Here is a 57,192-nt window from a genome sequence, read left to right on the forward strand (position 1 = left end):
CGGGAGATTTTCGACATGGATCATCGGCAATCTTCCGCTTCAATTCCTTTGAACTAACGGACGAATCCGACGCCGTCTAGTGATTCACCAGAGCCGTCTGTTGTTGAATGACCTCAACGCGGATACTTCCGTCATCCTCAAGGTGCCAGCGAAGCTGGTCGCCATCGTCAATCCCAAGCTTGCGTCGAATACGGGCAGGGATATTCGCCTGATTCCCCGATACCTTACTTTCGGCGTCGATTCGGTCACTACTCATGTCGATCGATACGAGACAGTGCTTGAAAAGTCTAGTGTGCCAGCACACTACTCCGTGAGAGAGGCAACCTGCTAGAGAAAACAGAAATAGAACCAGCTCGTGAAATGGCGATATGCTGCACTCAATTACTTCTTCGAAGCTTATCCGAGTAATTGGTACGAACGGACAGCAGTGAAAGGTATAGGAGTCGATCGATCGCACTGTTCTGCAGTCGAAGTATATTCGAACGTTTCACGCTGACGTTCGTTTTAACCGACTCTGGGAACACGATGAACTCTTTCAGCTGTGGCATCATGAGTGTGGCCAGCACGTAACCGCCGGTTTCCACCGCATATTCGCCGATAACGGTGGAATACTCTCTGGCTATCCCAGCTGTCTGAGCGCGACGGCGATCAAGAACGAGAAAGCAACTGGCCACTGAACTGACAGGGGCTATTGCTATTTATGCGATCGAACGTTCGAGAGGTGATTCAATTGAATGATGGTAGCACTCCCGCCAGTAGCTCCTCTGAGACAAGAAACAAACGATCCGATCGTTTTAGCTTGCTCTGGGTCATGGAGACTTCTAAACAGCTGTCGTCTGCATAACTATGACCGTTTGACGGCACAAGCTCCTCATGCTGATGGCGCAGTTCAGAGAGTCGTGTTTCTGCATCTGAGCCACGTGATCGCTACGTTCACCGTAGCTACTCAGAATGACTCGGGGTCTCGATCATGCTCTTCTCCGGGTGCTGGCGGTGTTCGGTCACTATAGCCTTCGCGGCCGATCGCCTTCTTATTCACTAACCCGATAACGGCCTGTCGAACGTCCTCGGATGAATCAAACCGTTCGCCCTCAAGTGGCTCGAGCACGTTTCGAAACGACTGAGAACCATTTGGAAGCTGCAGGCTCTCATCGCCATACGTGTCGATCAGCTCCGTACAGTCCGCTGGGTACTCAACTGTGGTAAGTTCCTCTGCAAGGGCTCCAAACTCGATTCCTTGTTCTCGTGTTCGATCCGTCGGTTCTGGTTGGGTCACTGTATTCTACATTATTGTTCATGTAAGCACGGAAAACGTTTGGCATTCTATACCTAAATGAGAGGAAGGTCCTACAAGGGGTAATTCCATTACATCCTACCCAAACTATAATAATAGAGTATGCTGTATCCCAATCTGGATTAGCGACCGATTATCGTAGCTCATATCGGATTCGCTGATTCGGGCCATGTACGACTGGTCATTACCCCCGCGCTCAGCGGGGGATTCACGTGTCTTCACCGCTGTTAAGTACTCAAAGATACTACCACAAATACCGTGTATAATAGGAAATATTGTACCTGGAGTGGACGACCATCTCGATTATAATCTCCGAATGAACAGTAATCTGTCATGTGATAACCGGAACTTCAACACCGGCGAAGTCATACTTTGTCGCCAAGGTACAGGGTGGGTTTAGTGTCTGACTCTTAACCCTTTGCCGGATAGTCAGGGACCTCAATAGATCCCGCCAGAATCAAACCAGTGCCGTTCTATATCAGTGATGTGCCCTCACTCTCCTCTTATCCACAGCTCGCTGGCGACCTCTTTGAGACCGTCCAACAATCGGGGACGTTCAGTGACTCGAAAACGTTCGTCGACGCCGTTCCTGACCATGAGCTGGCCGAGGTCAGAGAGCGATTTGAGCGAGAGCACACAGAGCCTGACTTCGATACGAGAGAGTTTGTCTCCGAGTCGTTCACGCTCCCAGAAGATCCCGTCACCGCAGCCGATCCCTCAACGGTTTCGATGGAATGGTACATCGACGAGCTCTGGAAGCATCTCATCAGGAATCCCAGTGAGGAACACGAATGGAGTACGCGGCTATCTGTCCCACGCCAGTACGTGATCGCCGGTGGACGATTCCGAGAATCCTACTACTGGGATACGTACTTCGCCGCCATCGGATTAGCTGTCACAGGGCGGATCAACCTCATTGCCGACCTCGCTGAGAATTGTGCGGCACTTATTGATCAGTATGGCTGTGTCCCGAACGGAAACCGTCTCTATTATGTAAGCCGATCACACCCGCCGATGTTCTGCCACCTCCTCGACATCCTCGAGAGTGAACGCGGAATTGAAGCAGTCCGATCGTATCTCCCGGAACTACGACGCGAGTACGAGTTCTGGATGGACGGCTCGGAAGACGTGACCGTCACCGATCCGGCGTCCCGTCGCGTCGTTCATACCGAGCAAGGCGTACTTAACCGACACTGGGATGACCGTGCCGCCCCACGTGAAGAATCTTACCGGGAGGATGTCAACCTCGCGGAGACATCCGGAAGAGAGAAGCGACAGCTTTACCGAGACATCCGAGCAGCCTGCGAGTCAGGTTGGGACTTCAGCAGCCGGTGGCTTGCGAACCAAGACGATTTAGCAACAATCCAGACGACAAAACTACTTCCGGTCGATCTGAACGCGTTGTGTTACGCGATGGAGAACAAGCTCTCGCGGTGGGAGCGGACATTCGGAAACCAAGAGCGTGCCGAACGGTACGCTCGAACCGCAGAAAGGCGGCGGCGAGCGGTCAATGAACACTGCTGGGATGATGAAGCGGGCTTTTATTTCGATTACTGCTGGTCCAAGGGATGCCTGACCGAGACATGGTCACTTGCAGCGGTCGTCCCCCTTTTCTGTAGAATGGCCACGGAAGAGCAGGCGGCTGAGGTCGCAGCTCACCTTGAAGAACGCTTTCTCCATTCCGGTGGACTAGTGACGACGCTAACGGAATCAGGTGAGCAGTGGGACGCGCCGAACGGCTGGGCACCGCTTCACTGGATGGCAGCTGTCGGCCTCCATCAGTATGGTCACAGGAGACTTGCGGAGATAATCGCCGGCCGATGGCTTGATCTCAACCGAGAGGTGTTCGACCGCAACGGTCTCATGCTTGAGAAATACGACGTGACGGGTGGCTCTGGTACAGGCAGTGGAGGCGAGTACCCGGTGCAGTATGGATTTGGGTGGACTAATGGCGTTGCGCTCGCGTTACCGGCACTGTTCTACTAGGATCCCGTACTACTGTGGTGATAATCACTGTGGAGTAGGGGGAGAACACTTGTCAAGAGCGCTCTAGAGGTAAGATTTCAGTTGTAGTTCCAAGTGGTGGGGGTACGCGCAACTCTCGCCATCTCGATTCGCTCTAGGGTTTCGATGGCCATATCGTAATTCTCGTTCGGCATCAGGTAGCCGTCGGCCCCGTTGAAGCTGAACGGTGGTTGACCAGTATGCTCCCACTCCGTTTTGCGGCCTCGATCCCCGAATAAACCCGCTCGCAGATCGTATCGACTTCTAGCCGGGCGACTGTATTCATGATATTCAGAAGTGTACCTGGTAGGATTGCCCTCGTCGATCTCCAGAGCGAGATTTATATCGGCGCATGCAGAGCGGTGGCGCTCTCGTTTCGTGTGGGAAAGGTGAGTCCACAATGCCCATGACAAGCGCAGCAGGTGGACTCACCCAACACTGAGGATTCCAGACACCTCATGTGTGCTATCGTCGAGGGATGATAGACGATAACACACACAGTATTATCCCCATCTCTATTCAATAGAGATGCTGTCCCACGCAGGCCTTTATTACAGGAGCACGTTTTCGATCGTACTCTCATGGCTAACCAGCAACGCGGGAAACCACATAGCTGACAATAACTCCCTCCTACAACCTCTCTCTCCTACTTATAACTTCAAGTAGCCCTCCCTTTGTTTACTAGTAGTAGAGGGAAGTGAAACAGATCCGTCAACTGTGGCTTCGAACGCATATTACACCACGGTATAATCAATCGGACACTGCTTTGTGCAACACCGAGTCCTTCTTGATAAGCTGTGTTGCACAAATTCCGGTCTCTGACACACTCTCGGCAGACGATCTATTCGCCTACTAGTCAGTCCCTCAATTGTAGGTCGGTCTCAGAGTAAACGAAGAAAAGAAGGTGAACAAGCAAATTCTCGTTTGCCACGCATAGATTCAGTATTTTAACTAGTATTTATTGTCCCAAAATGTAGTGGAACCTTGTGATTACTAATGGAAATAGTATCCAATCACCGATATCCTAAGTAGATTCAGACCTGTCTCTAGACTCTAGCATTATACACAATATTTACTATTGATTCATAATCAATAACATATGGAGCATATAGGATTTCATCCATTAGCAGTCTATATCGAGGATACAACCGCTCATACCAGCGATTTAATATTCCTAAGTTTCGACCCTATGCTCTCGACAGTATTGAAGGAGCAAGTGATGAAAGGGAGTAGGTTGATTGTATAGACGCGATGGCACTCTCAGAAATCGACCACCTCAACGACGAAATGGAACAGTGTATCGACAGTTGCTTCGAGGCCGCACAAGCATGCGAATGGTGTGCCGACGAATGTGCGGGCCATGGTGAAGACATGGCTGAGTGTCTCCGCCTCTGTCGAGACGTCGCCGACCTCGCGACCCAGTGTGCACGGATGTGTGCACGTGGCTCGACGTTCCACACGCAGACTGCCGAACTGTGTGCCGAGGCCTGCGAAGCGTGTGCTGAGGAGTGCGAACAGCACGACCACGACCACTGCCAGCTCTGTGCAGAGGTCCTGCCCGAGTGCGCTGACGCGTGCCGTGAGATGATCGAAGCGATGGACTAACTCCGCTTCACAGTATTCCATTCCATGTTTTTCCAACTGATAGCCGTAGCACTCCTACAAGAATCGATACTCCCACAGTGGCTCATCGAGCTCGGAGCTCGGCTCGAACAAGCGTTTGCACCGATTAGAACCATTCTCGAACCGATCCTCTCGAATCCAGTAGTCGCAGGGGTCTGGGTACTACTTGTGATCGCGTCATCGGCTGTTCTTTGGTGGGATCTCCGGGAACATAACCAACCGTTGCCCTCGATGATGAAGTTCGTTTGGACGCTTACCGTTCTGTATTCCGGGCCGATCGGACTCGCTATCTACTGGTACACCGGACGGACGCAGATCAGTCGTGATTCGTTCTGGCGACGGGGTTCCCGCTCGACAAGTCACTGCTACTCAGGCTGTGGTGCGGGTGAGATCGTCGGTATTACTCTTGCACAGGGCATTCTCGCGCTCAACACCGTTTGGGTCGTCCTGATTACGTTCGGCTTTGCATACTTGTTCGGCTATGGACTCAATATCGGGCCGCTGATGCAGGAAGGCGAGAGTTTCCGGGAGGCCACGAAGGATGCCGTCTTCAGCGAAACGCCAAGCATCACGGTCATGGAGATCGCGGCTATCGGTACTGATCTGCTGTTGGCGGGTACTGCTGGGATAGGAAGTATCCTGTTCTGGATGGCGATGGCGTTCTCGCTATCGATCGGGTTCATCGCAGCGTACCCGGTTAACGTCGGTCTGATCTTGTTCGGTGTGAAAGAAGGGATGATGAATCCTCAGGAGATGCGGTAATCAGTTTGGAGGCCGACAAGATACTTGCACAATCGCTCGATCAGGGATAGAAAAACCCGAACCCTGCCGCCGAATCAAAAGATGAACGCTAGGCAACTCAGCGAAAATAGCATGACAGAGAGATACGTAAACTGCCCCAGAGGGCACACAGGATGAAGTGGCTCTTTCTTGCCATTGGAATTGTCCTTCTTGTGAGCGCCGCGTCCGACTTGCTGTGGACGACACTGTGGGTCGAAGGCGGTGCTGGTCCGCTCACGTCCCGATTGATGGCCTGGACGTGGCGAGTGTTTCGGCGGGTCTGTCGGCAGAACTCGCGAGTCCTCGCACTCGCTGGACCGGTGATTTTCGTACTCACTCTTGTCGTCTGGATTACCCTCCTCTGGGGCGGTTGGACGCTCGTTTTCGCCGGGGGTGAGAGCACCCTCATAGATACGATGAACAGAGGCCCGATCTCGTGGTCCGACCTGCTCTATTTTGCAGGCTATACCATGTTCACACTGGGGACAGGGGATTTCGTGCCACGGGAGGGTATCTGGCAGATCATCTCTGTCCTCACGACTGGCAGCGGAATGCTTGTCGTCACTTTGAGCGTCTCGTATACGTTGTCGGTCCTCGATGCGGTCACGCAGAAGCGCTCGTTTGCCAGCGGTGTGACCGGCCTCGGGACACACAGCAATGCTCTCGTTCGCACGGCGTGGGACGGTACGGGATTCTCCGGATTCGATCTCGCACTTAATACGTATGTCTCCCAACTAAACACCCTGACCTCGAACCACAATGCCTACCCGGTTCTTCATTACTTCTACAGTCCGCAAGCCGAACAGTCACCAGTGGTCGCGATTGCAATCCTCGACGAAGCGTTGACGATATTTCGCTTCGGTATTTCCGAAGAGTACCGACCGAACAATGTGATTGTCACGAATGCGCGTTCGAGCGTCCAGAGCTACCTTGAGACCCTTCACGGCGCGTTCATACAGCCTGCAGATGAGGCTCCACCGCCACCGGATCTCGGGCCTCTTCGTGAAAGCGGCCTTCCGACGACTACCAACGAGGCATTCCTTACAGAGCTCGAGACGCTGACCAATCGTCGGCGTACATTGCTTGGGCTTGTCAATTCGGATGCCCGGCAATGGCCCTCCGGCGAAATCCCTCTGGAAGAAGCCGAAAACGGGTAACTATGACAGAACTGATTGCTTCGAATCGATCGCCTCCGAATCGCCTCTCGGCGCAATAGTAATTACTACCAAGGCTGTTATGTATAGTATAGGATATACTATACAAGAGAGGGTCGACGGCGAGTTCGATACAGTCGTCGAGAAAACCATAAATGCTCTGTCAGAGGAGGGGTTCGGTGTCCTCTGTAATATCGATGTCCAAGCGACGTTTGCGAAGAAACTCAACAGGCAGTTTCGTCAGTATCGCATTCTCGGCGCGTGCAATCCTGAACTCGCCTACGAAGGACTCGAAGCGAAATTGAGCTGGGAGCACTCCTTCCGTGTAATGTCATCGTCTACAAGACGGCGGGGGGAATAGTGACTGTAAGTACAGTCGATCCGGATCAACCCGTTGGGATAGCCAATAACCCCGACCTTGATCCAATCGCTGAGGATGTCTCCGAACGATTCGAGCGGGTCCTCTACTCACTGTGAGTGACTGGTGGTCGACTCCTCGTCGACGGTTCCTCCAAGCCCTGACCGGAGCGGGCGTGAGCGCTCTTGCAGGCTGTTCGACACTCGATGGGATGACGCCCGAAAGCGATCCCAAACTCGCGTCGCCGCGCTCACCACCCTCTGAGTCAGCTGATACGACCGCCACGTTGCGATCGACAGCTGGTACCGTTCAACCGAGCGCGGACGCAGCCAGTCGAGCCGGTTACCGTCGGTTCGTTCGTCTTTGGATCCGGAGAACGGTACGACGCGATCGTTAATGCCGAAAATCCCGGATTATGGGAACTACGCGCTACTGCTCTCGACGGCAATGAATCGCCAGCAACCGCCGTTCTCTCATATGAAGGGAGCAGTGAGTCACAGTCACCGACCATTCCATCATCGAACGGACGACAACTATCGTACGACGATCTTCAGGCGATCTCACCGCTAGAGGGTATCGATGGAGAGCCGGACAGAACATTCGATCTAACGCTGTCGGCGAGTAGCGAGTCTGATGCGTGGTTGATTGATGGCCAAGCGTATCCTGATGCCGACTTATTCTCCATTCGAGAAGGTGAACACGTCCGGGTTCGAATGGTAAATCATAGTCCTGTTCTCCACCCAATGCACCTCCACGGACACTTCTTCCAAGTTGGAGACGCAATCAAGGACACTGTTATCGTCCCGGGACATATGGGCGAGGTGACGTTCGATTTCGTCGCTGACAATCCCGGGAGCTGGCTATTTCACTGTCACAATCTCTATCATCTTGAAGCCGGGATGGCCCGTGTGATGCGATATGTTGAGTAAGTGTCTATATTCGCAAACACCAAAAAATCCCTTCACTCCGAATAATTGTCTTGAAACGTCTAAGAAAATTGGCGTTGGAGGAGTGATGCGCTGTGTGGTTTAGGCCATCGAGCGGCAGGACTCCGCGCACTGACGGAGCGGCTCGACGCAAGCCTGACAGTGGTCGTGATCGTGCTGTTCACACTCGTCAGCGCAGGCTTCACACACGTCGGCGCATGTTTCAGCGATGTCACTGTTGAACTGCGAGCCCGACGCACAGAGCTGAGCGCACGTAGAGGCGACAGTGACCACGTCGCGACAGAGACGGAGACACTCCTCCATCTCCTCGCCTTTGCCGGTGCACTCATCGGCGCAGTGCGCGCAGACCTTCACGGCTTCGTGGCAGTTATCGATACACTCGCGAGTCGAATCGTCGAGCAGATCGTTGATCTGAGCCATCGCGTTCAGTACTACGAGAGACTCCTTTTCCTGAGTTGTGGTTAACAATCTAATCGATAAGCGAGCAATTCGTCCTGTCTATCTAGTGCCCCGAGAAGACCGGTATCGGTCATTTGAGGGTAAACAAATCAACAACCAGCCCATATCGTGGCGAATCATCCCTTCCAATTGTTTTACAACCTGAAATAGTAGATCGGTCAGTCCGTAGTTTGTAATAGTGGGACGAAGATCCATTTCAGGCCAAAGCGTCTATTCATCGGCTGCCTGTCTGAAGGACTCGTACTGGGCGCTGATCTCCTTCGCGCATGACGAGCAACAGACGTGATACAGATCCCCTGACTCAACTTTAACTGTCTCTCCATCTCCCGAAATCGAATTTCCACAGATCGAACATTCGATGTTGAGACCAGTAGTCCCGAACTGTGGTTTCCACGACGATTCGAGGACAGACACAACGTGATAGTCGCTCACCTGCTCGCTAGACAACACATCAGCAAATAGCGCTTGGACGTCGGACGGTGGAAGCACTGCTTTAGCGACAACTGTCGAATCGACCGTATAGAAGGCGTGTTCGATGCCGTCAATTTCCTGTAGCTGAGAGAAGACGTCGTTTGCGTGATCGGGGTGCGTATCGATCGTAACGAGACACTCGTCCTCGTTTGCGAACTTCGTTCGATCCAGCTCGACAGTGAACCGCTGGATGATGCCGAGATCACGCAATCGGTCGACACGATTTGAAACGGTTGGTGGAGAGAGCTCTACTTCCTCCGCAATGTCGCGAAACGATCGACGGGCGTCCTCTAGTAACAATTCCAAGATAACCGTATCGATTGAATCTAGTTCAACCATAAGTCCAAGAACGGGCTAGAGCGTTTTCTGGCTACTGCTATTGAATACGACAACGATGAAACCCGGACCTCACCTCATACATCATGCGGAACGATGCATATCAGTCGAATAGATGACGTTCAGCGGAGGCGGCCGAGCAGCTTATAGTCGTGATCAGGGGTGTACCGCCGGAACAGCAGGCTGTTCGACAGTACCGACACGCTCGAGAACGCCATCGCACCGGCCGCCAGCACCGGTTGGAGTAGGCCCAGCGACGCCAATGGGATCATCGCCGTGTTGTAGCCGAGTGCCCACACGAGGTTCTGCTTGATTTTCGCGAGTGTCGCGTCCGAGATGCGGATCGCCTTCACGACGTCAACTGGATCATCGCGCATCAACGTGACGTCGGCAGCCTCGATTGCGACGTCCGTGCCCGATCCGATGGCAGTCCCGACGTAGGCGACGGCGAGCGCTGGCGCGTCGTTGACGCCGTCGCCCACCATCATTGCCTTGCGCCCTTCGTCCTGAATAGCCTCAACGGCGTCGGACTTGTCCTCGGGGAGGACCTCTGCATTAACGTTCTCAGGGTTGATACCGACCTGCTTGGCGACCGCGCGGGCGGTCCGCTCGTTGTCACCGGTGATCATCATCACGTCGACGCCACGTTCCTGCAGTTGGCTTACAGCGTCCTTCGCGCTCTCCTTGACCGTGTCGGCGTCGGCAACTACGCCTACGAGTTCACCCTCGTAGGCAACCAGCATCGCCGTCTTCCCTTCGTTCTCGAGGCGCTCCATTGTCTCTTGGGCGGGCGAAGGGTCAATCCCGTTGTCGTTGAGGAGTTTCCGATTGCCGACCAACACTTCTGCACTATCGACAGTCGCTTTAATACCATGTCCCGGGACGTTCTCGAAGTCGTCGGGGTCGGTCACGTCGAGACCGCGATCGGTGGCACCATCTACGATAGCACGGGCGAGGGGGTGTTCGCTCCCGCTCTCAGCGGTAGCCGCAAGTCGAAGCACATCGTCCTCGCTAAGGCGCTCACGTGTAGTTAGTTGACCCCCATCAGCAGCGGGATCCCCGCCGTCCGCGACGGGCTGGCCGTCGTCACTAAACACAACGACATCGGTCAGCTCCATCTCGCCTTTTGTAAGCGTCCCTGTCTTGTCGAAGACGACGGTGTCGACGTCTTTCGCGCGCTCAAGGACGTCGCCGCCCTTGAACAGGACACCGTTTTGTGCACCGAGGGTCGTCCCGACCATCGTTGCTGCAGGTGTTGCCAACCCAAGCGCACAGGGGCAGGCAATCAGTACGGCCGACGCGAATACGATGATGGCAAACTCGAAGACCGATACGCCACCAGCGGCAATCGGGCCACCTGCGACGAGACCCCATAGCGGGAGCACATCGACGAAGCTGGCGAGAGTTTCGGGGAACAAGTACCAGACAACGCCCCACAGCAGAGCATTCAGGATGACCGCAGGCACGAAGTACGCCGAAATGTGGTCGGCGAGATTCTGGATGTCAGGCTGGCGTGACTGTGCTTCCTTCACCGTTTGCACGATCTGCTGGAGCGCCGTGTCCTTCCCGACTTTTGTCGCCTCAACGATGAGAACACCGTTCTCGTTGATCGTAGAACCGACAACTTCGTCGCCCTCGTTTTTCTCAACGGGGACGGACTCGCCAGTAACCATCGACTCATCGACTGCGCTCTGACCATCGACGACGACACCGTCCGTTGGTATCTGTTCACCAGGGCGGACCTTCATCCGGTCGCTAACCTCAACCTCTTCGAGCGGGATTTCTTCCTCGTTCCCCTCTTCATTGATGACAGTAGCCGTCTCGGCCTCCATCTCCAGCAGCGTCCGGAGCGCCTCGCCGGCCTGCCCCTTCGAGCGGGCCTCGAGGTAGTTGCCGAGTGTGATGAACACGAGGATGAACGCCGCCGTATCGAAGTACAGCCCACCAGCGATCATCCCGAGCAAGACCGCCACGGAGTAGACGTACGCAGTGGTCGAGCCCAGCGCGATCAGCACGTCCATATTGGCACGGCCGTTCTTCACGAGCGCCTTGTAGGAGTTCTTGTAGAATGGCCGCCCGAGCACCAGCTGGACGGGTGTCGCCAGCGCGAACGCGACCCATCCGGACGGAAGGCCGAAGAGTTCGTCTCCAATGAGCCCGAGCTCCAGCAGGTGGTCGGCCATGAACACCAGCAGGGGCAGGGACAGTACGGCGCCGAACAATGTCAGCTGAAGCTGCCGATGGGTCTCTTCTTGTCGAGCGGCCTCTCGGGCATCGCCTCCGGAGCCATCATCGGTTTCAACGTTCTCGCGGACGGGCGAGTAGCCTGCCTCCTCAATGGCATTGTAGAAGTCCGTGAGGGTCGCCTCAGATGGGTTGTACGTGACCTGTGCCTCATCAGTTGCGAAGTTGACGTTGGCCGCGACGACACTCGGCGTACGTTCGAGTGCGTCCTGCACCGTCTCCGAGCAGTTCGCACACGACATGTCCGTAATGCCGATCGTCACCGAATCCGTGACCGGCGTGTATCCAGCCTCCTCAATGGCGTCGAAGATTCGAGCGAGTGAGATCTCGTCCGGATCGTACTCGACGCTCCCCTCGTCGGTCGCGTAATTGATGTTCGCGTCTGAGACGCCATCTAAGGATGTGACAGCGTCGGCGATGGTCTGCGAACAGTTCGCGCAGCTCATCCCCCGGATGTCGATTTGGCTTCGGCGCTGACTCATTAGATACTCATACGGGCCCCTCGTTCAATCGGTTTCCCCTTTCAGGTGTTCGGTAACAGAGGGTCTGAAGTTTTGAATTCAAAGCGGTCTAGGTAACATTCTCTCGAATCAATCGGCTCCCTGCTGAAGCTGCTCGTATTTTTCCCCGAATCGAGATTCACACGATGGACAACAGAACTGATACAACTTCCCATCGATGCGGGTCGCTGTCCCTTCGCTGTCGACTGTATTCCCGCATTGGGCACAGGTAAGCGCGAACTCTGTCCCGCCCAAGTCGGGCGACCAATCAGCGCCTGCCAAGAGCGTCACTCCGAAATCTGTGATTGCTCCGTCTTCAAGTGTGTCGCCGAGCCAGCTTGCGACGTCGTTGTCCGGAACTCGTGCATAGACAACCAGATCGGCCTCGGCCGTGGTGAACACGTGTTCGACCGCTCCTTCATCAAGAAGGACATCTTTGATTGACGCGACACCCGGACCGTTCGAGGCGGCTTCTAGCGTTAACAACACGGGAATCCCCTTCCGGAGTTGCGAGTGATCGACATCCAGCGTGAACCGATTGATGATGCCTATCTCCTGCAGTCTCGCGACCCGGTCCGACACGGCCGGTGCCGAGAGACCGACGACGTCCGCAATGTTACTGTACGGCTGACGAGCGTTCGACATCAGGAGCTGGAGGATTTTGAGGTCGGTTTCGTCAAGGTCGCGCATAGTGAACCTACGGCGGCAACTGACTAAAGGATCTCGACAAGGTATGCTTCGTTTCCAAATTTTAGGCCGCCTGTGGCCCACTGTTCGAAGGGAGAATCCGCATAAGAGTGGGGTGCGTACGTACTCGTGTATGTCGACGACCATCACCGTTGAGGGAATGACCTGCGGCCACTGTGAACAGACAGTTGAAGAGGCACTTCACGGCGTGTCTGGCGTAACTGATGCCACCGCCGACCGTGAGGCCGAACAGGCGAAGGTCAATGGCGAAGCTGACGTTACAGCACTCCTCCAAGCCGTTGAAGATACTGGGTACACCGCCCACACCTGAGAGCATCGGGAGCGTTCGCGAATGACCGCCCCCGTTCTCCTCCGACTCCGCTTCTCCCTGATCGTACCACGCAGTATCAGGCCCTATATAAAATAATGCGGAGCGGCTCCAATACTCAACCCATAAGTAATCACCCAGACCACGAACACTTCCGGGTCTCTTTGCCGGGAATTCATTCCGAGGGACTTCTCTACTGCTACCGTATTTGCCAGTTAGAAGCAGATAAAGGGATACGAGCGACAGTTCTCTCATCCGCCACGAAGCTATCTCACTCATCTGAGCACGCGAACCACGACCGAATGGGCGAGACCACCACGGAACCCAGAAATACCGACGAACACACACACATCACGATTACGAAGCCGAGTCCGGACATAGTCAGACCGAGACCAACCACGCCATACTAGAGGAGTTGAACACGTTCATGACGCACACGACCACGCTGCACACGGTCACGAAAGAGGCCCGCACGATGATCATCTAGCCGGCGTAGCCACCGTTACCTCTCCTGACTAGCGATTGAGAATCAACCGAAACGGAGCGTTTCGCTACTGTTACAAGGCGATCTGTGACCGCGAACAACGAGAGGGTAACTGGCTGGTTCCGGACCCGGGGATAGTTTCGTGGACTACGATTCCTATTGGTTCCAGTGGCTAACGGCCGTGGTGGCTTACTATACGAATTAGAAGAATAGTGCCGGGATCGTATTCCGGAAGATGTTGAGCGAGATAATGAACAGAAGCGCGATGACGAACCACGTGAATTTTTGCTCGTCGATCTCGAGACGCCGCAAGTAAGTGCCAAGCAACAAGCCGACGATCGTGATGACGGCGATAGTCGACCCGAGCCAAAGCCGATACGGCGTCATCAGGTCGGTAAAGAACGTCATTACCACGAGACGAGTGGCGAAAATCGTCCCTAGCGTCATCGACAGTCCGCCAATGTACCGTTCCGCATCGCGTTCGAACGTATGGAAATACGCCGGGAGAACCGGACCGAGATTCGCGGCGGCGAGTAAGAACCCCTCGATGAGTCCAATACCACCGAGTGCGACAGGATGGTGGGCTTCCTCAATAACGACGAAGTTCTGAATCACTTGAAATAGCACGTAGCCGAGGACAATGAGCCCGATAAGAAATGGGACAATTGGGCCGGTGCTAAACCACGAGAGAAAGGCTACACCAATGATAGTGCCAACAATAGCGAGGCTCAGTAATGGCCACTCTTCGCGGGCGAACTCGACACCGGTCCCCGTTTCACCCATTTGGAACACGTTTACCATCAGTGGCGGGACCGCGAGAACGACAACTGTGAGCGTCGGGTCAATGACGCTCGCGAAGACGGGTGTTACGATCAACGAAAACCCGAACCCAAGCATACCCATGACCGTCCCGGCGAGGATCGCAACGCCGACAAACAGGACGAGGAGTCCGACTGAGACGTCCGATTGAATTCCCTGTGTAATGTTCTCTATACCGGGAAAGAATACGAGTGATGCTGTGATAACGGCGAGCGTCGCACCCGTCATCAATACCTCTCGGTAGCGGAAATCCAGCAGATTCGCAATGAACTGATCGATGTCTATGTGAGGTTTGCTCGTTCCCATCGTTTCTGAATCGAAGAGCGGATCAGTAACGACAACCAACCGCTGCCTCAACAGACGTTACAACGACCGTTGCACATATGTCTCCCCGGTAGCCGGTGAGAATTGTGCCATAGACGGTCCGATCTCAAATCTGGTAAAGGCTAGCAGAAGCTTGGTATAGAGCGGTATACTCCGGAACAACCGCTTGGCTGCTGTACTGGAAGTCGGCGAATAGTACCGCTATTAACCGAGTCTCTGCTACGATACTTCGAGAGTTGGAGACTGGCGACACGCTCTTATGATCGTTGGCCAGCACAGCATACTCCTTCCGGAGGATATCCAGTAGTGTACTCACCGAATCCATCTACTAGCATACACCAGTCGAGCGTACCTTGTGCAACAGTCTCCATTGATCAACGGATCGTTGCACAAGGGACAACTCGATCAGCAATTCCACTGAACACGTCGATTCCACGCTCTATCTAACCCATGCTTGAGAGAGGATCTCATCGAATTCAATCGGCACCGGATCGTCCAAATGGGCCGCTACCAACGTTTCGCGAGGGACCTATGTCGACCCCAGTTTCCCTCAAACGGTAAATCCACAGAGTTCGTTTGGTGATCCATGGTATCAGAACCGACCGAGGACAAGGTACAGGTATGGCTCGTTGAACGCGGCTACAACAATCGAGATCTGATTATCCTCAAATACGCAACATCAAGTGGAGAGCGAGTTTTTCAGAAAGAGGTCGCCTCACAAGCCTTGGACACGGTAACCGCTGCCAGGGATGTTGCTCCTGACAATCTCGCCTCCGTTGATGAACCGGAAACCCAGGAACGATATGCCACTGAAGTCGAGCGAATGAAAGAGAAACACGAACCGGATGATCCAGTGTGATCGCGCTCATCAAATGAAGAGATCAGTAGTAGTCTGACCAAGCTACCTCGCGCAGTAACTGTTCTATTAATTTCTCGCTGCCAAAGAAAGCGAGAGAGGAGGAATGGTTGAACGCTACCAACAGTAGTACATTATCTCTCCCGCTTCAGATGGGATGATGTATTTTAGCTGTATGAAGTTATTTCTGAACAAACGCACCACTGAGTACAGTCGTCGATTAATCAGGGATGCATGAGCACAGGAAGTCCGGAAACTGCCCAGCGTGCTGGTCACGTCCCCGATGCAGAAAACATCACGTGGAGCGAGAATCTCTATGATGACGGTCAGTTCAAGAGTCGTGACGAGCTCGAAGAAATGTACGGGGGACTACGATATCACCGCCAATAATGGCGTCATCACATACTGTCGTATCGGTGAACGCTCGTCGATCACGTGGTTTACGCTCCACGAACTGCTGGGCTTCGAGGACGTTCGTAACTACGAGGGCACGTGGACCGAGTGGGGCAATCTCATCCGGTCGCCTGTCGAGGTTGAAACTGATGATCCAGCGACCCGCACAACGAAGGGTAGATGACGTCGTTTTAGGAGTTCACGTCGTAAATTTTGATTACTGAGAAGATCTCAAGCTGTAGAGAAAAATTGGGAATAAAGACACAACAGCAGTGTTCTGTCGCTCTTCTGATCCAACAACTACATGAGTAGTACATAGTAGATAGGAGCCATTTCGTAGCGGATCGATCACTCCCAAAAGGATATAGTAGAGCACAGTGCACCGGCAAAGAGAGAAAGTATAGTGGTGCCAACTTAGTGATACCGAGCACATGAAACGGCCTGCAATCGAGCGATACCAGAATGTGCTTTTCATTCTAGGGGCTGTCTGTGTAGGCATTGTTGCTCCTTCTTTCGAATCCTACACAGCGCCATTGATCACTCCACTCGTGATTTTTTTGGTGTTTACCTCTCTCCAAGGACTCCAGCCTGGAGAAATTGATTTTTCGTCCTATGCTATTCTTGTTGCACTCTCGCTGGGTATCTCTTATGTCCTGTTACCGGTCGGTGGGATCCATCTCGTCGAATTCATGCTAGCTGATAGTGCTATCGTTGGGTTTGCGATCGCGCTGTCAGTTCCGACGACAGCTGGAAGCGCGATCGTGTGGACGCGGTTAGCTCGCGGTGATGTTCAGCTAGCGACGACTATCTCACTCGTTTCGCTCACAGTTGCCCCTGTTGCAACACCGATCGTGCTTACGCAGCTTCTTGGATCACAGATCGCAGTTCCTATTGGCACCCTTCTTTTCGATTTATTGATTATCGTGGGAGGTGGTGCACTATTCGCGCTCTGTATTCCAGCTACTCTGTTTTCCACTCGAACACTTGATCGCGGGTCAACACTCGCCATCTTACTGCTTATCTATACAAGCGTCGCAAGCATCGATGTGACAGCTATCGCGGGCTGGCACCTTCTTAGGATCGGTGGTGTTTCAATACTTTTAGTTGGCCTTGGGCTGTGTCTCTCTATTCTCTTCGAACGGAGCTTCAATATTTCTCGCCATCAAACGTTCCCCCTCTTCTTTGCGAGTAGTTTGAAAAATATCGGCATCGCACTCCTCATTGCACTCGCATTCGACGACTCACTGGTGGTATTGTCTATTATCGTCTACTATATTATTCAGCAACTATCCGGTGCAGCAATTGCAGATGCAACTGTTTCATGAAAAGTATTTTTTCGAACTAGGGGATCTTAACTATCCGGTTGGCTTTCTCGGTACTCGGCTCCTCCCTTCTGGGTGCTCGTAGGCGTCACTCACGGGTGCCGACGCCGACGAAGTTCCGCCAGAGTCGGAACAGTAGCCGGTATTCAATGAGTACAAATCCTGAGACGATCACAAGAAATCCGACAAAGACACTGGCAGTAACCCGTTGTCTGAACAGTAGCCAGCCCAATAGCGCAGCGACAATCGGTTGGATATAAAACGTCAGACTCGCTCGTGACGGACCGATCCGGTCGATAAGCTCGAAATGCACCGTATAGAGGATTGCCGTCGCGAGGACTCCCAAGACGAACAACGCATAGACCATCTGGATCGTCCAATCGACAGCGGTCAGCGACGCGCCGAATCGGAGAGCCACCGCATGGTTGAACAGACCGGCTAACAGTGCTCCCCAAGCGGTCAGCGTGATTCGGGGCATCGATGGATCGAGGCGCTGGGTCACCACGCTGCCCAGCGCGAAGACCACAACGCTTGCGAGCATAATACCGACTCCCAGAACCCGCGCTGTCAGGAGGTCCGTTGGGTTCGGATTGGCAACGATGATTGCCCCAATAAATCCGAGACCGATCCCAACAGCGTCGGATCGATCGAGGGCCGCCGCTGGGAGGATCAGCACAGCAAAGGCCGTCATCAGCATTGGCATGAGACTATAGGCGATCGCCCCAACTGCACTACTGACGTGCTGTTGGCCGGTCAACAGTAGCGTGTTCGTCAACCCCAGAGTGAAGACGCCAGTTAGGGCCACTCCGATGAGATCGCGGCGGGTTTGAGGAAGCCAATACTCGTACTGGAAGGCGACGATCGGGACCAATAGCAAGCCCGCGACATCGAGGCGGAGGGCAGCGAGGACGAGTGGCGGAGCATATGGCAGGCCCATCTTCGAGCCAACAAACACGAGTGCCCCAACCACGCAGTACACCCCGAATAGGCCGGCATTCTGTTGATGTGATCGGAGAGTTAAGCGCACCTATATTCCTCTGACAAGGCAGGGTGGCTGCTAGACTCTCGGTCAACTCTGACAGCCCAGAAGTTTAGTCGGCGACCCCATTTCAGTGTATACTGGTGCGGAGAGATTCGCCACAGGTTCAATAGCGATACCATGTATGATCTATGGGCACGATAGTCTATAACACTGAGTTCGTATTGTTGTAAACGAGGGTCGAGACCGAGTTCATTGGCGCGGAGCCATTGACATGGTACTGACCATTGGTCACTACTATCAGCGCGAAATCAGTGGGCACACTGACGAACTCAATACCGTCAGTCCTCGTCTGGTGGCATGACCGGCGCGGAGATGCTCCCAGATCGCTCAAACTTGTTAGCAGTGATAGCGCCAGGGCGGGCTCCAACCTCACCGAGGGCGATCGTGGCTGCCCACGCCTCAGCTCGACGTAGCCGATACCGGAGCGTCGTCAGGGGGAGATCGAGATCGGCAGCGAGATCGCCCAGCGTTGCATCTCGGGGGTGCTCGTAGTAGCCCATCCGTACAGCGGCTTCGAGTGCCTGACGCTGTTCGTACGGTAGGTCTGTGCCGTACTGTGGTTGTCGAGTTTCTACCCAACGTTCAGGCGTGCCGATCCGCCGGACAGTGAGCGTGACGCCATTTGGGAGGTCCTCTTGTAGCGTTCGGCGGAAGGCATCGACGTCTCGATCGGTCGGAATGAGTACACGCCATTCGTAATACGGGCCGCGCTGGGTCGCATCGAAGACGAGACCGTCGCCAAAGGTCTCGTACGCGAGATAGCCCAGTGAAGAACAGTAGCTCATATCGGTCACGTGCCGATAGATCGTTCGAGCGGTTGGCTCTCGTTCGATGATCTGGTAGTCGAGTACAGTATCGCAGGCGGGGGTCGGGTACGTGCAATCGTTGCAGTGCTCGTCGAAATAGACGGTTTCGAGCGCATCGAGATCCTGCTCAGGGCCGGTTGCACGCTCGACTCGCCAGCCGCCGTCAGAAGCGATTGACATGCTGAGGGTCGTCGTCACGATCTCCGAGTGTTCGATGAAGAAATCCCGCACTGGATGGACACCACGATCGTATTCGAGGAGAAAGACGTACTCGCGCATAGAAGGACGATTGGTGCCGCGCGGGCTTAATGTATGGTCTCCTTATGATCAGAGGGGTCCCCTTTTTGACAAGAACTCGACCCTACACTACTACTTCGGTGGGTGAACGGTTCGATCGGGATGATCATATCAGGCTTCAGGAAGGGATCCTAACACGCGATTAAAGCGTTCTCGGACGTCAGTAGCGATCTGATCCAGCTCGGGATTATCAACGACCGAGAGCAACACTTCAGGATCGACTGCACTTACTCCAATGGTCCCAGCCTCCGTTTCATAGACGATCACATTACAGGGAAGTAATGTTCCTAGCTGGAGTTCTGTCTCTAATCCCTGATGGGCCAATGAAGGGTTACAGGCACCCAAGATACGATACTGGCGGTACTCCTCGTCTAGCTTCTCCTTGAACGTGTGCTGGACGTCGATATCACAGAGAACACCGAATCCTTCGTCCGATAGCGCAGTCGTCGTTTGTTCAACGATGTCATTGAAATCACCTTGTACTTGCTTTTCAATAGTATAGGACATACAATACAATATTGAACTCCAGCGCTATTAGGTATTGTGTCTGCCTTCTCAGTGGGCTATTGATGAAGTCCAAACTCATAGCCTGCTATATCAGCAGCTGAATATCCGATTCAGCCATATCCTGAATGGCTGTTGCGGCTCCAACACCGACAGTAACGCCATCATAGAAGTCATCCTCATCATACTCCATGAGATCGATCGTCATTTGGCAGGCTTGGAACTCGACGCCCATTTCTAGCGACGTTTCAATGAGTTCCTCGATCGTCGCGGTATCGTTGTCTTTGATGCGCTTTGCCATCATTCGTGTGATCACGCGGTCCATCCCGGGAAGCGCACCGATGGCGTTCGGGACCGGCATATTCGGGTTGCCGACCGAACTCAATTTGAGGTCTTTCGACCGTTCCTCGTGAATGATATCGAGTCCCCAGAACGTGTGAAAGACCGTCACCTCATAGCCGAATGCAGCCGCGGTGCTTGCGAGAATTAGCGGCGGGTACGCCATATCCAACGTCCCCTTGGTCGCGATGATCGACATCTTGGGTGTCTCGTCTGCCTTGTCGGTTTCCACGGTAGTGAGACGCTCTTCAAGAGCAGTGATCCGCGATTCGAGATCCGAGCGAGTCATCTCGTCACTGTCGACTGTCGATGGTGGTGTTGTCTCTGTACTCATTGTTTTACTCGGTTTTTCGCACGTAGTGGGTGAAGACATCCCCATCCTCTTCCTGTCCAAGCAGTTCAACACCAGTGGTTGTATTCGCCCAGCCAGCGACGTCGCTCATGCTTCCGGGATCCGTCGCGAGGACCTCGAGAACCTCACCGGTAGCGAGCTCGTCGATCGTTTGCTTGGTCTTGACGACCGGCATCGGGCAGTTCTGTCCTTTCACGTCCAGCGTTTGGGTGGCTTCGTGTTCGCTCATGATATTGCCTTCACTCCCCAATACCGTGGCTATCGATAAAAGTATACCGGTTAGAATTCAGAATCTACACACTACAATAACCCCACAATAACAGATATTCTTGCTTATCAAGGCGTATTAATCGAATATAGCAGATAGAGTATTGCTCAAGAATAGAAATACTATGCAAAGCTTTATTGGCGCGACTACTGTAGCATAGGGTGACTATGACCGGAACTGACTCACCGAAAGGTGATATCGATTCGATCACTCCCGAGGAATTGAAAGAGCGCATCGATCGTGACGAAGATGTATTTCTTCTTGACGTTCGTTCGACCGATGACTTTGACGAATGGCGCATTGACAAAGAGGGTGTTAACGTCATCAATTACCCGTACTTCCAGCTGCTAGACGGAATTCCGAACGATCTTCTCGACGAGCTCCCGACCGATCGGACGATCACTGTCCTGTGTGCGAAGGGCGGTTCCAGTGAAATGGTTGCTGAGCATCTCCAAGAGGAAGGATATGATGTTAATCATCTCGAACGTGGGATGAATGGCTGGGCGCGGATCTACGAGTACACCGAACTCAATACCGATATGGACGCAACGATCGCCCAGTATCAGCGCCCTTCCAGTGGATGTCTGGCATATCTCGTCGTTTCCGACGGTGAAGCAGCGGTTATCGATCCTCTGCGCGCGTTCACGGAGGAATACGTCCAGGACATCCGTACGCTCGGGGCCGAACTCGTCTACACGCTCGATACGCACATCCATGCCGATCACATCTCCGGCGTTCGCACTCTCGCCGAACAAACTGATGCGACTGCCGTGCTACCCAAACCCGCTGCAACACGTGGTGTGGAGTACGAACGTCTGTACGAAACCGTCACAGACGGCGATACCTTCGTAGTTGGTAACGTCGAAATCGAGGTAATCCACACCCCTGGTCATACTACTGGCATGACCGCCTACCGGATGGGTGGGGTGCTGTTTACCGGCGACGGACTGTTCACCGAGAGCGTTGCCCGACCGGATCTCGAAGATCCTGAGAAGGCGAAGGACGCTGCACGGACGCTGTACGCGAGCCTCACCGAAAAGATCCTCACGCTTCCCGACGAGACAGTCGTTGCGCCCGCCCACTTCAGCGACGCGGCGACGCCTCATGATGATGGTACCTACACGGCCGAACTCGGCGACCTGATCGAGCGAATGGACGCGCTCTCAATGGATGAAGAGTCGTTCGTCGACTTCATCGTCTCAGGGATGCCCCCACAACCGGCGAACTACGAAGAGATCATCGCAGCCAACCTCGGCCAAGAGTCACCTGACGACGAAGAGGCGTTCGCGCTCGAACTCGGGCCGAACAACTGTGCGGCCAGCGAAGAGGCGCTGACGAACTGAAATGAGCGCGCTCGTCTCTCTGCTTGCGCTCGGTGAGCTCTTCCCGAGAGGGACCCTCCCGTACCTCGTCGGCGGGCTCCTCGTCGGTCTGGGAGCGTCTGTTATCTACCTCTCGACAGGGATTATCGCCGGCGCAAGCACGTTCCTCGAATCGACCCTGTCGTATGTCTCCTCGGTTGAACGGTTCAATCGCTTCAAATACGTCACCTCGCGGGGCTGGCGGCTCGTCTTTACTGCAGGTATTGTCAGCGGCGCGGCTGTCTATGTACTGGTCTCAGGCAGTGGGCTTTGGACGACCGACGTCCAGTGGTGGCGACTGTTCGGCGGTGGTATCCTCGTTGGTATCGGAACGCGCCTCGGAAAGGGCTGCACGTCTGGCCACGGCGTCTGTGGTGTTGGCTCGCTTTCAAACACGTCGCTGGTGAACGTTGCGACGTTCCTCGTGTTCGCGATCGGGACTGCACAGCTGGTCCAAGCAGTGGGGGTGGCACCATGAGCAAAACCGAACGAAGCTCGTTGTTCCTCGCGATTATCTATCTCGGTGGGTTGATCTTCGGGTTTGGTCTCGCCATCAGCGGCATGGCCAAGCCAGAGATCGTGCTGGACTTCCTCCAATTCGAGGATTTCGGCCTCTTGTTCGTGATGGGTGGGGCGGCCGTCGTGACCGGGATTACCTTCGCGGTCGCCACGCGGAGCGATCGCGTCGCGCCGCTGACTGGTGATACCTACAAGCGACGGTTGAAATCGTTCGATCGCAATGTCGTGATCGGTGGATCAATCTTCGGCCTTGGTTGGGGCCTCTCGGGGATTTGTCCCGGGGCAGCCTATGCGAGCGTCGGGATTGGTAACTACCCGATCCTGTGGGCTATCGCCGGGATGTTCCTTGGCGCATATGCCCAGGGCTACTTGCGAGCACTTCGATCAACCCCTGCAGAGACCGTCACAGAAACACCCTCGGACTGATCAATCATGTTCCAACAAAATTCGTCATTACTCTCCCGCCAGCGATATTGCACTGATATGGACCGACTCATCACTACTACTGGAGGTGTGAGATGATCGGTCTCGATATACTGGGGAGCACCGCTCAGGCAGTGACGATCGTCGGACTCGTTCTCGTGGAGGCGATCACGTTGTACGTTGGGTATGGCGCCATCACTCGTCTCGCGAGCCCAGCCGTCTTTGAACTGCTCGGAGGTGAGTAGTCGTGGACGTGTTTGGATTAAGTCTCGCGATGATTGCCCTCTTCGTTGGGTTCGGGTTCCTCATCGGTATCCTCTTCGGCTTCTTCGGTATGGGTGGCTCATTCCTCATAACGCCAGCATTGCTGGTATTGGGCTATCCGGCGAAAGTCGCTGTCGGGAGCGGGCTCGCGTTCGTCTTCGGAACCAGTGTCATCGGCGCGCTCAAACATCGCGATCACGGTCAGGTCGATTATCGACTCGCTGCACTGATGATCCTTGGAATGACGCTCGGTATCGAACTTGGCAAACGAGTCGTCTTCCTCCTCGAGGAATTCGGCTCGGCTGATCTCGTTGTCAGCATCGCCTACGTCGGTCTACTTGCCGTGGTTGGCCTGTTCACGCTACGGGATGCACGTACCGAGACCGCCGGATCGGACAGTACCGATCTCGCCGATCGAGTGCAATCGATTCGCCTTCCGCCGATGGTTTCTCTCTCCGGTGGCGTTACCGTCTCCGTCTGGATTGTCCTCGCGATCGGTGTAGCGATCGGCGTTCTCTCTGGATTCCTCGGCGTCGGAGGCGGCTTCCTGCTGATGCCGGTGATGATGTACGGCCTGGGTATCCCTGCTGCTGTCGCGGTTGGAACCGATATCCTTCAGATCACTATCTCTGGAGCGTACGGTGCGTTCGTCTACGCACAGGCCGGTTCGATCACGCTCCCAGTCGTTGGGTCGCTCCTCGTTGGGAGTGCGATGGGCGCGCGTATCGGAGCTGGTGCGACGAAACTGGTTGCCGAGGACGACATTAAGGGCTACTTCGCTGCAATGTTGCTCGCGGGGAGTCTGTCGGTTGGAGCCAACGAACTGAGTGGTCGGTTCGGTATCGAGGCGCTCAATACGGTAAGTATTGTGCTCATCTTTGGTGCAACGATCCTCGTCAGTACGGCGATCGTCCTTGCAGCGATCTGTGCGCTCCGACATGATAGGAAGGGACCGTGGTGTCAACTGGTATCGTCATAGATAGCGGCAGTATTGTGCATACCATGCAAATACTTTTGAACCGCTAATACATAATATCGATAACTGATGGCTAACTCAATGAGTGAAATGCTTCGGCAGGATATGCAGTGCGAGGGCCTACTAGAGTGTTTTCATGATCTCAAGGAAATAGATAAGAACGTCTTTCAGATGCTGAATGAGACCGAGGAACCACTCACCGTTGATGATATCGCCGAGCGGATCGATCGTGAACGCTCGACTGCGTATCGATCCGTTCAGCGCTTACTGCAGGTCGGATTCATTCAGAAAGAGCAAATTAACTACGAACAAGGTGGGTACTACCACGTCTATCGTCCGCGGGATGCCGACGAGATCGCCCAAGAGATGCAGCGAATGTTGAATGACTGGTACGCGAAGATGGGCCAGCTCATTGGTGAGTTCGGCGATAAATACGCCGCCGAACCCGACCAATCACCGCCAATTGAAGGCTAACTGTTGTATTTAATTCTAAACCGACTTATTGAGAGTAGCGAATAGAAAGGGTCTGCTGTGATTCATAGTGATCAGTGTTCTCCTTTTCGTACAGCGAAGGTAGATTCAGCAGAATTCAACACAGTAGCGTCGTTGTTCTATGTAGAATGCTAAAAGAGGTCCTCCGGGATGAAGTAGATGATGCTGGTGGATACATTGCAGAGGTAATCTACGGCGCGAACGACGGTATCGTTACGACTTTTGCCGTGGTAGCCGGTGTAGCGGGGGCCGCACTCGAGCCAGCGATCGTCTTGATCTTGGGTGTTGCGAACCTCCTAGCCGATGGGTTTTCGATGGGGATGAGTAACTACCTGAGCCAACGCTCGGAGCTCGATTACGAGGCGACGAAGCATGGGCAGGCCGTTTCGAATATCGATAAACCTCCTGTCTACACCGCAGCTACGACGTTTTTCGCGTTTATCATAGCTGGTTGGACCCCCTTGCTCCCATATTTGCTCAACATTGAGCCAGCCTTCACTATCTCGATCGTAGCGACGGGTGGGGCGTTCTTCGCTGTCGGTGCGAGTCGAAGTCTCGTGGTCGATCGACTGTGGTATCTGGCAGGATTAGAGATGTTCACGATTGGGATGGTCGCAGCAGGCGTTGCTTACGCTACTGGTGTGTTCCTCGGTGGCCTCGCATAATGTCTGGAACACAGTGATCCTCACAGAAATCCAGTGAGAAGGACATCTCAACACATCAATATACTGATTATCTCTGAGACAGAGCGCTCAAGAGACCGGCTCTACAAGCAACGAGTAGTGAGTCAGGATCTCATCGGAATGCTCTTCGGTGACCCATTCGCGGTTATGAACACGATCGGGTTAGTTGCATTTGCTTTGGTTGGCTCGGCTAAGGCGATCCGTGAAGAATTTGATCTGTTTGGTATTGCTGTTGTTGGATTAGCAATGGCGTTCGCTGGAGGGATGACACGAGATTTACTTGTCGACCGGATTCCCTTAGCGCTCCAATCGCCTGTCGAGATCGGTTTAGGATTCCTTGGCGTTAGCTTAGCGGTCGTATTGAGTGGCGTTCTGATCTCACCTGATAACCATCCAATAACGCTTCTCGCTGATGCTATTGGACTTGCTACCTTCGCTACAACAGGTGCGATCGTCGCAAGCGGAGCGGGCGTCTCAGCCTTTGGTGTCGTTGCTATTGCGACGATCAATGCAGCAGGTGGTGGGGCGATTGCAGATATTCTTCTTGACCGGTCCCCCTTTATCCTCTTTGAGGACTTCTACGCGACGTGTGCAGTGTTCGGTGGAAGCGCGTACTGGATCGTCGGAAGTATTGGAGCAACCGACGGTACCGCTGCCATCGTGTGTGCAGCAGTCACTGTTGGAACTCGGTTGGCCGCAGCGACGTACGGCTGGAATATCCCCTCTATACAGGCTTTGGGGCTCTTAGACAAGTGAGACAGAGCCAATCTCTCTTGTCGTTGATATCCCTCCCTAGTGGTCTACTCGTGTGCGGTAATATCGCCGACGAACCGCACCGCATCCGGTTCCAATAGCAAGTGAGATCCCATAACAGACGACGATAAAGGGAACCCAGTACAACCGGAAGCCAAAGTTCCGGACTTTGGGAAGTATGTTACCAATAGTCGTCATCAAGACGAACAGGACGTATCCTGGGAGTGCAAGCGGGGACCATAATCGCGAATCGATGGTGCTCAGAGCAAGCGGGAAGACCAACAGTGCGAAACTCACCCAGACACTGGGGGCACCAACACGTTTCCTAAGAGTATTGTCGCTATCGGTCATGTCGTTCGCTGGATCCCGTTCTGTTCGAGTAGTTGTTCGGTTATCGTAGTCGTCCAGCGGATCTGTGTCTCGAGATCAAGCAGGAAATCAGTCGACTCAACGAGAAAGCTTGTACTATCTAACTCATGCTGGACCTTCTGAATAAGCAACCCGGAACCCCGATTGATATCACGAATGTCCACTCTGGTGAATCGATGAAATCGCATCGTCTGCGGCACGTGATTCTCGTTCATATAGTCAATAACGTATTCTGCGGTATCGGTTGCTTGTTTTCTCTCTCCCTGTGCGTTCGCCGTGAGGATCACTTGCCCAATCCACCGATGATGAGGGTTGAACAGCCCGCGAGACCGATGTAGATCGATCACAACGTCCGGGTCGGCGTCCTTGACGACCCTCCAAATCGCGCGAGCGAGGGCGCTTTCCGGTTCCTGGCCGCTGGGAAATAATCGGTTGAGGTCGCCGTCCGGCCCTCGGCGGTTGTTTTGTTCGATTGCAGCGATATTGGCAAGCGGGATCACGATCAATCGTCCTGTGTCGATCTCCCAGTTCGTGATGTTAGCCGCAGCTCGATAGCCGTTGATCTCGTTGCCATGCATCCCGCCGAGGATTACCGCCGTCGGCCCCTCCTCGGCGCCGGTGATTTCGTAGACCCCAGTCTCGTGGTTGGTCCCTTCCATAATAATCCCGATGAGTCGATCTTGATTGAGCGCGTTTTTAGCACGGGCAAGTGAGCGATCCGGAGAGCGGTGGATTGATCGGAGCGCCGCCACACTGGCAATCAATGCGCCAGTAAGGGCGGTCGCTCCAGAGGGGAGGAGGGTTCGTCGTCTCACTAGTAGATACTCCAGTGTGAGCTACAATAAGACTCCGGTCGTTCAGTCCTCATTGTTTGCTCGAAACAGATAGTAGCACCAATAGAAGTTCAGTCTCCCCAGACAACCGTTGTCGGGAGTGGGACCTCTCAGGAGGGTCCCTGGCTAGAGCCGTCACCAGCCGTTAAAGGGCGTACCCGCTAGTAGCAGAATATACGATGCGGGACCTTTCAGACGAGCGATGGGGTTAACGGCTGATCGCGGCCAGCGGGATATGGAGATTACTGACGTTCAGACGACGATGGTTGCGGGAACTACTGTGGACTAGGAGAAGAGGCTGTGCCCGGGGTGGGGGTCGTGAGTTGTACCCCTTCGTGTTGCCCTGTTGTCAGTACATCACGATTTCAGCACGGCCGGGTCACCGAGCGAGTCATCTTAAGGGCGAAGCGGAGCAAACTCGAATGGAACGAACGAAGTGGGACCGGGACTAGGACTGACGGCACGCCGAACACAAACATGACTGCCATCCTGAATACGAACGATAATACTCGATCTAGCGGTCGAGCAAACCCTTTTCGCAGTGCCTCCCTAAATGTAGGATATGATTCCCCTCGTCCCGGTGCAGGCGACACTCACGCTCACGTTCGTCGCATTGTTACTCCTCTTTCTCGCCATCGTGACCGTCTGGCAGATGGTCGAGATCGTCGACGCGACCGAGAAACGCGCCCTGACGGTCTTCGGCGAGTACCGCAAACTCCTCGAACCAGGGATCCACTTCGTCCCGCCGTTCGTTTCGGCGACCCATCACTTCGACATGCGGACTCAGACGCTCGACGTGCCGAGCCAAGAGGCGATCACGATCGACAACTCGCCGGTGACCGCGGACGCCGTCGTCTACATCCGCGTGATGGACGCCAAACGTGCGTTCCTCGAAGTCGACGATTACAAGCGGGCCGTCTCGAATCTCGCCCAGACGACGCTGCGGGCCGTCATTGGGGGTATGGAACTCGATGACACGCTTAGTCGACGTGAACAGATCAACGCACGGATTCGCGAGGAACTCGACGAACCGACCGACGAGTGGGGGATCCGCGTCGAGTCCGTCGAGGTCCGCGAGGTCACGCCGTCCCAAGGTGTAAAGGGTGCCATGGAGCAACAGACCTCGGCGGAGCGAAAGCGCCGCGCGATGATCCTGGAAGCCCAAGGTGAACGCCGTTCGGCCGTCGAGACCGCCGAGGGGGACAAGCAATCGAACATCATCCGCGCACAGGGTGAGAAACAGAGCCAAATCCTCGAGGCCCAGGGTGATGCCGTCTCGACCGTGTTGCGCGCGAAATCCGCCGAATCGATGGGCGAACGCGCGGTCATCGAGAAGGGGATGGAAACGCTCGAGTCGATCGGCCAGGGCGAGTCGACCACGTTCGTCCTTCCCCAGGAGCTGACCTCGCTGGTCGGCCGGTACGGCAAGCACCTCACGGGTAGCGACACCAAGATCACCGAAGAACAACTCGACAGCCTCGACTTCGACGAGGAAACCCGCGAACTGCTTGGACTCGACGACATCACCGAAATGATCGCTGGGATTGAGGAGGAGGCACAACCGGATCTCGAGGCAATGGAACGGGAGGCAGACGCGATCAAGCAGGGCAGGGATGTCGACTCCGAATCCGATGACGATGTCGACGTGTCGGAAACCGAAGCCGAATACGAAATGGAGTAGTATTGAGCGAGCGCCAGCGAGTGGGATATGCAACGTGACTTATTTGGTCGTCTACCCTCGTCGCTCGTGTTTGTTCGTCTGTGAGATATGCTGATGAGCCCGAATTGTGTTGATTGGTTGGTGTCGGTGTTGTGGAAGTATGGCAGGTTAGATACCTTGAACGGTCTCGATGATACCGACTGATTCGAGAGTCATCCAGAGGAGAAACAGCCCATACAGTCCCAGAAAGCCGGAGGCCTCGAGGTTCGTGAGTTCGAGATCAGTACGGATGAAGACAATGAACACGAGCGTCGCGAATGCGAGGAACCCCATCGTCGGGATTGCAACGAGGAAATTGATGGTCGCTGTCCCGGACAGAATGACGCCGACGGGAATGGCGACGAGGAGATTGAACGTGTTGCTCCCGAGAACGTTCGTGAGGCTGGTGACGCTGTCGTCGTTTTGAGCGGCGCGCACGCTTACGAACGCATCCGGGAGGCTCGTCCCAGCAGCAATGACGGTCAGTCCCCACAGGAAACTCGGCGTACCGAAGAGAGCGCCGAGTGAGAGGGCGGCGCGAACGATCAGTTCAACGCCGACAGCGATGATCAAGAGTCCCACCGCGAGGAGTCCCCATTCTCGACGCGGTCGCACGTCGATGGAGTCGTCCCCAACGTGTCCACTGGCATCCTGCTGGTGAAGGAAGATGTAGATCCCGTACGTCGCGAGGGGAAAGATCGCCAACGCTGGTGTCAGGATCGCAGCCTCGTTCGTTCCGCCCGGAACGTATGTCGCACCGAGTGCGAACATGATGAACAGAACGAGAACGCTGATAATGTAGAATTGGCCGTCTTTATGAACGATATCGCGAGTTGCCTCGAGGTTCTCGCTGGCGAATGCCGAGAAGGCTGGAATGACGAGGAGGTTAAAGATGGCGCTGCCAACGATCGCTCCGACACCGAGGGAGAACTCCCCGTGGACGACTGTACTGATAACGATCGAACTGATCTCAGGGAAACTCGACCCAACTGCGACAACGATGGCACCATGGACAGCGACCGGCAAGCCATAGTGCTTGCTGAGGCGCTCAGCGGCTCGCTCGAAGTACTGACTTCCCTTCCAGATGATGAGCACTGCAACCACCACGAGGAGGAGCGAGACGAGCAGGCCCGGCATCGACTATCCGTTCTCTATATATCGGTAAAAGTTGTTTCATACAGCTGTACTGGGCTTCGGGTCGGTAGGCCTCATCAGTGAGAGCGTCAATTCGAGCTCACCGGAGTCGTTTCCTTGTCCGGGGGTCTTGCAGAACCCTCAGAGTCACCGATTAGGATGATACGTTTCTTTGCATGACTGAGGGAGACATCGAACTGGTATCAACTCTCATCCGGTCGGTGACCGTTACTGATATCGAAAGACCGGCGATACAATCGGATCACGTCCATTAGCGTCGCAAGTAGAAGAGACTAGCAAATCTAATAATACCATGACAATTGACGAAATCCGTTTCACCACGACAAAATTGCTGTCCACGTTCGCTCGACTACTGCAGGCAAGCAGCTTTAATATTTGAGAGAGCAATTATAAGAGAGGGAGGGAAAAAAGAAATGACATACGATGCGCGAAATCCTCATCAAGAACCATGGCTCTACGCATGCCAGCGTTGTGGTGCTCCATATAAAGAGAAGCTAGCGTTTTGCCGCGAGTGCAATGAGGCCACAATTGTTCCTATTACAGAGATTGTTCGCGAGTGAGATTCATTCGTCTGAATCGCATTCTACCTGAGATGTTCAATGACAGATATTGTATGATAAATTTACTTGAAAGCGGGCAGTGTTGCACAAGGCTACGTCTGAATGCTCACACTGTGGTGTGATATGCGTCCGAAAATAAAGTCAGAGAAATCGTTTTTATCCCCTACACCAAGGTAAGGCTGTTCGGAGTTGTCACTAAGAGAGGAGGGCATGCCCGGGGTAGTTATCGAAGGCTATGCTCCTTCCTGTTGACTCGGTATTAGGTCATCACGCTCTCTATGAGGGGTTGGTCGGTTTCCCGATCACAACGATCGTGATATCGGTCGGCCGCATTTTCGCCGATAACGACGAGCTTCTTCCCGCGACGTTTCGTCTACTCAACCTCGTTGTTCCCCAGTTTCTCGAGGATGTCCATGACATGGGCCACTGTTTGCGTGTGGGGTAGATCAGCGTGCTCAAACAGCCAAATCGCGACGAATATCATGAGTTCAAGCAGCTGGACGGACAAGAGATAACGCGACCAGACGACACGACACCACATTCGAAGTATGTAGCTGCCAGACAGGGGCTATAAGCGAATTCATAGCTGACGACGGGTCGTATCGTGGCTGCCAGTAGCGACGGAAGAGAGCGATTCACTACGTCTATTGAACGGATTTGCTTCCTAGGAACAATAACTACGGAGTACGTCTCATGGTCCGCGGTCATCATCAAACAGGAATTTGTGACTCTGGTGAGATCGTCCAGAGACGAACTAATCGAGATATCCAGCGCTACAGATGGAGAAGACGGTACCAAACCGACTAGTCTACCTCTCTGGTAGTTATCGGAGACGCCGTACTGAAGACAGTTCCCCCGATACGTCACTTATGACACGAGACGATGACCAAGTCAACCGGAACCGATTCGCGACTATCGCTGTCGGCGCAGCTGAGAACACACCACGTTTCAACCACGGTAGCACGAATGATGTCGTCGCGCCCATCCACCTCTCGAGCACTTTCGAGTGGAGTGGCAGAGACACTACCAACGAACACGAATACTCGCGCGAGAGCAATCCGACACGGGCAGCCCTCGAAAAGCAGGTAGCCCGCCTCGAAGGCGGCGAGCATGGCCTGGCGCTTGCCTCGGGGATGGCCGCTATCTCGACGACGATGCTATCACTGGTCCCGCCGGGAGGTCACCTCGTTTCGTCGGATTCCATCTATGGCGGGACTGAGAAACTCCTCACGAAACTGGTCGCCGGTCACCTCGGTATCGACGTCGAATTCGTCGACGCTCGCGAGCCCGAAAACATTGCCACGGCCGTCGATTCAGATACTGACTTGATCTGGGCGGAGACACCGACGAACCCGCTGATGCGGCTGTGTGATATCCGCTCGATAGCAGACATCGCCAACGATCACGGCGTTCCGTTCGGGGTCGACAACACCTTCGCAAGCCCGTATTTTCAGGCCCCACTCGAACTGGGTGCCGATATCGTCGTTCACAGTACTACCAAGTACCTCAACGGCCACTCGGATTCGATCGGTGGAGCCGTCATCACCGACGACGACGAGATCTTCGAGAAACTGGCATTTTCCCAGCGGATTGGGCTCGGGAACGTGCTTTCGCCCTTTGACTGTTATCTCGTCGCACGAGGCATCAAAACGCTGCCAGCACGGATGAAACACCACCAAGAGAACACGATGGCGGTCGCTCGTCTCCTCAAGGGCCACGACCGAATCACCCGGGTCCACTATCCGGGCCTCGAGAGCCATCCCCAACACGACCTCGCAGCCGAACAGATGTCGGGGTACAGCGGGATGCTGTCCTTCGAGTTCGACGGTTCGCTCACCGAAATCGAGGCGTTCGTTGAAGGGCTCACGGTATTCACCCCCGGGACCAGTCTGGGTGGCGTTGAAAGTCTCGTTGAGGTGCCGTCGCTAATGAACCCCGATCAGGTCAACAACGAATCGGCCACTACGGACATTCCCGAGACCTTGGTCCGGTTGTCAGTCGGCATCGAAGACAGCGACGATCTCTGTGAGGACCTCCGGTCAGCGCTCCCGTAGGCGGACGAATCCCACCCTCCCGACTATCTCGATCCGTAAGCGAGGATACGAATCGCTCCCAAACGAACGAGTTGCATTACCAGTAGCGACGTCTTGGAGTACTCCTCCGCGTTCAATAACCGAAGCGACTCTATTTAATGGTGGTCGAATCAGAAGACCCGTTAATGGTAGCTCCACTCGCTGAACCCGCTGTTCTCGCTGTCGTAAAGGAGACCCTCTATCCGAATCTCAACACTGATTCGGAGCAGTCTGCCGTCACGGAAACCCAGTTTACGACACCTACGTGGGGCGGGTTGATGTGTATACAGGAGTTGTCTGCTGGCTGTTCAGCAATACGACACCATCAATTTTAATACATAAGTTTATCTATAAGAACGTCATGCGTTGGTCACCCGTGCTTCGAACCCACCTGCATCTAGCAATCGTTCGTACTGCGATTTACTGATTCCCGCCTGGCCGAGTTCCGTTGTATGAGCGTCACTTCCACCGGTAAGAAGGAGGTCATGGCGTTCGGTCGCCTGCACGTCGAGATCTGAACTGGATGCGATATTCGGACTCGAATACGGATAGTAACACTCTACTGCGTCGAGTCGAGACGCCAGTTCGAGTACCGCCTCCGGATCGTCGTAGCGGTAGGGATGGGCGAGACTGACCACCCCACAGGTATCGGAGAGCAACTCGACACCCGTTTCGAACGAGGGGATCTCGCGTGGCACGTAACAGGGGCGGCCGTCGGCGATGAGTTCGTCGAACGTCTCCTGATACGAGAGGGCAGTCTGGGGGTGAGAGTCGACCGCACGGGCGATGTGTGGCCGACCGGTGCCGTCGTCGATCCCCATGTCGAGCTCGACCCCCAACTCGCTTTCGACCAGGTCCACGATGCGCCTGGCACGGCTTTTTCGATTTTCCTGAAGACGGTCAAGTTCGTCGCAGAGCGCCGGCGATTCGCTCACACCGTATCCGAGCAGATCGATCCGCTCGTCCAGCGACGCGACCTCGACGCGCAGTTCGATGCCATGGATGACGTCGATACCGTCGATACGCGTCCGCGGAACGTTCAGCTTCGGGTGGAGTCGATCGTGATCCGTAATAGCGACGGCGGAGATACCGGCGTCGGCCGCCGCAGCCGGAATCTCGTCAAGCACCAACTCCCCGTCGGAGTTCGTAGTGTGTACGTGCAGATCCGCATGAATCGAACCCTCCATACTTCATGATCCTCGCCGCTCGGGTTAAGTTCACTGCCGTCGGATGCCGTGTGACCTACCGACGGGGCCGGAAAGTAGTACGTTGTTTGGCACGGGGCGGTCGATCCGATAGGCGGACGCTCGACGGGATCCGCCGTTCAGTTCGAGAGGTAGACCTCCTTGCGGTCCATGATGTTGCGAACGGTCGCGCGAGTGATATCGGCCCGTCGAGCGACGGATCGCTTGCTCTCGCCGGCCTCGACCTCCTCAATGACGGCCAAGGCGGTCTCGTAGTCCTCGTTCGGGACAAGGGTGCCGTTTCCGTCGCTGTCGAACCCGAACGGGGGACGCCCGACGTGTTTCCCCTCGGCCCGCGCCGCGGCGATACCCTCCTTGGTCCGCCGACTGTTCATCGCCGTTTCGAGTTCCGCGGCGATGCCGAGTGCGCGGAGCATCGTATGGTCGTCCGCATCCTCGGAACCCGATGCCGAGGCGCTGATCCGGAGACCGGATTCGACGATGTGGACCGCAACGCCGCGTTCGACGAGTCGCGTGACGCGGTCGTAGAGGTCACGCATGTTCAGGGCGATCCGCGAGGCATCGCGGACGATCACGCGTTCGATGTCGCCCTTATCGGCGAGGTTGAACAGCTCCTGGTCGCTCGAGGAGGGTGCGTTCCGAGCCTGTAACGCGGTATCCGACAGTACCATGACCTCTGCCGGATCGAGATTCAGTGCCGTCGTCGCGTAGTCGAGTGCCACCTCCTGCTGTTCCTCCTCCGAGCCTATCGCCGCCGTATCGCGGATGTAGATGGCCGTCGTTTCGTTGACCATTGAGCCGTTCGTCAGAGGATGAGAATTCCGATGTAATGTACCTTACGGGTGGTCTCGCGCCCACGTACGCTCGATTGGAGCGGAATTCGAACGGCTCTCCGACCCTCATGGCGGAAAGGTAGCTAATTCTACCATGGGAGAAACTCCCCTATTTACCCCGAATGTGAAAGCCTTGCGTTTTTCCGGCTTGCAGAAGTGGGTTTATCCAGTCGATCCCTCGCCTGGGGGTAATCGATCCCACGGATGTCGGGATACGAGAATCCCCGAGGGAAAAGGGTCGACAAATGAACACGGCTCATGATGAAAGCACAAACGACGGATCCCGGCCGTCAGTTCCGCTGGCATGCCGGCTCAGAGGGCGAACCGATGGAGGGTGTTCGATGAGCCTCGAGGACCCGCTATCCGCTCCTCATGACCGAGCCCAGCGGAAGTATGAACGGGTAAGAGACGGGGTCGTACCGGAGGAGAAACGGTCGATCCTATCGGAACACCGGGCCGACGACTTCGACAGCGTCCTGCTGATCGCGTCGGCGTCAAGGGGGGGTAGTAGCCTCCTGTTCGACACCCTCCGGTACCACGAGGGGACGTGCAGTCCCGATGGCGAACACGGCAAGTGGTACACCTTCAATGGGATCTGTTACCCGACGTTCGACTCGGACCGAGTTCGCGCGGAATTCGAGTCGTTCGATCGGGAGAAGCTCCTCACGAACCTGCTCGCGGATGTCGGTGCGACCGAGGCGTCCGGCGACCGGACCCACCGCGTGGACAACGCGCTCGTCCGGCTTCCGCTACAGTTCCCGGACCGGGAGCTTCCCTACGGGCGGATGCGCGAGCGGTTGCTCGACGGAGCCTCGCTCGACGAGGTGCTCGACTCGGTCGGGATCTCGCCGACCCACTACGACGCGTTCGCCGACGGGGACGCCGACGAGGCGATGGAAGACGAGGCGATCGAGGAGCGGCCGTTCATCAGCTCCCACGATCACAAGCGCGGGTTGGTCGAGGAGGACTTCGAGCGGACGCTCGTGTTGAAGACGAGCGTCGACGCCTACCGGCTCCCCTGGATCAGAGAACAGCTGTTTCCCGAGACGGACGTCGACATAGTCCATCTGACGCGCAACCCCGCGGCCTCGATCAACGGGCTGTATGACGGCTGGCGGCTCAACCGGGGGTTTCAGACGTACGACGTCGGCGAACTCGATCTCGAGGACTACGACGGCTCGCTGTGGAACTACGACCTCCCACCGGGCTGGTTCAGGGACGGTCGACTGATCGACGTCTGCCTGAAACAGTGGACACAGGCCCACCGGCACGTCCTCGACGGACGCGAAGCGTTCGACGACGTCCTCAGAGTTCGTTTCGAGGACCTGCTTACCGAGACCGAATCCACGGTCGAGAGAGTCGTCGAGTTCGCGGACCTCGGCGACTCGTCGCTGCTCGCGGAGAACGTCGACGACCTCAACCAGGTGATGACGACGAAGGAGCCTGAGCGCGCCCGCTGGCGGAACCGCGAGGAGCTCGTGCATGGCGCGCTCGACCGGGCCGACGAGCCCTTCGAGGGCGTCGTCGAGGAGCTCGGGTACACGGAGGAATCCGAATGGATCTGACCGAGACGGCGGCGTACCACGGCTCGTCGTACTCCCACCGGGAGAGTCCGGCGAGCGGCGACTACCGGGGAAGGCTCGAAACGGCGTTCCTCTGTACGCTCGCGGGGGAGCCCGACGCGGAGCCCGACGAATACCAATTCCTCGAGACGCCGGACGTCGAGGCGTTCAACGAGGAGATCCGGGCGTACCGCGATCTCCTCGAGGACCATGGGACCGAAACGGTCGTCGCCGAATCGGCGTACCCGAACGCGACCTACACCGCGGACGCGTACCTCGGGTTCGGCGGCGACTTCTACCTCTCGCGGATGGCCTCGGACGTGCGGAGACGCGAGGAACCGGACCGCTTTGCGTTCGCCCACGAGTGCGGCTACGACCCGGTCGTTCCGTTCCCGGCCGACGAGTACTTCGAGATCAGCAACGCGATCCCGTCGAACGACGGACTGGTCCTCGGCGTCGGACAGCGCGGAACCGATCGGGCGGCGCGGCGACTCGCCGAGGCCGTCGACTGCGAGACGACGATCGTCGGAATCGGCGACGACGTACAGCACCTGATGGGCGCGCTCCGCCCGTTGCCCGATGGCCGCGCGGCGGTTCGCCCCGGGAAGATTGAGGAGTACGGAGAACTCGAACAGTGCTACGACGGCTTCCTCGAGTTCGACGAGACCGAGGAGATCGTCGAGAAACAAGCGATGAATTTCACGATCGCGGCAGACGGTACGATACTCATGCCTAACGACACACCCAACGCGGAGACGAAGCTAGCCGAACAGTACGACGTCGAAACGACCAGTGTCGAAGAGATCCGAACAGGAGCGGGTGGACTGGCCTGTCTCACGGGGAGGGTCGACTGATGGCTGGAGAAACCACCTGGCTCTTCGGTCTGCCGTGCTCGGGCAAGACGACCCTCGCCGAGGGGCTGGTCGGCCCGAACACGGTCCATCTCGACGGCGACTACCTCCGCGAGACGCTCAACGCCGATCTGGGCTTCTCGAAGGAGGACCGAACCGAGAACCTCCGGCGTGCCGCCGGTGTCGCCCAAGCGCTCAACGAACAGGGCTTCGACGTCGTCGCATCGTTCATCACGCCCTATCGGTCCCAGCGTGAATTGATCGCCGAGAAGGTCGAGAACGTTTCGTTCATCCACGTCAACACACCCGTCGAAGTCTGCGAGGAACGGGACGTCAAAGGGATGTACGAGCAGGCCCGTGAGGGCGAGATCGAGGGCTTCACTGGCGTCGACGACCCCTTCGAGGAGCCCGCGAACGGCGAGGAGGTCGCCCTGGAGGTGCGCACGGCGACCCAGTCATCCGAGGCGACGATCAAGGAGATCAACGACGAACTCGGCGTCAAGTTCGACCCGAGTCACATCTTCATCGGCCGGTGGCAGCCGCTGCACGACGGCCACCGGACGATCATCGACTCGGCCGCGGACAACGGCAAGGACGTCGTGATCGCGATCCGCGACACCGAACTCAGCGAGAAGAACCCGCTGACCGCTCAGGAGCGCCAGGAGCTCATCGAGGAGGTCTACGAGGACCACCCGAACGTCGAGACGATGATCATCCCGGACGTCGACACCGTCGCCATTGGTCGGGACGTCGGCTACTCGGTCGTCTCGGTGCCCGAAGAGGTCGCCGAGATCAGCGGCACCGATACCCGCGCGGAGTACGAGAAGAGCGAACTCCTCGAAGGCAAGCACTTCGCGGACTGAGTTCCCATGGTATCGAACACCGCGGACCGCGACCGCGTCGCACTCGCGTTTTCGGGAGGACTGGATACGACCGTCTGTGTCCCGTTGCTCGAGGAGGAGTATGGCTACGACGAGGTGATCGGCGTCACCGTCGACGTCGGCCAGCCAGAGGAGGAATTCGAGGAGGCAGAGGAGACCGCGGAGGCACTCGGGCTCGAGAACCACGTCGTCGATGCGAAATCGGAGTTCGCCAGGACCTGCTTCGACGCCGTGCGCGCCAACGCGACCTACCAGGGCTATCCACTGGGAACGGCACTGGCCCGTCCGGTCATCGCCCAGGTCATCCTCGAGACCGCCGAGGAACTGGGATGTTCGGCGCTCGCCCACGGTTCGACGGGCAAGGGCAACGACCAGCTTCGGTTCGAGGCGGTCTGGCGCGGCTCGGACATGGAGGTCATCGCGCCCGTCCGCGAACTCGGATTAACCCGCGAGTGGGAGACCGAATACGCCGCTGAGCGCGACCTCCCGGTCGAGGGTGGCGACGAGGGGACGTACAGCATCGACACGAACCTCTGGAGCCGCTCGATCGAAGGGGGACAGTTAGAGGAGCCGAGTTACGTCCCCGGCGAGGAGATCTACGAGTGGACACAGGCCCCTAACGAGGAGACTGACCACCTGGAGATTACATTCGAGGAGGGATACCCCGTCGCAGTAAATGGAACGGAGATGGATGGTGTCGAACTGATCGAGCATCTGAACGAACTCGCGGGTGCCCACGGCGTCGGTCGGACCGACCTGATGGAAGACCGCATGCTCGGGCTGAAAGTCAGGGAGAACTACGAGCATCCCGCAGCGACGGTGCTGTTGAATGCCCACGAAGCGTTGGAGGAGCTCGTGCTCACGAAGGACGAGCGCTCGTTCAAGCGACAGGTCGACCAGCAGTGGGCCGAGAACGCCTATCAGGGCCTCGTGGACGCCCCGCTCGTCGAGGGCCTCGAAGCGTTCGTCGACACGACGAACGAACACGCGACCGGTACGGTCACGATGAAGCTCGAAGGCGGGCGGGCCCGACCGATCGGGCGCGAGAGCGAGTACGCGGTTTACTCCGCCGAAGCGGCCTCGTTCAACACCGAGACGGTCGGCGACATCACGCAGGCCGACGCGACCGGTGTCGCGAAGTACCACGGCTTCCAGGACCGCTTGGCGAACACGATCCGCGAGCGAGCCATGGAGCGGGCGAGCGCGGAAGTCGCGGCCGATGGCGGCGACGACGAATCGACTACCCGAAACGAGTGATAATTGTCAGTGAATTCCGGAGTACCGGAATTCGCTGTACTCTCTCGCTGTCAAAGCTATGAACGTCTACGACGGATTGCTCGCAGCCATGCCGGCCTCAGTTGCTGGTGGTGCGATCGTTGGCTGGTTGGGAGCCGTTTCAATCACTGTTGGCCTTTTCGCTGGTAGCGTGCTCGCGGGCGTCCTCGTGTTCGTTTCGCTGTGGGTTGTTCCCCCGACCGCATAATGCTCATCAACCGAAGCTGAACCGATAAGTGTAGAAATCACTCACATGCGAAAGGACATTCCAGAGTCGCCGATAGTAATTGGACGTACTCACACCTAAGTGGGGAACAGTGATATTTGTCCCGTTGGGATTGTTAAGCGATTCGGCAATAGTTCGAACTGTCCGTGTCTCAGTCGACTCTTGGAAGCAATTAACGTACGCGATACCAACTCAAAGAGCTGTTTTCACAGAAGAGAGTCAATACTTGTAAAACAATAACCGTTCGGTAGCTACCAATGTTACACAAGATCCCGATACCACCATTCGCTATAAGCCACTTGCGCTCGGTAAGGGACCACGAACACAAATCTCCACGCTACCTTTATATCACGCTACACCGTAGCACAATTGCTGGCGGAGTACCTATCGCCGATTGGCGAACGGGCACCTTACGGAAAATATTGTTCGAGAGCGACTGCCGTTTAGGTGGACATGTTGCCACGCGTCCAGCCAGGGTCGTGTCCGGTGCGGTCTATGAGATCAGACCGACACGCTGGACAGTAGTCAGGGGTGACCGATTCACCTCGGGGAACGTACACTGCGCCGCCACACTTCACACATGCATCCGCGACGATGGTCGTGCAGTCCGCACAGACGCTGAAGTGGTCAACCGTGAGTTCACGCAGGGGTTCGAGTTGTTTATCGAGGAGATACTCGTCGATGACTGTCTGGCAGTTCTGGCATGGTTTCATGACGATGCATATTATACCTCGTGATCGCATGGTAAATACTTGCCCCGGAGCCAAACTGACTTCCGAAATCCGAACGAACTGTACACGCGGCCAACTGTTCTAACGTACGTACTAAAACAAGAGTAGTGGTATCGCGACACTCGGAAGTGTTATCAGTCGCCGGAGACTACACTTGTTTGTAATGGCAAACGGAACGGTTGATTTCTTCAACGATACTGGCGGCTACGGTTTCATTTCGACTGACGACGGCGACCTCGACGACGACGAAGACGTCTTCTTCCACATGGAGGATGTCGGCGGCGAGGACCTCACGGAAGGTACTGAGGTCGAGTTCGACATTGAGTCCTCACCGAAGGGACCTCGTGCGGCGAACGTCGTCCGACAGTAATACCGAGACACACTCGTCGCTCACGGCGACAAACAATACCCTCGATTTTTCAGACGGTTATACGTTCCAGCTGAGGTATCTGTACACTCCAGAAACACCGACATCAAGAGCGGTGCGTGACCGATACGCACTCTGTATTCAGCACGATTTCTAGAACCCCTCCCCGTTCAAGGAGTTCCAACAACGCCAACTCGCTCAACGAAAGAATAACCAGCTCACAGAAGATCGTCTGTCGTATCATCTGTCCATCACGACTCGGGATAGAAGCATTCGGTGTACCGATCTTCCAAGCGCCAGAGCGGGGAGCACACGCAGTTGCTGCGCTGATTGGCTCTATTCCTGACGACGAATAGTTGTGAGTCATAGATAAACTGGCTCATTCAGATTGGACTAACTGTGGAGCACGATCATACACTAATCATGATAAATCCAATAATCAGAAGTCCATACTATAGGGTCGCTGCTGTCTCTAAAGTATAACTACTACACCTCAGAAAAGTCGACTGTGATCGGCTCTTAGCAGGAGGTTTATCAGCGACAAAGATAGCCATAGATTTGGTTTGTGATCTGGGGATGGGTAGGAAACGTATTGAAGAGGCAAACGTCACATATTTATGATTTGCTCGGGATTTAGCCAAGCCGCATCTTATTTCAATTGAGCCCCTGATCTTTGTCAGAGTGTGAATTGAAGGATATCATCGAACCCAGTTATATATGAATAGTTGTTAGTACCTATTAAGAGCGAACCCCAGATTGGACAATCGAGTATGAGGGGGCGTTCACCGAGACAACTGACGCCCTTGTCTCGAATATGGATCAGAACGGGAACGGGAACGCGAGTAGTGAGGATCTCCAATGGCTTATGCTAACTCTCTACCAAGAAGGCCACCTCGAGAAAATCGAGCTGATCGACGACACATAACGTTAGGAGTCGCTCAGGGGGCAATCGAGGGCAGACCGACATTGACTCGACTCAGGGGACGATCCCACCGAAGAGCGCTGAGATCGAATCTCTCTATCCGTCTCTAAGCACTTGCACTGTTCATGGCGACAATCGCGGAGATTCACCTTCCAGCCGACGAGTTCGCGCTGAGCTATCCATTCGACACCATCGAGGACGTAAACATCGAGATCAAGCGAATTACTGGCGTCAACTGCCAAGTGATCATTTCCCCCCAGAGTATTGCCAGCTTGAGGTGCGGGCCGGTGATGAGCGTTTCCTCTCGCTGGTTGTTACCTTGTGCAACGACCGCTATTGGTGGCACGAGCCTGTTGCACAAGGGTCGCATCTCGGCGAATTCGTTTGGCAATGAGGGTGGTAAGCCAAGTATAGGAACTATACTTATTGCTACCGAACCACAATATCTGACCCGACTATACGATATTAGTAGCGAACGGGAACTGCAACGGGAGCTATCGCGTCTCTTCCAATCCGCCTACAGGAATGACGTGCCAATCGGGCCCACGTGGGTCTGTGAGTGCACAGACCGGCCCGATCTGGAACTACTGGCGATCAAGCTTGCAAAGTCCCAAGACCAGAACGGAGAGTCTTGAGATAGAAAACTCGGGTATCTCTTTTGCTCACAGTACACGCTGACAGACTGTACTGACCAGTTTGGAGAGTGATCTTCAGCAGTAAAACTGCCACTAAGAGCACAGCTTTATCCTGATCACTACCTCCGCATATACATGGCAACAATACTTGAATTGGAGGTTCCGACCAACGAATTCGCGCTTGAAGCAACGCTGACAGAATGCTCAGAGGCGGTCATCGAAATCGAACGGGTTGTGGCGGATGATCCAGACCGGATCACTCCCTACGTATGGGCGCACGCTGATGACTTTGCGGCACTCGAAGCCGCCTTCGACGATGATCCAACAGTCGAAGAGCTCACTCTACTCTCGGAGATGGGTGAGGAACGCTCGTACCAAATGACCTGGACGGGGATGATCGATCAGATCGTTCCGCTTCTGACCGACCATGAGGGAACAATTACGCATGCAACTGGTTCGGTGAATGGGTGGAGCCTTCGCGTTCTGTTTCCGGATCGAGCAGCGCTCTCTGAGGCTCATGATTATCTGAAAGAAGCAGGCTTTTCGCTGTCGATTGGAGCGATATACGAAGCGAAAGATGACGGTCATATCCAGCACGGACTGACTGAAACGCAACACGAGACGATTGTCGCAGCATTTGAAGCCGGCTATTTCACGGTCCCGCGAGAGGTAACACAGACAGAACTCGCTGAACAACTCGGATTATCACATCAAGCACTCTCTGAACAACTTCGACGGGCGACGGGCGCACTCGTTGAATCGACGTTAATCACCGGCGGTAAGAAAATGGAAGAGTGATGTGTTTGAAAGAGGCATTCCGATAATTCGGATCTACTCCATGAGTCGTCCGGATCGGAGTATGGCCAAATTTCGTGAAATGGTCTATGGCTACTTCGGAAATATCTGTTAAGGAATGTCCAGTTGTACTACTGGCAGACCACTCACATTCCCCACACCACACTCATATATACTGTCTCTAACAGCGAGAGTCGATAGGCACTCTGCACGCCATTACAAGCCGTCTATTACGCCCATACTTCGGTACCGGATTCAATGCAATATTCGAGTTGCTCGTCGGGGTAATCGACGATTTCGGCTTCATAACCGATCCTCCTCGAACGGCGAGATATCCCGTCTCTCGGGTTAGGATTCGGGCACGTCGCGCCGGCCTCACTTCGGGAGCAGTCGATACCGGTGATTGATCGGAGTCGTCAGATACGCGAGTGCGATGTGCGCCACCACCATCACTGAAAAGAACCCGATGTTGATCCATGCAGCGTTGTACCACACAAAGTCGATACCAAGAGGCTGGGTATAGAGAGGCCAGAAGGGTTCTATCGGCGTCGAGATATCGGGTGCTGAAAGGATGTCAGCACTCAGATGACTCAGACCTCCGACCAGGAATCCCAGTGTCGTGAATACGAATAGACTGGATGTATCGAACTGCTCGCTTTGAATCCGGTTATCGATCTGAGTGCTGAACAAGCCGGTAAGAACTGCACCGACGACTACACTCGCAATAGTCACGACCAACACCGTATGCGTCACACCATGATGGTGTATTATCTCAGGGAACCACCGACTGAGCCACAGGTCGATATCTGGAAACAGCGAGGCGACGACCGAGAGAGCGATGAATCCGATGCTAGCTCGATCATCCCAGAGGAACCACGCTGGAAGGGCGAACAGGAGGCCGAATGCGATATGACCCGTTATGTCTACCATCGTCTCTGCATAGTTGGTATTCCCCTAGATACTATTTTGGCTTTCAGCTGAAGAACTGAACCTGAATCAAGCATTTCTAATGATTCATCTGTTACTTGCAGCCCACACCAGCGAGAATCGGTCGAAAGTATCATCTCTATAGAATAGCTTCTCACTGACTACTAAACTTCAACAGGGCCACCAATTTCTCCCAACCGTTTTAGCCTCATCGAACACGCACTCCTCAGCGTGGAACTTCGAGCGCTCCAGGTCGCTACGGCGGAGTGACTCGCGGCCACAATCCTCGCACCGCCAGTAATCCGTACCACCCTGTTCGGCTGGTTCCGTCCACGGACCCGTGATAACTGGCTTGTTGATGTCGGCGTCCATGGCGGTCTCAGTTGTAATACCGCCGTCGGTCACAACCATGGCATCATCAGCTGGTCGGTGCTTGACTGTCGAATCTCCGAGCCCGCGGTACTGCTCGTGAGTGGCGATCATTAGCTCGACGCGGCGCTGGTGCTTGCACACGCCATCTTGATACGTGTCGCTCGGACAGTCGCACGCCTCCGCGATGAGGTAAACTCGGTAGACGTTCCCGATCTCGCTGTTGACGTCGAACTCGCCGGCCTCGCCGGCATGGCGATCGATGCGTATGCTCTCTGTGGCTGCACGAATCGTTCGCTTGTCGATATCTTCTTTTGTGTTGGCGTGTTTCGCGTTCATGGGTTCCAAAGAGACCCACCCGCTCGCCTGTTAGCGCAGGTCTTCTGGAATGAGCAAGTTGCACCCGGACAAGACCGTCGCTTGATGATGACGAGGTTGCTATACTTTGCACTAAACGAACGGTACGACCAGTTCATGCGAGATCTAAACAAGCTCTCTCGAGATATGCATCGTGATCGTTGAACCCGTCGTGTTTGAACAGTTCGGGATCAAAGTCGTCTGTTTTCGACTTTGTAGTGTCTTTGATGACACGTTTCCGCTGTAAGAGAACAGTCCTTCCATGATCGGGATGGACCATCTCTGTAGATGATGTTGCTGTATTTCCTGAGCAGTTGCTATTGGAAACCTCTAGTGAAGTTCCATCTATAATATAGAAAAGTTTTATTAGAAGACCCCGAAAACAGTTTCTCAAGTGGAAATAGCAATCAGGGCGGGAACGCTCTCGCTCCGATCTGACTGCTAGTGGGGAATTCGGGAGGAGTCTTACAGCGGAAACGTACACTCAGGATCTATCGGTACGAGAACGCCTCTAATTTGGGACCATGGTTTTCGGGATCGCTAATCAGCAGGAACGTACGTCACACTCTTTGGTTCTGATCGCTTATCGAACCCAGACTCAAGACAGTAGGGGGAGGAGTCTTTGCGTAGACTAGAAATCTTTTCATCTCCGATTTTAGCCTGATTCTCGCACTGCGAGCGGTCCAAGGCGCGGCAAGTAGTGCAATCGCGATGCTGACAGTCACACTCCTCGGAGACCTCTATTCCGGTGAACAACGGCGAGTGTTGATCGGTACTAACGCAGCGATTTTCGCGGTTGGTGCTGCCAGGTATCCGCTTCTTGGCGGTGCGCTCGCCACACTCACCTGGTCAGCTCCCTTCGCGTGCTTTCTCCTCGCACTGCTCGTTGCCGTTCCTGGGATAACCCTCCTCAAGGAGCCACAGCGAAACGAGACCGACTCGAATTCGAGTATCCGTGAGTTCCTCACTGGACCAACACCGTTGACGCCCTTCGTCGTCCTCTATCTCGCGATCTTCGGTATCTTTGTCCTTCTCTATGGTGCGCAACTCACCGCGGTTCCGTTCCTGCTCGCCAACGAATATCAGCTCTCTTCGGCGGGTATCGGCCTTCTTCTGGGTCTCCCCGCAGTTACAATGGGTCTAACTGCAATCCAGGGTGATCGCGTGCTTCGGTCGGTTACAAGTTTTCAATCGATTGCACTTGGGTTTGTAAGCTATGGGATTGGACTTGTCGGCGTAGCTATTGCGAACTCCATTTATGGAGTCGCTGGTGCACTCCTCCTGTTCGGTCTCGGCCAAGGCCTCGCAGAACCAATCACGGATACGGCACTCATCGAACGAGCACCGGACGAATTTCGCGGAAGTATCATGAGTATTCGGACCAGCGTTCTCAGGCTCGGCACGACAGTTGGCCCGCCAATAAGTGTCGGGGCTGCAACGGTGTTCGGCTATCGACACACACTGCTGGTTTCCGGTGTCACTGTTTTCGTCATCGGTGTGACTTGGTTCACGGTTAAACGGCTGCAAATCCCCTTTTATCTCCTAGGTAGTGTTTAGTACTGGTTGAGATCAATGCTATCAATATAAGGGCTATTACGGAAATGAGGTTATTCCCATCGGTTTTAACTTACTACGCCGCTACCGAAATACGATGTCAGCTATTGACCTCACTTCGAGTCAGAAAAACATTCTCACAGCACTCGTAAACCTACATCGAGACACAGAAACCACAGTAAAAGGGGAAACGATCGCCGAAGAAATCGACCGAAACCCGGGGACGATTCGCAATCAGATGCAGAGTCTCAAAGCACTCCAATTGGTCGAGGGTGTCCCTGGTCCAAAAGGCGGGTACAAACCAACGGTTACCGCCTTTGAAGTACTGGATATCGATCAACTGGACGAACCGGCAGCAGTTCCGCTCACACACAATGACGAAACTATTGACGACGCGAACATTCAAGAGATCGACCTGTCAAGCGTCCATCATCCTGAGCAATGTCGCGCAAAAATCCATATCCAAGGCTCGGTGCGCGACTATCAAAATGGAGATCACATGGTCGTTGGCCCAACACCTGTAGCGAAACTCGCGATTGAGGGTATGGTCGATGGCATTGATCGGACAAACAATATTCTCATCTTGCAAGTTGAGCAAATCGAAGCGCCCCTCGGAGAAGCAACGCACTAATAAGAACTTTAGGAGTTGCCTGACTGGAAAACGAATGCTGCTTACTCGTAGTAGACACACGTAACGATCTCACTAGAACTAGTGGAACGAAACGCATTGTCTGTGCTTTCTTTCTGAGAGCATCGCTTACTGGCACGATTGCTTACCCTACTGCATGAGGAAACTGTTTCTTGGTGTGGGAAGTATCTGAGACCAATGACTGAGGTTTTGCACCAGATCAAACGCCTCTTACTCTATGTGATGGGGCCAGCATATGTCGTCGCAGGAGTTTTGCATTTCGTTGTACCGGAGTTGTATGTCCAAATTGTACCCCCAGTCTTTCCGGTAGCACTTGCACTCGTCTATCTGTCCGGTCTCGCTGAAATTGCTGTTGAGATCGGGCTATTGATCCCTCGAACCCGACAGCACGCAGCATGGGCAACGGTCGCGTTGCTCGTAGCCATTTTTCCAGCAAACGTCTACATGGCGACCCACGGGGTCGTCATCAAGGGATTACCGGGCGGCGGTAATCCCTCTGACGTCGTTCGCTGGGGACGACTTCCACTCCAGGGTGTGTTGGTTCTCTGGGCGTGGTGGTACACGCAGCCGATATCCAAGAATAGCAAATAACCACCCATCCTTGTTCGACCTGATGACCTTATTGAGAGGATCGGATCTTGAACGGGTTAGTAACTTGATGTTGGTAAAACACTTAATCGGTAATTGATTAGATACCACTGTCCAACCATCTATTCCACGCCTTAATCAGTTCTGAACTCCAGTCATCGATCGAGCCCGTAACCGGACCAAATCCATTCGGAGCCATTCGGTGACTGCTCACCTGCTCATACGAGTACGCCAATTCGAATAACTCAGAGTCGCTCAAAGCGCGTCCGTCTCTACCTTAATCACTCGACCGTATCTTTGATAATCGTCCAATACACTGGTTTAGAGAAGCCGGAGAAGAGATTTGAACTCGTGACTGACTCCTTACAAAGGAGTTGCTCTGCCAGGCTGAGCTACTCCGGCACTAACATCGCTTTCAGTTGATGCCTTAAAAGCTGTTCTATTGGCTTCACACAAACCAGTAGAGAATAACAAAAGTGGCGTACTGAACACAGTGGGTATAATCAGTAGGTAGTCTCCAGTAACTTCAGAGGCTGTCAACGGAGGCGGGATTCCGAATGGTGAGCGGCACAACTCTACGAGCCAGGCCCAAGGGTGGCGATATCAGTTCCCACCGTCGCCAGTGCGTCGGCAGGGTTCGGGTCGCTGTCGACCAAATGTGTGTACTGATGGTTCGGAATGCTCGACAATGCTGCCATGATAGCCTCGCTGTATGCCTTGACACCCGGTTCCATCGAGTCATCGCCACCCCAGACGTCTCGGATGACCGTCATCGAATCGATGTGTACCTCCAACCTGCGTGGCTCGTAGCGAACCAGCAGTTCCGAGAGCCCGAGTTGGAGGGCAACATACTCAGCAGTGTTATTCCCTGTCCGGGAGCCAACAGGGCGGCCAAGACGGGCGAGATGGTCCTCCGTAGCATCCATAATGACAGCACCCGCACCTGCGGGACCGGGATTACCGCGCGAACTGCCGTCGACGTAGAGAACGAATGTGTCGCTCGTTGGCTCAGGGACATGTGGCCGGGTGAGTCCTGACTCTAGCAGGCTTTCGAGCGCATGCCGCAACTCAGCTGAGGTGGTCGCGGGGTCAAAGAGACCGCCGTAGCCAGGGATGGCATCGTCGATGGCGTCAATGGCGGCCGTCATCTCGTAGCCGACGCCCGCAAGTACCTCATCAACGAGCCTGGCAAGCGGCCAGAGGTGTTCGGCCGGGAGGGAGTCGTCGATCATGCCACTCCCTGCTTTGGACTCTGGTTTCGGGCCTTTACACCCACGATCCCGGGTGGTTTCGTTGACTGGTTACACCACTGCATAGAGGTTTTCGGTAATCAAGCGGGATAATTCTACAGATAGTACCGCTGGTGAACTGTTCTGAATCAATCGTCCCCATGGGATCCGCAGCGGCTGCTACAAACAGCCTGTTAGATATGAAACCTGTCTGGCTCTTGTTCCCAAAGGATGGGTTTAATATTGGTATCGAGATTCACCGACTACGGGTTCACTAATCGAGGAAAAAGTGCCTCAGAGTTACGTATATGACCGTAGCTATGTACCAGATGTAGGTTCCGCGAAAATGAAGATTAGCAGACAGTTTATAAACACAGGTGGAGCCGTAAAGTTCGTATGACTCATGCGACGCCTGATGAATGGCACTTCGAGGACTGGCAACTGATCGCGATCGCGCTCCTGACGTATCGGTATCAGGCTGAATGTACAGCATACGAGCGAGAGAGGGTCGACGCGATGATCGGTGCAATCGCCTCCTACTGGGATCTCGAGGAAGCAGACCTGTTCGAGATCACGTCTCGATCGCTTTTGGGCGGATAAGCATTGCTCAACTGCACCAGAGTAAGAGAGCAATGCTCGCAGGGAGAGAGTCGATACCCTCTCAGAGAGGTATTTGTAGATTCCGACGGCTGAGTTGCAACGATTCGTTTATCGATTCTTCATCCCTCTGTGTGTTATTGTTCTGTATCACAGTAATTAAATATTGATTCTTTTAATTTATTTTTTACCACTTATTTTAATATAGTTGAAATAATACCTCATCCAATCAATAGAGGTAGTAAGAATCGCGTGGAAATGCACATTAAATTCCTTTGTAACGTAATGAGCTCTCGTTTTAAGTCTCGTATCGAGTCTAGTATCACTAACGTTGACGGCGAGATCGATACATCAAGTGAATGTACGAGGTTCCTGCAGCGTTCGTTCAACGAATCAGCGAACGGCCTTCATAGTTGACGATCCGAGGCCCCAGCTGAGAACTCTCACGTCAATTCATGGAATCGGGCCTGCAACTCAGTCGTTCTCGCGTTTCACAATCCGATGAACTACGTAGTTGATGATCACTACATGATTGCAGCTCTCTTTGGTGAGGGCCGACCACTACGGTTCTCTGACTACCCGCGACTCCTCACTGCACTCCGTAACCGGAATCCGAGTGGGTTCGATCTCCGGACCGTCGAGATGGCGTACTACCATGATACGCAGCTTCGATAAGTGTCGCTGTGAGAAATGTCTACTCGACCAGAGAGTCCGAAGGACTTCTAACAGACTCAGCGGTCACATAGAGGTAGCCAGCAGCGAGCACTACGATAGCTTCGGCGGCTTTAGACACGATTGCCATCGCGTTTACTGGACCACCCATGACGAAGTATGCAATAAGTTGAGCGAGAGCAAACAGACTCGCGAGAAGATAGAACTCACGACGCCAGTATCGGGACGCATAGACCACAATTCCGCCAATGAATCCGAAACTTGCGAGAACGAATAACACTGCTTGCATCGTGTCAAATTCGATAACGACTGGTGCAAGCCAGAGGTGAATTGCTGCCGAAATGAGCGCTGCAGTAATCATCACGTATGGGACGATTCCAGTTGGAATCCCAGTGATAAGGGGCGGATCAGTGGCGACATTAGATGTGGTGTGGGACATCACGCGTATGCTAGATTGCCCCTTTGATGTATTTTTCTGTTATAAATTTTATAATAAAAGATTTATTTTGGTGCAACAGAGATTAGAGGGGAACGAGCGCGGATCACTGGGGTGAGGAAGAGTGGCGTGGATCCGGATTCTCGTCGTTAGATGACTTCATGTATCTACTCTGATATGAATGGTTCCTACTAATGGATCCAAACAGTCGGATGCGAATAGCCTAGAAGTGGAAACGCGACGATGTAAGCCGGATAACCGATGATGATCTCGAGAGCGCACTGGAACGAATCGAGGCCCGCATGTATATCCTGTCGTTCGAAGAAGACATGGTGTTCACACTCAAAGACAACCGTCTCAAAGAAGAGATAATCCCCGATAGCGAACTTCGGCCAATCCCGACGCCATAGGAGCACTTCGAGATGTTGGGTTCCGTCTAGAAGACAGGAGCTTCATTGACAACGCTATCAATGAGCTCCTTGACGAATCAGTAGCCTAATTGGATATAGAGGTCAGCAACCAGTTCGTTTTTCACCGCCTTACTAGAAGACACCACCATGGCTGACCGTTCACCAATAACATCCTTCTACCGACGACGCGGTGGACCACACCTGTGGGGAGTTAGCCGCCCAAATTGGAGATCGAGACGAGCTGTTGATTATCCACGATGTCGACAACAATCCCGCCGCCGAACGACGAACCATTCCCGAGGGTGTCCAGCTCATCGTCGCCGGTAATCCTACCCACTGTTCAGGGGAGACAAACGCCATCGCCACTGGAATGGACGCCGCGCGTCACGATCGCCTCGTTTGGACTGACGATGATTTCCATCATCCTCCCGACTGGCTGGCCACCCTCAGCGCCAACTATGAGAGATATGAACCAGTCTCGGAAGTGCCGTATTTCGTTGGGGAGGACCCACTCTCAGTACTCCTTGAGCCAGTGTATGCTTCTGGTGGTTCACTCGCATCTATCTCGGAAATAACATCTGGGGTGGCGTGGGCATATTCGATCGTAACGATATCAACGAGGCCACGTTTCTCGGGGAGCTTCGTCAAACAATCAGTGATAACGGACTCCCCATAGAGTCTCTCTCGGTGACGACAGTCAACCGAACACGCGTCGTCCCGACCGGGGGAACGATCCGCGAGGCGATCGAACGACCGGTCCGATGGATACAGATTCTCCGGTAGCATGTTCCTGGGGCGATTGTCGGAACGTTTCTCGTGTTGTCGTTACTTCTCATGTGCAATCTTGGCTCCACTTCCGACAGCAGTTCTCCTTACGTTGGTGCAGTTCGCCGTCAACGAGATTCTGGGCGTTCGTCGTTGGACGGCCGTATTAGCCTTCGTTTTCGTCCCTCTGGTTGTGTATGGGCTTGCTCGTCGGACGTTCGCGTGGGGTGGACGGCGATACTGCTGGCGTGAAAAGTTCGATGTGACGGTGCTCAATTAGTGATCTCAGCGGTATACCCTCTGGTTACTGTGTGCAACAGTCGCTATTACGAGCCGGCCAGTATTGTATAAGGTTTGTCGACTGCTGCATTCGCCATCCCAGTTATCCTCCGGATATGCAGCGATTGGTGCCGTCGTTGGTACTGCCCGTAGTGAGGGAGGAAATCAGAAGACTGCAAATCCAGTCGCAAGTATCGGAACATTGGCTGGTACTACTTTCAGTGAAGGCCAGGTAGTAGTGACCGCTGAGAAGTAAAAACGGGAAGACTCACTGGTAACCAGAGAGCAATGATTCACCGACCAATTTACTGGGTTGTTCGAGGGGAAGAAATAGGTCCGGACAGCAATTCGCTCTACTCATGGTACTGTCCCTCTCGGAAGTGTTAACCATGACGCGGATCTACATTTGTTTGCAATGGCAAACGGAAAAGTTGATTTCTTCAACGACACTGGCGGTTACGGATTTATTTCCACTGAGGATGCGGATGATGACGTTTTCTTCCACATGGAGGACGTTGGCGGCCCGGACCTCGAAGAAGGCACAGACATCGAATTCGATATCGAACAGGCTCCTAAGGGCCCCCGAGCGACCAACGTCGTTCGAGCGTAATACCTGCTTCAATATCGCCGATCGGCGATACTGAAACATGACACCATTTTTATCGATGCTACGTTCCGTAGCCAGCGCTATCAAATTGAGTACTTATCTGAATCAATAGCACAGTTGCGGATCGTGGTGGGGTGAGAAGTAGAAGAACAAATAGCCGTACTGGAACTCTCGAATTCGAGTGAGCTACCTGAATCAGCTGCTCAGTACGTGCACAGACCAACTGACCCGGTGGTTGATACTGTGTGCTCGGCCGATAGGTGAATTTGAGAGGAGCCGACCGTCGAACGGCCACACTCTTATCCCGCTCTCGCTCGTAAGTTGGAGGATGGCAGATAACAAAAACGCACGAGACAAGCAAGCGGATGATGAAGAACGACGCCAGCAAGAACGAGAACTCCAAGAGTCGCGTGACCGCGCCGACGAACCCGAACCGATAGATACTGAGCCCAGCGAACAGCTCGGTGAGCTGGATGAAGAGCTCGAAAATCACGACTATCCCACGACTACTGATGAACTTATCAGCGCTCACGGCGACCGTGAGGTCGAAACACAAGGTGGGTCGAAAACCATTACAGAAGTACTTTCTCCGATTGACAACGAACTGTACGAATCTGCCGACGACGTTCGAAATCGATTACAAGGATTGATATCCCGTTGATCGGGTCACTTCCGTCAGCGACTTCCGGTCACTTACCTATCCATATTCAATCGGAGCAAAATCTATCGGATAAGTGCTTGCCTTCCATTGCTATATCTGCACTAAAGCATGTATAACGTTCTTAGAGACGGAGGTATCGTGAGAATCTCCCCAGAGTAATTTTCCACAGTAAGATTTATTATGAATAAAATATTATGTATTTTTAGATATGTTTGGGGTAAGATACGACAACTGCGCTGACTGTGGCACCCGATCAACGAGTACCAACCAAGTGCAACTGCTCAGCAACGGCGAATCTGAATGGGTCTTCTTTTGTGATAATCCCCACTGTGAGGGGAGTTGGACGGTCCCTGTCGGAAAGATATGATCGAACACCCAACTCTTCAGCTGGAGAGGACCTCTGAGACTAGCACAATCTGCCTGCTGGAACACTCATAACATACCAATGGTTTTGATGTGAATGGGGTACCACAGTTCTGACAAGCGAATTTCCACGAACATATATCAAGCTTCTGTGCGTTGTATGTCATCTTTATCTATATTAGAATATAGTTAGTGCCATATTCATTTTTGTTTGTATAATATTGAATGAACTTTGTCGACGTATCTCCTAAAAAATGATCGTGCCATTAGTTGACGTATGATGTTATCAAGGAACCTCATCTCGAAAAACTAGTAATCAACTCTTCGTTCGTCGGTATGAGCTACAACGCAGTGAGTGTCTCCTGTGAGAACTCAGAGGTCGAACTCCACTGATCACCGTCTCTGATTGCCTTCAGGATGGTGGCGTGCTGGTCGCTCAGGGCTTGATAGAACGAATCGAGATCAGTGGGTTTGACATCGGGTTACGGCCAGAGCCCTCGTGCTTCGTGGGCCTCCGCAATGCGTGACAATGCGACGATGTAGGCTGCGTCACGCCATGTGACGTCCCGCTGCTCGAACTCCGATCGAACTGCATCCCAAGCAGCCTGCATCTCGACTTCGAGTTCGTTGTTTACTCGTTCAAGTGACCACGCTCGCCGATTGATGTCCTGAAGCCACTCGAAGTAGCTCACCGTAACCCCACCAGCGTTGGCGAGAATATCTGGGATTACTGCAACGTCTCGCTCGGCGAGGATCGAATCGGCTGTCGAGGTGACCGGTCCGTTCGCACCTTCGACGACGAAGTCTGCAGCTATTGCCTCTGCATTCTCTTTGGTGATCACGTTCCCTAGGGCGGCAGGAATGAGCACATTGACGTCGAGCGTGAGCAACTCATCATTCGAAATAACAGTGTCAGCGTACTTCGTGACTGCTTCCGGCTCCTCGTCGTGGGTCGGGACAGATGCAGTATCGATCCCTGCTGGTTCGTACATTGCGCCATTCACATCGCTGATCGCGACAACTGTTGCACCCCAATCATCGAGGAGACGGGCCGCATTTGCCCCAACGCTTCCGTAGCCTTGGATTGCCACGGTGGTATCCTCGAGCTGTCGGTCGTAGTACTCGCAGACCAACTGCGTGATGATCGCGACACTCCGGCCGGGGGCTTCTTCACGACCCTCGCTGCCACCGACCACGGGTGGCTTCCCGGTCACGACGCCTGGTGCCGTCTCGCCTTCCTGCATCGAGTACGCGTCCATTAACCACGCCATCGTTTTCGGGTCCGTTCCCATGTCAGGTGCTGGAATATCTTTGTTCGGGCCAATCACGTCACGAAGTTCTTGTGCGAATCGGCGAGTAAGGCGCTCTTTTTCCGCCGAACTCAGCTCCTTCGGATTGACTGCGATGCCGCCCTTGGCCCCACCGAATGGGAGATCCATCACGGCGCATTTCCAGGTCATCCACATACCGAGGCCGACACATTCGTCTCTGGTTACCTCGGGGTGGTATCGGAGTCCACCCTTAAACGGGCCTCTGACGCTATCGTGTTGCGCTCGATAGCCCGTGAACACCTCGACCGTTCCGTCGTCACGTTTGATGGGGACTGTTACCTCGTGAACCTTCTGTGGGTGCTTAAGTTGCTCGACGATATTGGGATCGATATCGAGCTGATTCGCAGCATGATACAGCTGCCGGCGAGCCGTTTCGAGCGCCGATTCCGATTCAGTTAATTCCATCGTCGCTTCATCCGACTCGTCGCGAGTAGTATTAGTTTGAGGTGCCATAGTTATTCAAGCGGTATTAGCCGATTTCGCAGTGGCCCGCCACAATCGGGACACTGGCCAGGACTATTTTCTACGACGATGATGTTACCACACTCAAAACATTCGTAGGGGGTTTCTTCGGTGGGTTCGAGGTCAATATCTCTCATTGTGAGTTCACGAGTGTCGCCATGTAGAGTGGCACACTCTAGGAAGACATAATAAGTGTATAAGGAAATAATCAATTGTTGACTATCAAACAGTCTACTGGCTAGTGGGTTTATTATTCAACCACCTCAGCTGGGGTAGCGATGGGGAGATTGGTCTCTTCGAAGAGCGTCGCAAACAGTTTGCGCTGGACGGTCCGGGCGTGCTGATAGAACGCAGCCGGAGAAATACCAAGTGTCTCCGCAACGTCTTCACCGGTGCTCTCGCGCGGCGACTCGAAGAAGCCACTGTAATACGCCGTCTGGATCACTTCGAGTTGCCGCTCAGTCACTGTTTCAAGGAATTTCGAGTAGAGGTTATGCTCTATCGACTGATCGAGCGTCTGTTTAGTACGGAGTTCGACACCAGCGAACGTCTCACGAACGAGTTGCGTGATCGTTCGCACATCGATGCTGTCCGGAATATCGACAACGAGTGTCGTTTCGGTGGGATCAGCAATCGCTTCGCGGAAGATAGTACCGTGATCAGCCAATTCAAGGGCGAGAAACGGTTGTGTGACCCGAAGTCGCAGCACGCCTCCCGTATCATCCGCACTGATCTGTTGTACCTCATTGATACCGACAAACTGCGAGGCGGCGTCGACGACGTCAGTTAGTGCCCCGTCGTCGACGGTCACAAACACGTAGCTGCCTTCTGTGGATTGCTGGACGCCACCCTGATACGTAAGGGTGCAGGCTGCATCCTGCGCGAGCCGTGAGAGTATGAACGTTGGATCGTTAATTGTGAACACGACACGTGTCATCGACGTCGTGAGCAAGGCATTCTTCCGTTCGATCGCACTGAGTGCGGACGCGATAGTTTCGCCGAGTTCGGCTAAGACAGCTTTCGCCGTCTCGTCGAACGCATCCTGAGTCGGTGCATAGACCGTTAGTATCCCGTGTGTGAGATCATTGTATACGAGCGGAATACTCAACACGGAGAGGTAATCTCGAGAGAGAGCGTCCTTCCGCCAGGCTTCGTCACGGAGTTCGGCAGCAACGTTCGTCACCATCGTCACGTTGCCAGTCGCCGCGGTTTGTCCGGCTGGTTCCGTATCTGACGCGTTGACGACAAACGAATGTCTATCCAGATACCCCTGTTCGCTTCCTGCCCAAGCCCGTGGATCAACGGTGTCTGTCGTCGGGTCGATCGTGCCGATCCAGGCAAACCTGTATCGGTCATCAGCAGTCAACAGCTCACAGACTGTATGATCGATTTCCTCTCGCGTTTCCGCTTGCACGAGGGCTTGATCGATCTCTCGAATCGTCTCGTTGATGCGATTTAGAGTGGTGAGCTGTTCGTTTTGCGCTTGGAGTGTGCGGTCCTGCT

56 protein-coding genes, 1 tRNA gene and 6 pseudogenes (1 of these 63 only partly in view) are annotated in these 57,192 nt (G+C 54.5%); 37 read left to right on the top strand and 26 right to left on the bottom strand.

All coding sequences use genetic code 11. The features are described from left to right. Nucleotides 1-94: 94 nt before the first annotated feature. Nucleotides 95-256: pseudogene (locus EAO80_RS15800) on the bottom strand (AbrB/MazE/SpoVT family DNA-binding domain-containing protein); the annotation flags it as partial. A 283-nt stretch (nt 257-539) separates the two neighbouring features. Here EAO80_RS15800 and EAO80_RS21035 point away from each other — a divergent pair. Then, on the top strand, nt 540-677 hold the full coding sequence (locus tag EAO80_RS21035) for a DUF7563 family protein (RefSeq protein WP_449404323.1): 138 nt from the start codon (nt 540-542) through the stop codon (nt 675-677). Nucleotides 678-726: 49 nt separating this feature from the next. Here EAO80_RS21035 and EAO80_RS20835 read toward each other — a convergent pair. Further along, nucleotides 727-903, bottom strand: a pseudogene (locus EAO80_RS20835) (hypothetical protein); the annotation flags it as partial. Between the two features lie 43 nt (nt 904-946). Further along, complete coding sequence (locus EAO80_RS15815) at nt 947-1,276, bottom strand: DUF5789 family protein (RefSeq protein WP_122090831.1); 330 nt, start codon at nt 1,274-1,276, stop codon at nt 947-949. A gap of 504 nt (nt 1,277-1,780) precedes the next feature. On the opposite strand from EAO80_RS15815, the gene treF reads away from it, so the two are divergent. The 6 genes and pseudogenes from treF to EAO80_RS20840 form a co-directional block, all read left to right on the top strand. After that, on the top strand, nt 1,781-3,280 hold the full coding sequence (gene treF / locus EAO80_RS15820) for an alpha,alpha-trehalase TreF (protein WP_122090984.1): 1,500 nt from the start codon (nt 1,781-1,783) through the stop codon (nt 3,278-3,280). 1,269 nt (nt 3,281-4,549) lie between these two features. Beyond that, entirely contained in the window at nt 4,550-4,903 is a 354-nt protein-coding gene (locus EAO80_RS15825) for a four-helix bundle copper-binding protein (protein ID WP_122090832.1), read from the top strand. A 24-nt stretch (nt 4,904-4,927) separates the two neighbouring features. Further along, complete coding sequence (locus EAO80_RS15830) at nt 4,928-5,683, top strand: DUF4396 domain-containing protein (protein WP_122090833.1); 756 nt, start codon at nt 4,928-4,930, stop codon at nt 5,681-5,683. A 152-nt stretch (nt 5,684-5,835) separates the two neighbouring features. Beyond that, on the top strand, nt 5,836-6,858 hold the full coding sequence (locus EAO80_RS15835; protein WP_122090834.1) for a potassium channel family protein: 1,023 nt from the start codon (nt 5,836-5,838) through the stop codon (nt 6,856-6,858). Nucleotides 6,859-6,946: 88 nt separating this feature from the next. Next, nucleotides 6,947-7,332, top strand: a pseudogene (locus EAO80_RS15840) (DUF302 domain-containing protein). A 207-nt stretch (nt 7,333-7,539) separates the two neighbouring features. Then, nucleotides 7,540-8,142 (top strand): annotated as a pseudogene (locus tag EAO80_RS20840) (multicopper oxidase domain-containing protein); the annotation flags it as partial. A gap of 99 nt (nt 8,143-8,241) precedes the next feature. Here EAO80_RS20840 and EAO80_RS15850 read toward each other — a convergent pair. The 4 genes from EAO80_RS15850 to EAO80_RS15865 form a co-directional block, all read right to left on the bottom strand. Further along, nucleotides 8,242-8,580, bottom strand: a complete 339-nt coding sequence (locus EAO80_RS15850; protein WP_122090985.1) for a four-helix bundle copper-binding protein — start codon at nt 8,578-8,580, stop codon at nt 8,242-8,244. Nucleotides 8,581-8,829: 249 nt separating this feature from the next. Next, the gene (locus tag EAO80_RS15855) at nt 8,830-9,429 is read right to left on the bottom strand and encodes an Lrp/AsnC family transcriptional regulator (protein WP_122090836.1); all 600 of its coding nucleotides are present in this window, start codon (nt 9,427-9,429) and stop codon (nt 8,830-8,832) included. A 119-nt stretch (nt 9,430-9,548) separates the two neighbouring features. Then, nucleotides 9,549-12,152: a heavy metal translocating P-type ATPase gene (locus EAO80_RS15860; protein WP_122090837.1), complete on the bottom strand. Its 2,604-nt coding sequence runs from the start codon at nt 12,150-12,152 to the stop codon at nt 9,549-9,551. 108 nt (nt 12,153-12,260) lie between these two features. Beyond that, nucleotides 12,261-12,860, bottom strand: coding sequence for an AsnC family transcriptional regulator (locus EAO80_RS15865; protein WP_122090838.1), 600 nt, complete (start codon nt 12,858-12,860; stop codon nt 12,261-12,263). A 130-nt stretch (nt 12,861-12,990) separates the two neighbouring features. On the opposite strand from EAO80_RS15865, the gene EAO80_RS15870 reads away from it, so the two are divergent. Continuing rightward, on the top strand, nt 12,991-13,188 hold the full coding sequence (locus tag EAO80_RS15870; RefSeq protein ID WP_122090839.1) for a heavy-metal-associated domain-containing protein: 198 nt from the start codon (nt 12,991-12,993) through the stop codon (nt 13,186-13,188). Between the two features lie 682 nt (nt 13,189-13,870). Here the strand turns inward: EAO80_RS15870 and EAO80_RS15875 are convergent. Next, the gene (locus EAO80_RS15875; protein WP_122090840.1) at nt 13,871-14,794 is read right to left on the bottom strand and encodes a sulfite exporter TauE/SafE family protein; all 924 of its coding nucleotides are present in this window, start codon (nt 14,792-14,794) and stop codon (nt 13,871-13,873) included. Between the two features lie 604 nt (nt 14,795-15,398). On the opposite strand from EAO80_RS15875, the gene EAO80_RS15885 reads away from it, so the two are divergent. From EAO80_RS15885 to EAO80_RS15895, 3 genes and pseudogenes are all read left to right on the top strand, one after another. Continuing rightward, nucleotides 15,399-15,671, top strand: a complete 273-nt coding sequence (locus tag EAO80_RS15885) for a hypothetical protein (RefSeq protein ID WP_122090842.1) — start codon at nt 15,399-15,401, stop codon at nt 15,669-15,671. 240 nt (nt 15,672-15,911) lie between these two features. After that, nucleotides 15,912-16,245, top strand: a pseudogene (locus tag EAO80_RS15890) (sulfurtransferase); the annotation flags it as partial. Between the two features lie 247 nt (nt 16,246-16,492). Beyond that, entirely contained in the window at nt 16,493-17,386 is an 894-nt protein-coding gene (locus tag EAO80_RS15895; RefSeq protein ID WP_122090843.1) for a bile acid:sodium symporter family protein, read from the top strand. A gap of 85 nt (nt 17,387-17,471) precedes the next feature. Here EAO80_RS15895 and EAO80_RS15900 read toward each other — a convergent pair whose 3' ends face one another. From EAO80_RS15900 to EAO80_RS15920, 5 genes are all read right to left on the bottom strand, one after another. Beyond that, on the bottom strand, nt 17,472-18,353 hold the full coding sequence (locus EAO80_RS15900) for a DMT family transporter (protein WP_122090986.1): 882 nt from the start codon (nt 18,351-18,353) through the stop codon (nt 17,472-17,474). Between the two features lie 350 nt (nt 18,354-18,703). Further along, on the bottom strand, nt 18,704-19,510 hold the full coding sequence (locus tag EAO80_RS15905; protein ID WP_122090844.1) for a helix-turn-helix domain-containing protein: 807 nt from the start codon (nt 19,508-19,510) through the stop codon (nt 18,704-18,706). A 129-nt stretch (nt 19,511-19,639) separates the two neighbouring features. Next, nucleotides 19,640-20,035, bottom strand: a complete 396-nt coding sequence (locus EAO80_RS15910) for a DUF302 domain-containing protein (protein ID WP_122090845.1) — start codon at nt 20,033-20,035, stop codon at nt 19,640-19,642. Between the two features lie 85 nt (nt 20,036-20,120). Then, on the bottom strand, nt 20,121-20,705 hold the full coding sequence (locus tag EAO80_RS15915; RefSeq protein WP_122090846.1) for a DsrE/DsrF/DrsH-like family protein: 585 nt from the start codon (nt 20,703-20,705) through the stop codon (nt 20,121-20,123). A gap of 4 nt (nt 20,706-20,709) precedes the next feature. Next, a complete protein-coding gene (locus tag EAO80_RS15920) occupies nt 20,710-20,952 on the bottom strand; it encodes a sulfurtransferase TusA family protein (protein ID WP_122090847.1) in 243 nt (80 codons plus the stop codon). Between the two features lie 206 nt (nt 20,953-21,158). Here EAO80_RS15920 and EAO80_RS15925 point away from each other — a divergent pair, with 206 nt between their 5' ends. From EAO80_RS15925 to EAO80_RS15955, 8 genes are all read left to right on the top strand, one after another. Beyond that, nucleotides 21,159-22,334 carry an MBL fold metallo-hydrolase gene (locus tag EAO80_RS15925; protein ID WP_122090848.1) on the top strand — a complete coding sequence of 392 codons (1,176 nt, stop codon included), beginning with the start codon at nt 21,159-21,161 and terminating at the stop codon, nt 22,332-22,334. A gap of 1 nt (nt 22,335) precedes the next feature. Further along, entirely contained in the window at nt 22,336-22,830 is a 495-nt protein-coding gene (locus EAO80_RS15930) for a YeeE/YedE family protein (RefSeq protein ID WP_122090849.1), read from the top strand. Beyond that, nucleotides 22,827-23,297, top strand: a complete 471-nt coding sequence (locus EAO80_RS15935) for a YeeE/YedE family protein (RefSeq protein ID WP_122090850.1) — start codon at nt 22,827-22,829, stop codon at nt 23,295-23,297. The genes EAO80_RS15930 and EAO80_RS15935 overlap by 4 nt, the downstream gene beginning before the upstream one ends. 92 nt (nt 23,298-23,389) lie before the next feature. Further along, on the top strand, nt 23,390-23,539 hold the full coding sequence (locus tag EAO80_RS19885) for a DUF7512 family protein (protein WP_162994044.1): 150 nt from the start codon (nt 23,390-23,392) through the stop codon (nt 23,537-23,539). 29 nt (nt 23,540-23,568) lie between these two features. Next, on the top strand, nt 23,569-24,537 hold the full coding sequence (locus EAO80_RS15940; RefSeq protein ID WP_122090987.1) for a sulfite exporter TauE/SafE family protein: 969 nt from the start codon (nt 23,569-23,571) through the stop codon (nt 24,535-24,537). 66 nt (nt 24,538-24,603) lie between these two features. Further along, nucleotides 24,604-25,008: a helix-turn-helix domain-containing protein gene (locus EAO80_RS15945; RefSeq protein ID WP_122090851.1), complete on the top strand. Its 405-nt coding sequence runs from the start codon at nt 24,604-24,606 to the stop codon at nt 25,006-25,008. 146 nt (nt 25,009-25,154) lie between these two features. Beyond that, a complete protein-coding gene (locus EAO80_RS15950) occupies nt 25,155-25,691 on the top strand; it encodes a VIT1/CCC1 transporter family protein (RefSeq protein ID WP_122090852.1) in 537 nt (178 codons plus the stop codon). A 117-nt stretch (nt 25,692-25,808) separates the two neighbouring features. Then, nucleotides 25,809-26,465: a trimeric intracellular cation channel family protein gene (locus tag EAO80_RS15955; RefSeq protein ID WP_122090853.1), complete on the top strand. Its 657-nt coding sequence runs from the start codon at nt 25,809-25,811 to the stop codon at nt 26,463-26,465. Between the two features lie 344 nt (nt 26,466-26,809). Here EAO80_RS15955 and EAO80_RS15960 read toward each other — a convergent pair whose 3' ends face one another. Further along, the gene (locus EAO80_RS15960) at nt 26,810-27,646 is read right to left on the bottom strand and encodes a succinylglutamate desuccinylase/aspartoacylase family protein (RefSeq protein WP_245998652.1); all 837 of its coding nucleotides are present in this window, start codon (nt 27,644-27,646) and stop codon (nt 26,810-26,812) included. A 580-nt stretch (nt 27,647-28,226) separates the two neighbouring features. Here EAO80_RS15960 and EAO80_RS15965 point away from each other — a divergent pair. Next, complete coding sequence (locus EAO80_RS15965) at nt 28,227-29,345, top strand: SPFH domain-containing protein (protein ID WP_122090855.1); 1,119 nt, start codon at nt 28,227-28,229, stop codon at nt 29,343-29,345. Nucleotides 29,346-29,492: 147 nt separating this feature from the next. On the opposite strand, the gene EAO80_RS15970 is transcribed toward EAO80_RS15965, so the two are convergent. After that, a complete protein-coding gene (locus tag EAO80_RS15970; RefSeq protein WP_122090856.1) occupies nt 29,493-30,500 on the bottom strand; it encodes a sodium:calcium antiporter in 1,008 nt (335 codons plus the stop codon). A gap of 1,447 nt (nt 30,501-31,947) precedes the next feature. Here EAO80_RS15970 and EAO80_RS15975 point away from each other — a divergent pair. Next, complete coding sequence (locus tag EAO80_RS15975; protein WP_122090857.1) at nt 31,948-33,132, top strand: trans-sulfuration enzyme family protein; 1,185 nt, start codon at nt 31,948-31,950, stop codon at nt 33,130-33,132. A gap of 377 nt (nt 33,133-33,509) precedes the next feature. On the opposite strand, the gene EAO80_RS15985 is transcribed toward EAO80_RS15975, so the two are convergent. Continuing rightward, complete coding sequence (locus tag EAO80_RS15985; RefSeq protein ID WP_122090859.1) at nt 33,510-34,337, bottom strand: PHP domain-containing protein; 828 nt, start codon at nt 34,335-34,337, stop codon at nt 33,510-33,512. Nucleotides 34,338-34,474: 137 nt separating this feature from the next. Then, a complete protein-coding gene (locus EAO80_RS15990; RefSeq protein WP_122090860.1) occupies nt 34,475-35,149 on the bottom strand; it encodes a recombinase family protein in 675 nt (224 codons plus the stop codon). Between the two features lie 380 nt (nt 35,150-35,529). Between EAO80_RS15990 and EAO80_RS15995 the strand changes: the two genes are divergently transcribed. Genes EAO80_RS15995 through EAO80_RS19890 form a run of 5 tightly spaced genes read left to right on the top strand, consistent with a single transcriptional unit; the run spans nt 35,530 to nt 39,965 of the window. Beyond that, nucleotides 35,530-36,753 (top strand): sulfotransferase family protein, encoded by a 1,224-nt coding sequence (locus EAO80_RS15995; RefSeq protein ID WP_122090861.1) that lies wholly within the window; start codon nt 35,530-35,532, stop codon nt 36,751-36,753. Further along, nucleotides 36,744-37,604: a hypothetical protein gene (locus EAO80_RS16000; protein ID WP_122090862.1), complete on the top strand. Its 861-nt coding sequence runs from the start codon at nt 36,744-36,746 to the stop codon at nt 37,602-37,604. Before EAO80_RS15995 ends, EAO80_RS16000 begins: the two co-directional genes overlap by 10 nt. Then, nucleotides 37,604-38,464 (top strand): adenylyl-sulfate kinase, encoded by an 861-nt coding sequence (cysC, locus tag EAO80_RS16005; protein WP_122090863.1) that lies wholly within the window; start codon nt 37,604-37,606, stop codon nt 38,462-38,464. The genes EAO80_RS16000 and cysC overlap by 1 nt, the downstream gene beginning before the upstream one ends. Before the next feature lie 6 nt (nt 38,465-38,470). Next, nucleotides 38,471-39,739 carry an argininosuccinate synthase gene (locus EAO80_RS16010; RefSeq protein WP_122090864.1) on the top strand — a complete coding sequence of 423 codons (1,269 nt, stop codon included), beginning with the start codon at nt 38,471-38,473 and terminating at the stop codon, nt 39,737-39,739. Nucleotides 39,740-39,797: 58 nt separating this feature from the next. Next, complete coding sequence (locus tag EAO80_RS19890; protein ID WP_162994045.1) at nt 39,798-39,965, top strand: hypothetical protein; 168 nt, start codon at nt 39,798-39,800, stop codon at nt 39,963-39,965. Nucleotides 39,966-40,426: 461 nt separating this feature from the next. Here the strand turns inward: EAO80_RS19890 and EAO80_RS20425 are convergent, their stop codons facing one another. Next, nucleotides 40,427-40,696, bottom strand: a complete 270-nt coding sequence (locus EAO80_RS20425; protein WP_122090865.1) for a DUF7571 family protein — start codon at nt 40,694-40,696, stop codon at nt 40,427-40,429. Between the two features lie 181 nt (nt 40,697-40,877). Here EAO80_RS20425 and EAO80_RS16025 point away from each other — a divergent pair, with 181 nt between their 5' ends. The 3 genes from EAO80_RS16025 to EAO80_RS16040 all read left to right on the top strand — a co-directional run bounded on the left by EAO80_RS16025 (nt 40,878) and on the right by EAO80_RS16040 (nt 43,436). Then, nucleotides 40,878-41,084 carry a cold-shock protein gene (locus tag EAO80_RS16025; protein WP_114587455.1) on the top strand — a complete coding sequence of 69 codons (207 nt, stop codon included), beginning with the start codon at nt 40,878-40,880 and terminating at the stop codon, nt 41,082-41,084. Between the two features lie 1,044 nt (nt 41,085-42,128). Next, a complete protein-coding gene (locus EAO80_RS16035) occupies nt 42,129-42,638 on the top strand; it encodes a hypothetical protein (protein WP_122090867.1) in 510 nt (169 codons plus the stop codon). A gap of 135 nt (nt 42,639-42,773) precedes the next feature. Next, complete coding sequence (locus EAO80_RS16040; protein ID WP_122090868.1) at nt 42,774-43,436, top strand: helix-turn-helix domain-containing protein; 663 nt, start codon at nt 42,774-42,776, stop codon at nt 43,434-43,436. Between the two features lie 372 nt (nt 43,437-43,808). Here the strand turns inward: EAO80_RS16040 and EAO80_RS16045 are convergent, their stop codons facing one another. Further along, complete coding sequence (locus EAO80_RS16045) at nt 43,809-44,363, bottom strand: metal-dependent hydrolase (RefSeq protein WP_122090869.1); 555 nt, start codon at nt 44,361-44,363, stop codon at nt 43,809-43,811. Nucleotides 44,364-44,531: 168 nt separating this feature from the next. Further along, on the bottom strand, nt 44,532-45,068 hold the full coding sequence (locus tag EAO80_RS16050; protein ID WP_122090870.1) for a hypothetical protein: 537 nt from the start codon (nt 45,066-45,068) through the stop codon (nt 44,532-44,534). A gap of 45 nt (nt 45,069-45,113) precedes the next feature. On the opposite strand from EAO80_RS16050, the pseudogene EAO80_RS20845 reads away from it, so the two are divergent. The 4 genes and pseudogenes from EAO80_RS20845 to EAO80_RS16070 form a co-directional block, all read left to right on the top strand. Continuing rightward, nucleotides 45,114-45,233: pseudogene (locus tag EAO80_RS20845) on the top strand (FAD dependent oxidoreductase); the annotation flags it as partial. Nucleotides 45,234-45,731: 498 nt separating this feature from the next. Further along, nucleotides 45,732-46,643, top strand: coding sequence for an MFS transporter (locus EAO80_RS16060; protein ID WP_281273057.1), 912 nt, complete (start codon nt 45,732-45,734; stop codon nt 46,641-46,643). Nucleotides 46,644-46,737: 94 nt separating this feature from the next. Next, nucleotides 46,738-47,271: an Rrf2 family transcriptional regulator gene (locus EAO80_RS16065; protein WP_122090871.1), complete on the top strand. Its 534-nt coding sequence runs from the start codon at nt 46,738-46,740 to the stop codon at nt 47,269-47,271. Between the two features lie 195 nt (nt 47,272-47,466). Further along, the gene (locus tag EAO80_RS16070) at nt 47,467-47,880 is read left to right on the top strand and encodes a DoxX family protein (protein ID WP_245998653.1); all 414 of its coding nucleotides are present in this window, start codon (nt 47,467-47,469) and stop codon (nt 47,878-47,880) included. 325 nt (nt 47,881-48,205) lie between these two features. Here the strand turns inward: EAO80_RS16070 and EAO80_RS16075 are convergent. After that, nucleotides 48,206-48,279, bottom strand: a tRNA-Thr gene (locus EAO80_RS16075). A gap of 173 nt (nt 48,280-48,452) precedes the next feature. Beyond that, nucleotides 48,453-49,109 (bottom strand): ribonuclease HI family protein, encoded by a 657-nt coding sequence (locus EAO80_RS16080; RefSeq protein WP_122090872.1) that lies wholly within the window; start codon nt 49,107-49,109, stop codon nt 48,453-48,455. 393 nt (nt 49,110-49,502) lie between these two features. Here EAO80_RS16080 and EAO80_RS16085 point away from each other — a divergent pair, with 393 nt between their 5' ends. After that, a complete protein-coding gene (locus tag EAO80_RS16085) occupies nt 49,503-49,706 on the top strand; it encodes a hypothetical protein (protein WP_122090873.1) in 204 nt (67 codons plus the stop codon). A 691-nt stretch (nt 49,707-50,397) separates the two neighbouring features. Here the strand turns inward: EAO80_RS16085 and EAO80_RS20430 are convergent. Next, nucleotides 50,398-50,814, bottom strand: coding sequence for a DUF7475 family protein (locus tag EAO80_RS20430; RefSeq protein ID WP_122090874.1), 417 nt, complete (start codon nt 50,812-50,814; stop codon nt 50,398-50,400). 597 nt (nt 50,815-51,411) lie between these two features. On the opposite strand from EAO80_RS20430, the gene EAO80_RS20435 reads away from it, so the two are divergent. The 3 genes from EAO80_RS20435 to EAO80_RS16115 all read left to right on the top strand — a co-directional run bounded on the left by EAO80_RS20435 (nt 51,412) and on the right by EAO80_RS16115 (nt 53,533). Beyond that, a complete protein-coding gene (locus EAO80_RS20435) occupies nt 51,412-51,897 on the top strand; it encodes a glycosyltransferase (RefSeq protein ID WP_245998655.1) in 486 nt (161 codons plus the stop codon). 783 nt (nt 51,898-52,680) lie between these two features. Continuing rightward, the gene (locus tag EAO80_RS16110) at nt 52,681-52,875 is read left to right on the top strand and encodes a cold-shock protein (protein ID WP_122090876.1); all 195 of its coding nucleotides are present in this window, start codon (nt 52,681-52,683) and stop codon (nt 52,873-52,875) included. Nucleotides 52,876-53,200: 325 nt separating this feature from the next. Next, the gene (locus EAO80_RS16115) at nt 53,201-53,533 is read left to right on the top strand and encodes a DUF5789 family protein (RefSeq protein ID WP_122090989.1); all 333 of its coding nucleotides are present in this window, start codon (nt 53,201-53,203) and stop codon (nt 53,531-53,533) included. 845 nt (nt 53,534-54,378) lie between these two features. Here EAO80_RS16115 and gdhB read toward each other — a convergent pair. The 3 genes from gdhB to EAO80_RS16130 form a co-directional block, all read right to left on the bottom strand. Then, a complete protein-coding gene (gene gdhB / locus EAO80_RS16120; RefSeq protein ID WP_122090990.1) occupies nt 54,379-55,632 on the bottom strand; it encodes a glutamate dehydrogenase GdhB in 1,254 nt (417 codons plus the stop codon). Nucleotides 55,633-55,682: 50 nt separating this feature from the next. Then, nucleotides 55,683-55,826, bottom strand: a complete 144-nt coding sequence (locus EAO80_RS16125) for a rubrerythrin-like domain-containing protein (RefSeq protein ID WP_122090877.1) — start codon at nt 55,824-55,826, stop codon at nt 55,683-55,685. Between the two features lie 113 nt (nt 55,827-55,939). Then, nucleotides 55,940-57,192: the 3' portion of a bacterio-opsin activator domain-containing protein gene (locus tag EAO80_RS16130; protein ID WP_122090878.1), read on the bottom strand. Its footprint extends 1,630 nt past the window's final position; 1,253 of the gene's 2,883 nt are visible here — the last part of the coding sequence; the start codon falls outside the window, past its right edge; the stop codon is at nt 55,940-55,942.

Source organism: Halalkalicoccus subterraneus (assembly GCF_003697815.1).
GTDB lineage: Archaea > Halobacteriota > Halobacteria > Halobacteriales > Halalkalicoccaceae > Halalkalicoccus > Halalkalicoccus subterraneus.

Excerpts from the sequence above, each read along its gene's own strand:
- EAO80_RS20425 (WP_122090865.1), bottom strand. The coding sequence starts at position 40,696 with ATGAAACCATGCCAGAACTGCCAGACAGTCATCGACGAGTATCTCCTC.
- EAO80_RS16045 (WP_122090869.1), bottom strand. The coding sequence starts at position 44,363 with ATGGTAGACATAACGGGTCATATCGCATTCGGCCTCCTGTTCGCCCTT.
- EAO80_RS16000 (WP_122090862.1), top strand. The coding sequence starts at position 36,744 with ATGGATCTGACCGAGACGGCGGCGTACCACGGCTCGTCGTACTCCCAC.
- EAO80_RS15965 (WP_122090855.1), top strand. The coding sequence starts at position 28,227 with ATGATTCCCCTCGTCCCGGTGCAGGCGACACTCACGCTCACGTTCGTC.
- EAO80_RS19890 (WP_162994045.1), top strand. The coding sequence starts at position 39,798 with ATGAACGTCTACGACGGATTGCTCGCAGCCATGCCGGCCTCAGTTGCT.
- EAO80_RS16010 (WP_122090864.1), top strand. The coding sequence starts at position 38,471 with ATGGTATCGAACACCGCGGACCGCGACCGCGTCGCACTCGCGTTTTCG.
- EAO80_RS15935 (WP_122090850.1), top strand. The coding sequence starts at position 22,827 with ATGAGCAAAACCGAACGAAGCTCGTTGTTCCTCGCGATTATCTATCTC.
- EAO80_RS16085 (WP_122090873.1), top strand. The coding sequence starts at position 49,503 with ATGACTCATGCGACGCCTGATGAATGGCACTTCGAGGACTGGCAACTG.
- EAO80_RS15870 (WP_122090839.1), top strand. The coding sequence starts at position 12,991 with ATGTCGACGACCATCACCGTTGAGGGAATGACCTGCGGCCACTGTGAA.
- EAO80_RS16035 (WP_122090867.1), top strand. The coding sequence starts at position 42,129 with ATGGCGACAATCGCGGAGATTCACCTTCCAGCCGACGAGTTCGCGCTG.
- EAO80_RS15905 (WP_122090844.1), bottom strand. The coding sequence starts at position 19,510 with ATGCGCGAGTACGTCTTTCTCCTCGAATACGATCGTGGTGTCCATCCA.
- EAO80_RS15990 (WP_122090860.1), bottom strand. The coding sequence starts at position 35,149 with ATGGTCAACGAAACGACGGCCATCTACATCCGCGATACGGCGGCGATA.
- EAO80_RS15850 (WP_122090985.1), bottom strand. The coding sequence starts at position 8,580 with ATGGCTCAGATCAACGATCTGCTCGACGATTCGACTCGCGAGTGTATC.
- EAO80_RS15975 (WP_122090857.1), top strand. The coding sequence starts at position 31,948 with ATGACACGAGACGATGACCAAGTCAACCGGAACCGATTCGCGACTATC.
- EAO80_RS16080 (WP_122090872.1), bottom strand. The coding sequence starts at position 49,109 with ATGATCGACGACTCCCTCCCGGCCGAACACCTCTGGCCGCTTGCCAGG.
- EAO80_RS15925 (WP_122090848.1), top strand. The coding sequence starts at position 21,159 with ATGACCGGAACTGACTCACCGAAAGGTGATATCGATTCGATCACTCCC.
- EAO80_RS16070 (WP_245998653.1), top strand. The coding sequence starts at position 47,467 with ATGACTGAGGTTTTGCACCAGATCAAACGCCTCTTACTCTATGTGATG.
- EAO80_RS15875 (WP_122090840.1), bottom strand. The coding sequence starts at position 14,794 with ATGGGAACGAGCAAACCTCACATAGACATCGATCAGTTCATTGCGAAT.
- EAO80_RS15995 (WP_122090861.1), top strand. The coding sequence starts at position 35,530 with ATGAGCCTCGAGGACCCGCTATCCGCTCCTCATGACCGAGCCCAGCGG.
- EAO80_RS15985 (WP_122090859.1), bottom strand. The coding sequence starts at position 34,337 with ATGGAGGGTTCGATTCATGCGGATCTGCACGTACACACTACGAACTCC.
- EAO80_RS15865 (WP_122090838.1), bottom strand. The coding sequence starts at position 12,860 with ATGCGCGACCTTGACGAAACCGACCTCAAAATCCTCCAGCTCCTGATG.
- EAO80_RS15835 (WP_122090834.1), top strand. The coding sequence starts at position 5,836 with ATGAAGTGGCTCTTTCTTGCCATTGGAATTGTCCTTCTTGTGAGCGCC.
- EAO80_RS16050 (WP_122090870.1), bottom strand. The coding sequence starts at position 45,068 with ATGAACGCGAAACACGCCAACACAAAAGAAGATATCGACAAGCGAACG.
- EAO80_RS16065 (WP_122090871.1), top strand. The coding sequence starts at position 46,738 with ATGTCAGCTATTGACCTCACTTCGAGTCAGAAAAACATTCTCACAGCA.
- EAO80_RS16040 (WP_122090868.1), top strand. The coding sequence starts at position 42,774 with ATGGCAACAATACTTGAATTGGAGGTTCCGACCAACGAATTCGCGCTT.
- EAO80_RS15945 (WP_122090851.1), top strand. The coding sequence starts at position 24,604 with ATGGCTAACTCAATGAGTGAAATGCTTCGGCAGGATATGCAGTGCGAG.
- EAO80_RS15950 (WP_122090852.1), top strand. The coding sequence starts at position 25,155 with ATGCTAAAAGAGGTCCTCCGGGATGAAGTAGATGATGCTGGTGGATAC.
- EAO80_RS16025 (WP_114587455.1), top strand. The coding sequence starts at position 40,878 with ATGGCAAACGGAACGGTTGATTTCTTCAACGATACTGGCGGCTACGGT.
- EAO80_RS15910 (WP_122090845.1), bottom strand. The coding sequence starts at position 20,035 with ATGTCCTATACTATTGAAAAGCAAGTACAAGGTGATTTCAATGACATC.
- cysC (WP_122090863.1), top strand. The coding sequence starts at position 37,604 with ATGGCTGGAGAAACCACCTGGCTCTTCGGTCTGCCGTGCTCGGGCAAG.
- EAO80_RS16125 (WP_122090877.1), bottom strand. The coding sequence starts at position 55,826 with ATGAGAGATATTGACCTCGAACCCACCGAAGAAACCCCCTACGAATGT.
- EAO80_RS15885 (WP_122090842.1), top strand. The coding sequence starts at position 15,399 with ATGGTATCAGAACCGACCGAGGACAAGGTACAGGTATGGCTCGTTGAA.
- EAO80_RS16115 (WP_122090989.1), top strand. The coding sequence starts at position 53,201 with ATGGCAGATAACAAAAACGCACGAGACAAGCAAGCGGATGATGAAGAA.
- EAO80_RS19885 (WP_162994044.1), top strand. The coding sequence starts at position 23,390 with ATGATCGGTCTCGATATACTGGGGAGCACCGCTCAGGCAGTGACGATC.
- EAO80_RS15855 (WP_122090836.1), bottom strand. The coding sequence starts at position 9,429 with ATGGTTGAACTAGATTCAATCGATACGGTTATCTTGGAATTGTTACTA.
- EAO80_RS15970 (WP_122090856.1), bottom strand. The coding sequence starts at position 30,500 with ATGCCGGGCCTGCTCGTCTCGCTCCTCCTCGTGGTGGTTGCAGTGCTC.
- EAO80_RS15830 (WP_122090833.1), top strand. The coding sequence starts at position 4,928 with ATGTTTTTCCAACTGATAGCCGTAGCACTCCTACAAGAATCGATACTC.
- EAO80_RS15895 (WP_122090843.1), top strand. The coding sequence starts at position 16,493 with ATGAAACGGCCTGCAATCGAGCGATACCAGAATGTGCTTTTCATTCTA.
- EAO80_RS15860 (WP_122090837.1), bottom strand. The coding sequence starts at position 12,152 with ATGAGTCAGCGCCGAAGCCAAATCGACATCCGGGGGATGAGCTGCGCG.
- EAO80_RS16110 (WP_122090876.1), top strand. The coding sequence starts at position 52,681 with ATGGCAAACGGAAAAGTTGATTTCTTCAACGACACTGGCGGTTACGGA.
- EAO80_RS15825 (WP_122090832.1), top strand. The coding sequence starts at position 4,550 with ATGGCACTCTCAGAAATCGACCACCTCAACGACGAAATGGAACAGTGT.
- EAO80_RS15915 (WP_122090846.1), bottom strand. The coding sequence starts at position 20,705 with ATGAGTACAGAGACAACACCACCATCGACAGTCGACAGTGACGAGATG.
- EAO80_RS20430 (WP_122090874.1), bottom strand. The coding sequence starts at position 50,814 with ATGTCCCACACCACATCTAATGTCGCCACTGATCCGCCCCTTATCACT.
- EAO80_RS15930 (WP_122090849.1), top strand. The coding sequence starts at position 22,336 with ATGAGCGCGCTCGTCTCTCTGCTTGCGCTCGGTGAGCTCTTCCCGAGA.
- gdhB (WP_122090990.1), bottom strand. The coding sequence starts at position 55,632 with ATGGAATTAACTGAATCGGAATCGGCGCTCGAAACGGCTCGCCGGCAG.
- EAO80_RS15940 (WP_122090987.1), top strand. The coding sequence starts at position 23,569 with ATGATTGCCCTCTTCGTTGGGTTCGGGTTCCTCATCGGTATCCTCTTC.
- EAO80_RS15920 (WP_122090847.1), bottom strand. The coding sequence starts at position 20,952 with ATGAGCGAACACGAAGCCACCCAAACGCTGGACGTGAAAGGACAGAAC.